General features: G+C 74.0%; 50 protein-coding genes and 2 pseudogenes. 12 read left to right on the forward strand and 40 right to left on the reverse strand.

Annotated features, from left to right (window positions below; all coding sequences use genetic code 11):
- Positions 1-926: pseudogene (locus BUE43_RS00005) on the forward strand (hypothetical protein); the annotation flags it as partial.
- An 85-nt stretch (positions 927-1,011) separates the two neighbouring features.
- Here BUE43_RS00005 and BUE43_RS00010 read toward each other — a convergent pair.
- Positions 1,012-1,926 carry a LysR family transcriptional regulator gene (locus BUE43_RS00010; RefSeq protein ID WP_073479266.1) on the reverse strand — a complete coding sequence of 305 codons (915 nt, stop codon included), beginning with the start codon at positions 1,924-1,926 and terminating at the stop codon, positions 1,012-1,014.
- Positions 1,927-2,103: 177 nt separating this feature from the next.
- Here BUE43_RS00010 and BUE43_RS00015 point away from each other — a divergent pair, with 177 nt between their 5' ends.
- On the forward strand, positions 2,104-3,072 hold the full coding sequence (locus tag BUE43_RS00015) for a DMT family transporter (protein WP_073479267.1): 969 nt from the start codon (positions 2,104-2,106) through the stop codon (positions 3,070-3,072).
- Positions 3,073-3,170: 98 nt separating this feature from the next.
- On the opposite strand, the gene BUE43_RS00020 is transcribed toward BUE43_RS00015, so the two are convergent.
- Both BUE43_RS00020 and BUE43_RS00025 read right to left on the reverse strand, forming a co-directional pair.
- The gene (locus BUE43_RS00020) at positions 3,171-3,863 is read right to left on the reverse strand and encodes a response regulator (protein ID WP_073479268.1); all 693 of its coding nucleotides are present in this window, start codon (positions 3,861-3,863) and stop codon (positions 3,171-3,173) included.
- A complete protein-coding gene (locus BUE43_RS00025) occupies positions 3,860-5,203 on the reverse strand; it encodes an ATP-binding protein (protein ID WP_073480123.1) in 1,344 nt (447 codons plus the stop codon). Before BUE43_RS00025 ends, BUE43_RS00020 begins: the two co-directional genes overlap by 4 nt.
- A 227-nt stretch (positions 5,204-5,430) precedes the next feature.
- On the opposite strand from BUE43_RS00025, the gene BUE43_RS35550 reads away from it, so the two are divergent.
- The 3 genes from BUE43_RS35550 to BUE43_RS00040 are packed head-to-tail and all read left to right on the forward strand — an operon-like array spanning position 5,431 to position 7,492.
- Positions 5,431-6,900: a PspC domain-containing protein gene (locus BUE43_RS35550; RefSeq protein ID WP_073479269.1), complete on the forward strand. Its 1,470-nt coding sequence runs from the start codon at positions 5,431-5,433 to the stop codon at positions 6,898-6,900.
- Positions 6,893-7,129: a hypothetical protein gene (locus tag BUE43_RS00035; RefSeq protein ID WP_073479270.1), complete on the forward strand. Its 237-nt coding sequence runs from the start codon at positions 6,893-6,895 to the stop codon at positions 7,127-7,129. The genes BUE43_RS35550 and BUE43_RS00035 overlap by 8 nt, the downstream gene beginning before the upstream one ends.
- A gap of 57 nt (positions 7,130-7,186) precedes the next feature.
- Positions 7,187-7,492, forward strand: coding sequence for a hypothetical protein (locus BUE43_RS00040; protein WP_073479271.1), 306 nt, complete (start codon positions 7,187-7,189; stop codon positions 7,490-7,492).
- 247 nt (positions 7,493-7,739) lie between these two features.
- Here BUE43_RS00040 and guaA read toward each other — a convergent pair whose 3' ends face one another.
- Complete coding sequence (gene guaA / locus BUE43_RS00045; RefSeq protein ID WP_073479272.1) at positions 7,740-9,353, reverse strand: glutamine-hydrolyzing GMP synthase; 1,614 nt, start codon at positions 9,351-9,353, stop codon at positions 7,740-7,742.
- Positions 9,354-9,509: 156 nt separating this feature from the next.
- Between guaA and BUE43_RS33995 the strand changes: the two genes are divergently transcribed.
- Positions 9,510-9,665, forward strand: coding sequence for a hypothetical protein (locus BUE43_RS33995; protein WP_159447666.1), 156 nt, complete (start codon positions 9,510-9,512; stop codon positions 9,663-9,665).
- 64 nt (positions 9,666-9,729) lie between these two features.
- Positions 9,730-11,193, forward strand: coding sequence for an aldehyde dehydrogenase family protein (locus tag BUE43_RS00050; RefSeq protein WP_073479273.1), 1,464 nt, complete (start codon positions 9,730-9,732; stop codon positions 11,191-11,193).
- Positions 11,194-11,678: 485 nt separating this feature from the next.
- Here BUE43_RS00050 and BUE43_RS00055 read toward each other — a convergent pair whose 3' ends face one another.
- From BUE43_RS00055 to guaB, 4 genes are all read right to left on the reverse strand, one after another.
- A complete protein-coding gene (locus BUE43_RS00055; RefSeq protein WP_073479274.1) occupies positions 11,679-13,259 on the reverse strand; it encodes an FAD-dependent monooxygenase in 1,581 nt (526 codons plus the stop codon).
- A 164-nt stretch (positions 13,260-13,423) separates the two neighbouring features.
- Entirely contained in the window at positions 13,424-15,142 is a 1,719-nt protein-coding gene (locus BUE43_RS00060; protein ID WP_073479275.1) for a GMC family oxidoreductase, read from the reverse strand.
- A gap of 192 nt (positions 15,143-15,334) precedes the next feature.
- Positions 15,335-16,465, reverse strand: a complete 1,131-nt coding sequence (locus BUE43_RS00065; RefSeq protein ID WP_073479276.1) for a GuaB3 family IMP dehydrogenase-related protein — start codon at positions 16,463-16,465, stop codon at positions 15,335-15,337.
- A gap of 80 nt (positions 16,466-16,545) precedes the next feature.
- Positions 16,546-18,057 carry an IMP dehydrogenase gene (gene guaB, locus BUE43_RS00070; protein ID WP_073479277.1) on the reverse strand — a complete coding sequence of 504 codons (1,512 nt, stop codon included), beginning with the start codon at positions 18,055-18,057 and terminating at the stop codon, positions 16,546-16,548.
- Between the two features lie 364 nt (positions 18,058-18,421).
- Between guaB and BUE43_RS00075 the strand changes: the two genes are divergently transcribed.
- On the forward strand, positions 18,422-18,811 hold the full coding sequence (locus BUE43_RS00075; protein WP_073479278.1) for a DUF5319 domain-containing protein: 390 nt from the start codon (positions 18,422-18,424) through the stop codon (positions 18,809-18,811).
- A gap of 15 nt (positions 18,812-18,826) precedes the next feature.
- Here the strand turns inward: BUE43_RS00075 and BUE43_RS33180 are convergent, their stop codons facing one another.
- The 6 genes from BUE43_RS33180 to BUE43_RS00100 form a co-directional block, all read right to left on the reverse strand.
- The gene (locus tag BUE43_RS33180) at positions 18,827-19,873 is read right to left on the reverse strand and encodes an anti-sigma-D factor RsdA (protein WP_073479279.1); all 1,047 of its coding nucleotides are present in this window, start codon (positions 19,871-19,873) and stop codon (positions 18,827-18,829) included.
- Positions 19,874-20,446 (reverse strand): sigma-70 family RNA polymerase sigma factor, encoded by a 573-nt coding sequence (locus BUE43_RS00085; RefSeq protein WP_073479280.1) that lies wholly within the window; start codon positions 20,444-20,446, stop codon positions 19,874-19,876.
- A gap of 593 nt (positions 20,447-21,039) precedes the next feature.
- Positions 21,040-21,171, reverse strand: coding sequence for a hypothetical protein (locus tag BUE43_RS35555; protein ID WP_268844402.1), 132 nt, complete (start codon positions 21,169-21,171; stop codon positions 21,040-21,042).
- Between the two features lie 193 nt (positions 21,172-21,364).
- Positions 21,365-21,961, reverse strand: a complete 597-nt coding sequence (locus BUE43_RS00090; RefSeq protein WP_073479281.1) for a response regulator transcription factor — start codon at positions 21,959-21,961, stop codon at positions 21,365-21,367.
- Positions 21,962-22,000: 39 nt separating this feature from the next.
- Entirely contained in the window at positions 22,001-22,948 is a 948-nt protein-coding gene (locus tag BUE43_RS00095) for a hypothetical protein (RefSeq protein WP_200797329.1), read from the reverse strand.
- Between the two features lie 77 nt (positions 22,949-23,025).
- On the reverse strand, positions 23,026-24,033 hold the full coding sequence (locus BUE43_RS00100) for a MerR family transcriptional regulator (protein ID WP_234995546.1): 1,008 nt from the start codon (positions 24,031-24,033) through the stop codon (positions 23,026-23,028).
- Positions 24,034-24,497: 464 nt separating this feature from the next.
- Here BUE43_RS00100 and BUE43_RS00105 point away from each other — a divergent pair, with 464 nt between their 5' ends.
- Together BUE43_RS00105 and BUE43_RS00110 are read left to right on the forward strand one after the other, a co-directional pair.
- Complete coding sequence (locus BUE43_RS00105; protein ID WP_073480125.1) at positions 24,498-24,794, forward strand: WhiB family transcriptional regulator; 297 nt, start codon at positions 24,498-24,500, stop codon at positions 24,792-24,794.
- A gap of 147 nt (positions 24,795-24,941) precedes the next feature.
- Positions 24,942-25,295, forward strand: coding sequence for a PLDc N-terminal domain-containing protein (locus BUE43_RS00110; RefSeq protein ID WP_073479283.1), 354 nt, complete (start codon positions 24,942-24,944; stop codon positions 25,293-25,295).
- 39 nt (positions 25,296-25,334) lie between these two features.
- Here the strand turns inward: BUE43_RS00110 and BUE43_RS00115 are convergent, their stop codons facing one another.
- The 3 genes from BUE43_RS00115 to groES form a co-directional block, all read right to left on the reverse strand.
- Positions 25,335-26,243 (reverse strand): helix-turn-helix domain-containing protein, encoded by a 909-nt coding sequence (locus BUE43_RS00115; RefSeq protein WP_073479284.1) that lies wholly within the window; start codon positions 26,241-26,243, stop codon positions 25,335-25,337.
- 211 nt (positions 26,244-26,454) lie between these two features.
- Positions 26,455-28,086: a chaperonin GroEL gene (gene groL, locus BUE43_RS00120; protein ID WP_073479285.1), complete on the reverse strand. Its 1,632-nt coding sequence runs from the start codon at positions 28,084-28,086 to the stop codon at positions 26,455-26,457.
- Positions 28,087-28,171: 85 nt separating this feature from the next.
- Entirely contained in the window at positions 28,172-28,468 is a 297-nt protein-coding gene (groES, locus tag BUE43_RS00125) for a co-chaperone GroES (RefSeq protein WP_073479286.1), read from the reverse strand.
- A gap of 309 nt (positions 28,469-28,777) precedes the next feature.
- Here groES and BUE43_RS00130 point away from each other — a divergent pair, with 309 nt between their 5' ends.
- On the forward strand, positions 28,778-30,319 hold the full coding sequence (locus tag BUE43_RS00130; protein ID WP_073479287.1) for an FAD-dependent oxidoreductase: 1,542 nt from the start codon (positions 28,778-28,780) through the stop codon (positions 30,317-30,319).
- A 35-nt stretch (positions 30,320-30,354) separates the two neighbouring features.
- Here BUE43_RS00130 and tsaD read toward each other — a convergent pair whose 3' ends face one another.
- From tsaD to glmS, 11 genes and pseudogenes are all read right to left on the reverse strand, one after another.
- On the reverse strand, positions 30,355-31,416 hold the full coding sequence (gene tsaD / locus BUE43_RS00135) for a tRNA (adenosine(37)-N6)-threonylcarbamoyltransferase complex transferase subunit TsaD (RefSeq protein WP_073479288.1): 1,062 nt from the start codon (positions 31,414-31,416) through the stop codon (positions 30,355-30,357).
- The gene (rimI, locus tag BUE43_RS00140) at positions 31,413-31,922 is read right to left on the reverse strand and encodes a ribosomal protein S18-alanine N-acetyltransferase (protein WP_073479289.1); all 510 of its coding nucleotides are present in this window, start codon (positions 31,920-31,922) and stop codon (positions 31,413-31,415) included. The genes tsaD and rimI overlap by 4 nt, the downstream gene beginning before the upstream one ends.
- Complete coding sequence (gene tsaB / locus BUE43_RS00145; RefSeq protein WP_073479290.1) at positions 31,919-32,611, reverse strand: tRNA (adenosine(37)-N6)-threonylcarbamoyltransferase complex dimerization subunit type 1 TsaB; 693 nt, start codon at positions 32,609-32,611, stop codon at positions 31,919-31,921. The genes rimI and tsaB overlap by 4 nt, the downstream gene beginning before the upstream one ends.
- 68 nt (positions 32,612-32,679) lie before the next feature.
- On the reverse strand, positions 32,680-33,165 hold the full coding sequence (gene tsaE, locus BUE43_RS00150; RefSeq protein ID WP_407697086.1) for a tRNA (adenosine(37)-N6)-threonylcarbamoyltransferase complex ATPase subunit type 1 TsaE: 486 nt from the start codon (positions 33,163-33,165) through the stop codon (positions 32,680-32,682).
- 299 nt (positions 33,166-33,464) lie between these two features.
- A pseudogene (locus BUE43_RS00155) lies at positions 33,465-34,502 on the reverse strand (alpha/beta fold hydrolase); the annotation flags it as partial.
- Entirely contained in the window at positions 34,499-35,728 is a 1,230-nt protein-coding gene (gene alr, locus BUE43_RS00160) for an alanine racemase (RefSeq protein ID WP_083959196.1), read from the reverse strand. The pseudogene BUE43_RS00155 and the gene alr, both read right to left, overlap by 4 nt.
- 369 nt (positions 35,729-36,097) lie before the next feature.
- Positions 36,098-36,886: a nucleotidyltransferase domain-containing protein gene (locus BUE43_RS00165; protein WP_073479292.1), complete on the reverse strand. Its 789-nt coding sequence runs from the start codon at positions 36,884-36,886 to the stop codon at positions 36,098-36,100.
- Positions 36,887-36,963: 77 nt separating this feature from the next.
- Positions 36,964-38,433, reverse strand: coding sequence for a bifunctional ADP-dependent NAD(P)H-hydrate dehydratase/NAD(P)H-hydrate epimerase (locus BUE43_RS00170; protein WP_073479293.1), 1,470 nt, complete (start codon positions 38,431-38,433; stop codon positions 36,964-36,966).
- On the reverse strand, positions 38,430-38,822 hold the full coding sequence (locus BUE43_RS00175) for a holo-ACP synthase (RefSeq protein ID WP_073480127.1): 393 nt from the start codon (positions 38,820-38,822) through the stop codon (positions 38,430-38,432). Before BUE43_RS00175 ends, BUE43_RS00170 begins: the two co-directional genes overlap by 4 nt.
- A gap of 44 nt (positions 38,823-38,866) precedes the next feature.
- The gene (locus BUE43_RS00180; RefSeq protein WP_073479294.1) at positions 38,867-39,490 is read right to left on the reverse strand and encodes a hypothetical protein; all 624 of its coding nucleotides are present in this window, start codon (positions 39,488-39,490) and stop codon (positions 38,867-38,869) included.
- A gap of 85 nt (positions 39,491-39,575) precedes the next feature.
- Complete coding sequence (gene glmS, locus BUE43_RS00185) at positions 39,576-41,447, reverse strand: glutamine--fructose-6-phosphate transaminase (isomerizing) (protein WP_073479295.1); 1,872 nt, start codon at positions 41,445-41,447, stop codon at positions 39,576-39,578.
- Between the two features lie 77 nt (positions 41,448-41,524).
- Here glmS and BUE43_RS00190 point away from each other — a divergent pair, with 77 nt between their 5' ends.
- Positions 41,525-42,346 carry a dienelactone hydrolase family protein gene (locus BUE43_RS00190; RefSeq protein WP_073479296.1) on the forward strand — a complete coding sequence of 274 codons (822 nt, stop codon included), beginning with the start codon at positions 41,525-41,527 and terminating at the stop codon, positions 42,344-42,346.
- A 126-nt stretch (positions 42,347-42,472) separates the two neighbouring features.
- Here BUE43_RS00190 and BUE43_RS00195 read toward each other — a convergent pair whose 3' ends face one another.
- From BUE43_RS00195 to eccCa, 12 genes are all read right to left on the reverse strand, one after another.
- Positions 42,473-42,910, reverse strand: coding sequence for a hypothetical protein (locus tag BUE43_RS00195; protein ID WP_073479297.1), 438 nt, complete (start codon positions 42,908-42,910; stop codon positions 42,473-42,475).
- 58 nt (positions 42,911-42,968) lie between these two features.
- Positions 42,969-46,064, reverse strand: coding sequence for a WXG100 family type VII secretion target (locus BUE43_RS00200; protein WP_073479298.1), 3,096 nt, complete (start codon positions 46,062-46,064; stop codon positions 42,969-42,971).
- A complete protein-coding gene (locus BUE43_RS00205; protein ID WP_073479299.1) occupies positions 46,057-46,374 on the reverse strand; it encodes a type VII secretion target in 318 nt (105 codons plus the stop codon). The genes BUE43_RS00200 and BUE43_RS00205 overlap by 8 nt, the downstream gene beginning before the upstream one ends.
- Before the next feature lie 326 nt (positions 46,375-46,700).
- The gene (locus tag BUE43_RS00210) at positions 46,701-47,042 is read right to left on the reverse strand and encodes a hypothetical protein (protein WP_073479300.1); all 342 of its coding nucleotides are present in this window, start codon (positions 47,040-47,042) and stop codon (positions 46,701-46,703) included.
- A gap of 26 nt (positions 47,043-47,068) precedes the next feature.
- Entirely contained in the window at positions 47,069-48,403 is a 1,335-nt protein-coding gene (glmM, locus tag BUE43_RS00215; protein ID WP_073479301.1) for a phosphoglucosamine mutase, read from the reverse strand.
- Positions 48,404-48,558: 155 nt separating this feature from the next.
- Positions 48,559-49,035 carry a 30S ribosomal protein S9 gene (gene rpsI, locus BUE43_RS00220; RefSeq protein ID WP_200797330.1) on the reverse strand — a complete coding sequence of 159 codons (477 nt, stop codon included), beginning with the start codon at positions 49,033-49,035 and terminating at the stop codon, positions 48,559-48,561.
- A gap of 23 nt (positions 49,036-49,058) precedes the next feature.
- The gene (gene rplM / locus BUE43_RS00225) at positions 49,059-49,502 is read right to left on the reverse strand and encodes a 50S ribosomal protein L13 (protein ID WP_073479303.1); all 444 of its coding nucleotides are present in this window, start codon (positions 49,500-49,502) and stop codon (positions 49,059-49,061) included.
- A 558-nt stretch (positions 49,503-50,060) separates the two neighbouring features.
- Complete coding sequence (locus BUE43_RS00230; protein ID WP_073479304.1) at positions 50,061-50,348, reverse strand: WXG100 family type VII secretion target; 288 nt, start codon at positions 50,346-50,348, stop codon at positions 50,061-50,063.
- Positions 50,349-50,417: 69 nt separating this feature from the next.
- Entirely contained in the window at positions 50,418-50,738 is a 321-nt protein-coding gene (locus BUE43_RS00235; protein WP_073479305.1) for a WXG100 family type VII secretion target, read from the reverse strand.
- 170 nt (positions 50,739-50,908) lie between these two features.
- Positions 50,909-51,304 carry a hypothetical protein gene (locus BUE43_RS00240; protein ID WP_073479306.1) on the reverse strand — a complete coding sequence of 132 codons (396 nt, stop codon included), beginning with the start codon at positions 51,302-51,304 and terminating at the stop codon, positions 50,909-50,911.
- 59 nt (positions 51,305-51,363) lie between these two features.
- Positions 51,364-53,322 carry a type VII secretion-associated protein gene (locus BUE43_RS00245; protein WP_073479307.1) on the reverse strand — a complete coding sequence of 653 codons (1,959 nt, stop codon included), beginning with the start codon at positions 53,320-53,322 and terminating at the stop codon, positions 51,364-51,366.
- A 129-nt stretch (positions 53,323-53,451) separates the two neighbouring features.
- Positions 53,452-57,501, reverse strand: a complete 4,050-nt coding sequence (gene eccCa / locus BUE43_RS00250) for a type VII secretion protein EccCa (protein ID WP_073479308.1) — start codon at positions 57,499-57,501, stop codon at positions 53,452-53,454.
- Positions 57,502-57,671: the final 170 nt, after the last annotated feature.

The following is a 57,671-nucleotide window of genomic DNA, read 5'->3' on the forward strand; positions in this document are numbered from 1 at the left end:
GGTCGGAGCCGGAGGAGCGTCCGACGATGGGTCAGGCGCGGGAGGCGTTGGCGGCGGTGGCCGCGGGTAAGCCGCTTCCGGCCGGGTTGGGTGAGACGGTGGCGGTGGTGCCGCCGTGGCAGTCGGGTGCGCCGACCCAGGCCGTGGTCACCAAGGCGGTGGCGGCTCCGCCCGTCCCGCCCCGCCCGCACACCCCGCCGCGCCAGCCGGTCGCCCAGCCCTCGATGACGCGCGTCGACTCGCGCCCGCCCGTGACCAGCGCGCCCAAGCCGACCCGGGTCGCCGAGATCGCCCCGGTGCCGGCGACGAACGGCCGCCCGGCCGCCCCCACCCACCAGGACCCGCCGCCCCCACCGCCGCGCCGTCCGGCCGCCGCGCCACGACCCGCGGCCCCGGCGCCCGCACCGAAGCCGCGTCGGAGCGGCCTGGTCTACCTCGCGCTGCTGCTGGTGGCCGGCGTGGCCGGTGTCCTCATCGCGACTTCGCTGATGAACAGGACCAACAGCACCGGCGCGGACCCCGGCACCAGCGGCGGCAAGGGGAACCAGACCGCGACCCACGCCCCGACGCCCTCGTCCTCGTCGAAGTCCCCGAAGGTCAACGAGGGGCCGTCCGGCAGCCCGGCCCAGGCGGTACAGGACTTCTACGCGGCGGTACCCGACACGGAAATCCTGCGCAGCAAGCTCAGCGTCCGCGGCAAGGCCGCCTATACCGAGCAGGGTGAGCTGTCATTCTTGGCGGGCCTCAAGAAGGCTGAGATCATCGACGGGCCACACCCCATGGGGGACGGGCGGTACTCGGTTCTCGTTCGTTTCATCAAGAAGGACAACTCGTCCGAGAACCGCCGCATGTACCACCCCGTGATCGCGGCACCAGAAGGCAGCGGCTACCTGGTCGACAACTTCCGCTGGTCCGGCAACACCTGATCCAAACCCCACATCCGTTGAAGTGGGCTCCCGGCTTCGGCCGGGAGCCCACTTCGCTTTTTCTCTGACTTCGGCCGGGATCCCGCTATTCGTGGGCGCACACGGCTTCGGCCGCGTTGGTCAGGGCGTGGAGGAAGCCCTGGACCGCCGGGTGGTCGTGTTGGCTCTCGCGGGCGGCCGCGTAGATCTGGCGGACCGGCTCCGGGTTCCGCAGCGGGCGGACCGCGACGCCGGGGTGCGTGATCCCCAGGCCGAGCGTCGGGATCAACGCCATGCCCAGCCCCGCCGCGACGAAGCCCTGGGCGGACGGGAAGTCGTCGGAGACGGCCGACGGGTTGGGCGTGAAGCCGGCGGCCGCGCAGGCGTCGAGCACCAGTTGCCGGCAGGGCCCGGGGAAGGACACCGCCTCCACCCAGGGCTCGCCGGCGAGCCGGGCCAGGTCGACCGGCCCGCTCTCCTCGGCGAGCGGGTGCTCCCTGGGCAACACCACGCGGTACGGGTCGTCCAGGAGGTGCAGGAACCGCACGCCCGGCAGGACGGGCACCGCGCCGATGACCACGACCACCGCGAGGTCCGCCTCGCCGGTGAGGACCTCGGCCAGCGGGTCCTGCGGATCGCGGAGCGCGAGGTCGAGCTGCACGTCCGGGTGGGAGCGGCGGAACGCGGCGACGGCGGGAGGCACGAGCATCGCGCCGGCGGTGGCGAAGAAGGTGACGCGCAGCCGTCCGGTCCGACCCGCGCGCAGGTCGGCCAGTTCGGCCTCGGCGGCCGCGAGCTGCGCGGTGAGGACGGCGGCGTGCTTGGCGAGCAGCAGCCCGGCGGCAGTGGGCCGCACGCCCCGGCCCGCCTTCTCCAGGAGCGAAGTGCGCGCCTCCTTCTCCAGCACGGCGAGCTGCTGGCTGATCGCCGACGGGGTGTAACCGAGGTTGGCGGCGGCGGCCGTGACCGAGCCGCTGCTCACCACCGCCCGCAGGATCTGCAACCGACGCACGTCCAGCATGCACCCACCGTACAGATCTACTAAATGTTTCGTCCACAATTATTCACTTGATCTGACGCATGCGGGGACGCAAGGTGGAGGAGCCGCCGCGCCGCCCGGAGGTCGGGACGACAACGGTCGTCCCGCGCCCGGACCCGACAGGGCGCGGGCGGAACACCCACCACCCAATCCTGGAGGATCACCGTGACAAGCCCGGGGAGTCTGCTCCGCCTCGGCGTCCTCGCGTTGCTCTGGGGGTCCAGCTTCCTGTGGATCAAGCTGGGCCTCGACGCGTTCTCCCCGGTCCAGCTCGTGCTCGTGCGGTTGGGCCTGGCCGCCGTGGTCCTGCTGGCGATCCTGCGGGTTCGCCGGATCGCGCTGCCGAGTGGCGGGAAGCTGTGGGCGCACCTGGCGGTCGCCGCGCTGTTCGCCAACGCTCTGCCGTTCGTGCTGTTCGCGATCGGCGAGCAGACGGTGGACACCGGGCTGGCCGGCGTGCTCAACAGCACGATGCCGCTGTGGACACTGCTGATCGCGCTGCTCGTGCGCCAGGAGCGCCGCCTGAGCTGGGTCAGGGGCGCCGGCCTCGCGCTCGGCTTCGCCGGCACCCTGCTGATCTTCGCGCCGTGGCAGGCCGGCGGCGTCCTGAGCTGGGCGTCCCTGACCATCCTCGGCGCGGCGCTGAGCTACGGCCTCTCGGCGGTGTACATGGCGCGGTACCTGGCGGGGCACGGCGTCCCGCCGGTCGCGGTCGCCACCGGCCAGATGATCTGCGCGACCGGCTGGACGGCCCTGGCGCTGCCCTTCGGCGGACTGCAGGCGGTGCGCTGGAGCCCGGTTCCGCTCCTGGCCGTCGCCGTCCTCGGCGTCTTCGGCACCGCGTTGGCGTTCATCGCCTACTACCGGCTGATCGCCGACGAGGGCCCCACCATCGCGTCCACCACGGCCTACCTGATGCCGATCGTGTCGGTGCTGCTCGGCGCGGTCGTCCTGGACGAGTCGCTGCACCCGAGGGTCCTGGCCGGCATGGCCGTGATCCTCGTCGGCGTCGCGCTGACCCGCCTCTCCGTGCGGCGGCGGGCCCGGGTCGAGCCGACCACGCCGTCCCCGCCGTCGACCGTCACCCCCGCCCGCCTCGCGGCCCCGACCGCCAGCGCGGGCGACTGAACGACCCGCACGCCCCGGTGGCGCGGCGCCTCCCGGTGTCGCGCCACCGGCGCGTCCGGCCCGGCGTCAGGCAGAACCGCTGTCAGGCAGAACCGCTGTCAGACGAGCCGGCGGTCCGACGCCCAGCGGGACAGCTCGTAACGGTTGGAGAGCTGGGTCTTGCGCAACACGCTCGACACGTGCGTCTCCACCGTCTTGACCGAGATGAACAGCTCGGAGGCGATCTCCTTGTAGGCGTAGCCCCGGGCGAGCAGCCGCAGCACGTCCCGCTCGCGCGGCGTGAGCAGGTCCAACTCGGGGTCCCGGATCGGGGCCGCGCCCGGCCGGTCGGCGAAGGCGTCGAGCACGAACCCGGCCAGCCGCGGGGAGAACACCGCGTCGCCCTCGGCGACCCGGCACACCGCCTCGGCCAGCTCGCGCCCGGAGATCGTCTTGGTCACGTAGCCGCGCGCGCCGGCGCGGATCACCGCGATGACGTCCTCGGCCGCGTCCGAGACCGACAGCGCCAGGAACACCACCTCGGGCAGGGTGGGCCGGACGCGGCGCAGCACCTCCGCGCCCCCGCCGTCGGGCATGTGCACGTCCAGGAGCACCACGTCCGGGCGATAGTGGCCGATGCCGGCCACCGCCTCGTCCACGGACCCGGCCTCGCCGACCACCTGCACGGTGTCCGCCGCGTGGTCCAGCTCCGCCCGCACCCCGGTGCGGAACAACGCGTGGTCGTCGACCAGGAAGACCCGCACCGGGCGGCTTCCCGTCTCCGCCGTGCCCTGCGCTTCCTGGTCGCTCACCGTCGTGCCTCCTTGCCGGCGCTCTTCGCCCCGTTGCGGGAACGCGGCATCTCCAGCTGGACCTCCGTGCCCTCGCCGGGCGCGGTGCGCAGCCGGACCTTGCCGCCGTGCCTCTCCATCCTCCCCCGGATCGAGTCGGCGAGGCCATGCCGGTCCTCGGACACCGCCTCCGGGTCGAAGCCCTTGCCCCGGTCCCGCACGTAGACCTGCACCCGCTCGGGCTCCACCTCGGCGTACACGCTGATCTCGCCCACCCCGGCGTGCTTGGCCGCGTTGACGACGGCCTCCCTGGCCGCGAGCACCACCGCCACCAGCCGTTCGTCCAGCTCGCAGTCCCCCACCACGACCTGCTGGACCTTGACCGCGAAGGCGTCCTCCACCTCGCCGCAGGCGGTGGCCACCGCCTCGGCCAGGTTCCCCGCCGGGCCGGCCCCCGCGCCGGCCTCCCCCTCCGGCCCCCGCCGGCCGTAGCCGGACGGGCCGTAGAGCCAGCCGCGGAGCTGCCGCTCCTGGCCCCGCGCGAGCCGGAGCACCTCGCGGGGCACGTCCGGCTGCTTCTGGATCAACGCCAGGGTCTGCAGGACCGAGTCGTGCAGGTGGGCGGCGATCTCGGCGCGCTCCTCGGTGCGGATGCGCGCCCTGCGCTCCTCGTTGAGGTCGCGCACCAGCCGCAGCCACCACGGGACGGTCAGCACCGCGACGCCGACCAGGGTGGCCAGCACGGCCACCACGGCCGACTGCATGGCGGCGAAGTCCACCTTGGTCAGCAGGAACATCGCCATGCCGGTGACCACGAGGCCGACGCCGCCGAGCACCCGGACGACGGCGGACGCGCCGCCCCCGCCCATCAGCGCGCCGGCGACCCCCGAGCGGGCCGAGCCGAGCCAGCGCCGGCGCTGGGCCTCGTCCGCCTCACGCCAGACCACGGCGGTGCCGACGAGCACCGCGCCGAGCGGGCCGATGACCCACCGGCCGATGGTCCCGGTCAGCGCGCCGGCCGCGATCGCGAGGCCGACGCCCAGCACCGCCAGGCCGATGCCCTGCATCCGCTCCGTGGACGACTCCTCGCGCGACGGCGCGTCCGCCGGCTCGGGCGCCATGCTGATCCACAGCAGGCCGTAGGCGAGCACACCGGCCCCGCCGAGCGCCGCCAACGCCGTGAACACACCGCGCACCCACAGCACGGGCACGCCCAGGTGGTCGGCGACCCCCGCCGCCACACCCCCCACGACCCGGCCGGAGCGCTGCCGAACCAGCGGTGCGTGGGCCGACCCGGTGGTCGCCGGGTCGTCTCCCGTCCGCGCCGCGGCCACCCCCGGCCACCGCACCGACTCCACCACCGCCACTCCCCCCGTCCCTCGGTCCGCCCCACGGCCTCCCGTGTCGACCGCGCCGACTATGCCGACTGTGCCGACCGCGCCGGCTCCGGCGTTCACCGTGACATCGTCACACTCGCACACCGGCGGAACATCCGGGGACGACCCCGGTCCCCGCGGCCCCGGCCTCCGGGGCGGGTCAGGGGGCTCCCCGATGTGGTGGTGACGGCGGGCAGGGGAGTCTGGACGACGTGAGCGGGACGCAGGGCACACCGAGGCGGTGGGGCGCCGTCGAGGAGACGGCGGGGGACTTCTGGGCGACCAGGCCGCGCCGACCGCGGGTCGGGCGCAAGGTCGCGGGCGTCGCGGCCGGCATCGGCCGGCGCTACGGCGTCGACCCGGTGCTGGTGCGGGTCGCGTTCGCGATGCTCACCTTCTCCGGGGGCGTCGGACTGCTGTTGTACGTGCTGGGCTGGCTGTTGCTGCCCGAGGACGGCGACGAGGTGTCGGCGGTGGAGGGGTTGTTGCACCGGGGGCGCGCCTCGACGTCCGGCGCGCTCACGGCGGCGCTCGCGCTGGGCCTGATCCCGATCAGCGCGTACGTGTTCGACGGCGACGTCTCGGCCTTCGTGTCCCTGGCCCTCGCCGGCGGCGCGCTGTACCTGCTGCACCGCGCCCGGGGCCAGGAGAACCGGGAGTTCGGGGCGGCCGCGCCGGCACCGGCGTGGTCGGACGTACCGCCGGCGACCCAGCCCGGTCCCACCGGCACCCCAGGGCCCACCGGGCCCGTCGGCCCGATGGGGCAGACGGGCGCGATGGGTCCAGCCGGTCCGGCCGGCGTCGCCGAGCCGCCAACGGTGGCGTCGGCCACGCAGCCGTTCTCGACCCAGGCCGCGGCCCCCGCCCCGCCGCCGGCCGAGCCCACGCCGCCTCCGGCACCGACACCGTTCCCCGGCGCGACGTTCCCGCCCGTGGCCGAACCGGCCGCGAGCACCCCGCCCGCGGACCCGCTGTCCCCGACCCCGTCCGCACCGCCCGCCTGGGACCCGCTCGGCACGGCGCCGTTCGCCTGGGACCTGCCGGAGCCCGCGCCGTCGCGCGTCGAGGAGCCGCCGACGCCGCGACGCCGGTCGCGGGTCACCGCGGTGACCTTCGCGTTGTCCCTGGTCGCCGGCGGTGTGGGCATGCTGCTCGTGCCGAAGATCTCGTGGTCGCAGGTGCCGGGCATCGTGCTCGCCGTGCTCGGCCTCGGCATGGTGGTCGGGTCGTTCGTGCGGGGCGGCCGCGGCCTGATCCCGCTCGCGATCCCAGTCGCCTTCTTCGCGATGGCCAGTGGCGCGGGGATGCCGGTGAACCAGTGGGAGGGCGCCGGCACCCAGCACGCCAGCCCGACGGCGGTCACCGACGTGCAGCCGTCGTACACGCTCAGCGCCGGAGACATCGACCTCGACCTCTCCCAGCTGCGACTCGGCAAGGACGACCAGGTGACCACGCGGGTGGGGGTGAACCTGGGCAACGTGACCGTCCGCGTGCCGCGCGACGCCGACGTCCAGGTGGAGTGCACCTCCGGGCTGGGCGAAGTCCAGTGCCTGGGCCAGTGGGCGAACGGCACGCGGCGGTCGATGCGGATCGAGGACAACGGACCGGACGGGCCCGGCGGCGGAAAGATCGTGCTGGACGCGCGGACCGGCATGGGCAACGTGGAGGTGCTCCGTGACTGACCAGGACAAGAGCGGCGTCCAGCGTCGGGGCGGCGGGGACGGGCGCCGGCGCGGGCTGGACGTGCTCACGTTCCTCGCGGGCCTGGTCGCGCTGGGCGCGGCGGGCTACAACCTCACCGACGGCAAGCTCTGGTTCCCCGACTGGGACCTGCGGTGGGTGCTCGCGGGCGGCGCGGTGGCCGTCGGCCTGCTGATGCTCATCGCCTCGCTCCGCCCGCGTCGCAAGTAGCCCCGCCGGCCCCTGGCCGATGGGAGCGGTCAGCACCAGAACCACGGGCAGGTCCGCGTGGTGGTCGTGGTCGTGGGGGTGGGCGCCGGTGTCGGCTTCGGCGAGGTCCGGGGGACGGTCGTGGTGGTCGGATCCGGGGGACGGGCCGAGGTCGGCGGCGCCGCGGTGGCCTGGGGGGCGCTGGTCGACGCCGCTCCGCTGGTGGAGGTGGCCGACAGCGGCGTGGACCGGGGCGGGGCCGACGTGGTGGACGAGTTGGTCGTCGTGCCGCTCGTGGCGGTGGTGGCCCCGGACGGGGCGACGGTCGTCGACGTGGTGACAGAGGCAGGGCCCAGCGAGGGAGTCGACGTCTCCTCGAAGTAGTCCCGGGACGCCGGAGCCGGTGCCCGCTGGTCCGTCAGACCCAGACAGAGCAGGGCGGATAACGCCACACCGACCAGGGCTCCGATCGCGAGCCGGCCCTGCCCGCTCATCTCGGCGAGCACCGGAACTGCCTATCGTGCTCGCCCGATCGGGTCAAGCGATCTCCGTGAACGGGGGCGGACGCCACACGTGGCCACGCGTGGCGCCCGCCCCGTCCCTCAGCCGCGACCGAGGTGCCGGCCGGCGGTCACTCCCACTCGATGGTGCCCGGCGGCTTGCTCGTCACATCCAGGACCACGCGGTTGACCTCCCGCACCTCGTTGGTGATGCGGGTGGAGATGCGCTCCAGCACGTCGTAGGGCAGCCGCGTCCAGTCGGCGGTCATGGCGTCCTCGCTGGACACCGGCCGCAGCACGACGGGGTGGCCGTAGGTGCGGAAGTCGCCCTGCACGCCCACCGACCGCACGTCGGCCAGCAGCACGACCGGGCACTGCCAGATGTCGCGGTCCAGCTCGGCCGCGGTCAGCTCCTCGCGGGCGATCGCGTCCGCCGCGCGCAGGATCTCCAGCCGCTCGGCGGTCACCTCGCCGACGATGCGGATGCCCAGACCCGGGCCGGGGAACGGCTGCCGGTGCACGATCGTCTCCGGCAGGCCCAGCTCCAGGCCGACCCGGCGCACCTCGTCCTTGAACAGCAGCCGCAGCGGCTCGACCAGCTTGAACTGCAGGTCCTCCGGCAGGCCGCCCACGTTGTGGTGGCTCTTGATGTTGGCCGCGCCGGTGCCGCCGCCCGACTCCACCACGTCCGGGTAGAGGGTGCCCTGCACCAGGAAGTCGATGTGCTCGCCCTGCTCGCCGGCCTCGGCCTGCAGGTCCCTGGCGGCCTGCTCGAACACCCGGATGAACTCGCGGCCGATGATCTTGCGCTTCTCCTCGGGGTCGGTGACCCCGGCCAGCGCGTCCAGGAACCGCTGCCGCGCGTCCACGGTGACCAGCCGCACGCCGGTGGCGGCGACGAAGTCCCGCTCCACCTGGGCGCGCTCACCGGCCCTCAGCAGGCCGTGGTCGACGAACACGCAGGTCAGCCGGTCGCCGATCGCGCGGTGCACCAGCGCGGCCGCGACGGCGGAGTCCACGCCGCCGGACAGGCCGCAGATCGCCCTGCCCTCGCCGACGTGGGCGCGCACGGCCTCGACCGCGTCGTCGACGATCGAGGCGGTGGTCCACTGCGGCCGCACACCGGCGATCTCGTGCAGGAACCGGCGCAGCACCTCCTGGCCGTGCGGCGAGTGCGCCACCTCGGGGTGGTACTGCACGCCGGCCAGCCGCCGCTCGACGTCCTCGAACGCCGCGACTGGCGCGCCGCCGGAGGTGGCGGTGACGGTGAAGCCCTCCGGCGCCCGCGTGACGCAGTCGCCGTGGCTCATCCAGACCGGGTGGCTGGCTGGCAGCTCCTCGTGCAGCCGGCCGCTCTCCGGGGTGACGGCCAGGTCGGTGCGGCCGAACTCCCGGGTGCCGGTGTGCTCGACCGTGCCGCCGAGCACCTGCGCCATGGCCTGGAAGCCGTAGCAGATGCCGAAGACGGGCACGTCCTGCTGGAACAACGCCGGGTCGACGCGGGGCGCGCCATCCTCGTAGACCGAGGACGGGCCGCCCGACAGCACGACCGCGGCCGGGTTCCTGGCGAGGATCTCGTCCACCGGGGTGGTGTGCGGCACGACTTCGGAGTAGACCTGCGCCTCGCGCACCCGACGGGCGATCAGTTGGGCGTACTGCGCGCCGAAGTCGATGACGAGAACCGGGCGCTGCGCGCTGGTGGCGCTCACTGGCGAACCTCCGCGTGGGCTTCCTTCTGCTCCCATCGTCCCAGGTGAACCGGCCGGATGGCGCACCACCCCCGGCCGAAACGTGGGCATCACCACGAGTGACGTCACCGTTACGGCGGTATTAACAAACACTGGCGTCAAGTGTGATGTACGTCTACGGTGTGATGATCAACACGCAGGGAGGTGGCGCCCGTGCTGGAGTCGTTCTTCGCCGGCCTGCTCGCGGTCGTGGCGGTGGTCGGAGTCCTGGTCCTGACAGTCCTGTACGGCACGGTGCTGCTCGCCGCCGCCGGCGCGGCGGGAGTGGTGGGTTTCGGTTGGCAGCGGATGCGTCGCCGATCCTGGTGATCTTCCGGCGGACGGCGGGACGCCGGGCGCGACCGGGTCGGGCCGGCGGGCCTACGGTAGGGACATGACCGGTCCGAACGCCGTGGAGGCCAAGCCCCGCCCGTGCTGGATCGCCGGGCGCGCCGAGCAGGGCGAGCGTGAGCTCGTCGTCCGCCACCCCTTCGACGGAACCGAGGTGGCCAGCGTCGCCGTCCCCGGCCCGGACCAGGTGGAACGGGCCGTGGCGGCCGCCGACGAGGTGGCGGCGGAGTTCCGCCGCTCCCCCGCCCACGTGCGGGCGGCGGCGCTGGAGCACGTCTCGCGCCGGCTCGCCGAGCGGGCCGAGGAGGTCGCCGAGACCATCACCGCCGAGAACGGCAAACCGCTGCGCTGGGCGACGGTCGAGGTCAGCCGGGCGATCTCCACCTTCCGCTTCGCCGCGGAGGAGGCCCGCCGGTTCACCGGCGACCTCCAGCGACTGGACACCGAACCGGCCGCGCAGGGCCGGCTCGCGGTGGTGCGCCGGGTCTCGCGGGGTCCCGTCCTGGGCATCGCCCCGTTCAACTTCCCGCTCAACCTGGTGGCGCACAAGGTGGCCCCGGCGCTGGCCGTTGGCGCGCCGATCGTGGTGAAGCCGGCGCCGAGGACGCCGCTCTCGTCGCTGCTGCTCGGTGAGCTGCTGGCCGAGACCGAGCTGCCCGACGGGGCGTTCTCCGTGCTGCCGGTGGGCAACGAGGAGACCATGGCCCTGGTGCGGGACGAGCGCCTGCCGGTGGTCTCGTTCACCGGGTCGGGTTTGGTGGGCTGGCAGATCGCGGACGCGGTGCCGCGCAAGCACGTCGTCCTGGAGCTGGGCGGCAACGCCGCGGCGGTCGTGTGCGCGGACTGGGACAGCGACGCGGACCTGGACTTCGCGGCGCAGCGGATCGCCACCTACTCCAACTACCAGGCGGGTCAGTCCTGCATCGCCGTGCAGCGGGTGATCGTGGACCGCGCGGTGGCCGACCGGTTCGTGCCGAGGCTGGTGGCGGCCGTGCGCGAGCTGCGCAGCGGGGACCCGCACGACCCCGAGGTCGTCGTCGGCCCGATGGTGGACGAGGACGCCGCGAAGCGGGTGGAGGCGTGGGTCGGCGAGGCGGTCGAGCGGGGCGCGCGGGTGCTGGCCGGCGGGAACCGCGCCGGGACCGTGTTCGAGCCGACCGTGCTGGCCGACGTGCCCACCGACGCGAAGGCGTGGGACGAGGAGATCTTCGGCCCGGTCCTCGCCCTGTCCACTGTGGACGGACTGGACGAGGCCGTCAGCCGGGTCAACGACTCCCGCTACGGCCTGCAGGCCGGCCTGTTCACGCACGACGTGCGGGTCGCCTTCCGCGCGTCGGCGGAGCTGGAGGTCGGTGGCGTGGTCGTCGGCGACGTGCCGTCGTTCCGCGCCGACCAGATGCCCTACGGCGGCGTGAAGGGCTCCGGGGTGGGCCGGGAGGGCGTGCGCTCGGCGATGAACGACCTCACCGAGGAGCGCGTTCTGGTCCTGACTGGCGTCTCGCTGTAGCTCTGATGGTGGAGCAGCTCCGACGGTCCTCGGGTTCGTCGGTCGCGGATGACCTCGTTCGCGGATGTCGTCGTTCGCGACCGACGAACCCGGTGGCGGTGAACGTCAGCCGGCAACACACGTCCGGGCGAGCAGCCGGTCGGGTGATTCCTTCGACCCGATGTGGTCGGTCTCTCCACTATCTCTGAACTTTCGGCGGTGGCAGTCCACGGCAATGCCCCAACCCCCGCACGGACAACCTTCCAGTGGACCACGTCCACCGGGGCTTCTCGTCCCCTGTCACCCATTCGAGCAGCCAGTTGTCCACACCCCCGTCTGTTGTCCACAGGCTCGCTCGGTGTGGTGTCGCCGCCCCTGGGCTGGCCGATAGGCTGGAGCGGGGCTCGCCCCCCGGGACGGGTGGGGGCTGTCCTCGGAGAGGGAGCGCCGGACGCACGCCGAAGGCAGACCCCGGGGACTGTCTCCCGCACGAGGGGATCACTACTTCAGCGCGTCGAGCCCCAGCCCGTCGCCCGGCGGACGGCGTCGTCCAGCTCGGCGGCGCCCGCCCCGTGCCGCACCGCCGCCAAGTGGCCATCCGGGCGCACCAGCGCGAACGACGCCGGCCCGAGGCCCAGGTCCCGGGCCAGACCAGCGTCGGGCAGCCGCACCACCCGGATGGGAACGGCGGAGGCCCGGCCCGCGTCCTCCGCCAGCTCACCGGAGGCGGAGGCGGACGTCAACACGGTGAGGTGCGGGCCGAACGTCTGCCGCAGCCGCCACCCTCCCGGCAACGGCGCGTCCGGGCAGAGCACGCCGGGCAGCGGCGGCCGGGCGACGCCGGGCTGACGGGGGAACGACGCCACCTCGCTGGCGCCCGCGGGCGTGGTCAGCGGCGAGTCGAGGTACCAGAACGGCTCGGCGAGCCGGCCCGAGTCGATCTGCCGACGCGCGGACGGGTCGTCGACGCTGCGGGTGAGCACGTCTAGGCGGTGCTCCCGCTCAGCGTCCGTGCGGGGCGTGAGGAACCGCATCGTGGCCCCCGTGACGGCCAGGTTCTCGGCCGCGGCGGCGGTGCGCTCGACGTCGTAGGAGTCGAGCAGGAGCGGCCCAGCCCAGCCCGCGCGGTCGTAGGCGATCTTCCACGCGGCGTTCTCCGCGTCCTGCACCCCGGAGTTGAGCCCCCGTGCCCCGAACGGGGCCATCACGTGCGCGGCGTCGCCGGCGAGCAGCACCCGTCCGACCACCGCCGCGGGCACCCGCCGCTGGTGGAACCGGTAGACCGAGACCCACAGCAGGTCGTACTCGCGGTCGCCGGCGATCGCGCGGATCCTGGTGTCCAGCGCACCGGAGGCCTGCGCCCGGTCCAGGTCGAAGTCCGCGGGGAGCTGCCAGTCGATCCGCCACACGCTCCCGGGCTGGGGGTGGAGCAGCACCTGGCGGCCGGGGTTCCACACCGGGTCGAAGAAGAACCGCCGCTCCGGGGCGTCGAAGCCGAACTCGGCGCGCACGTCGGCGATGAGGAACTGGTCCGGGAACGACTCGCCCTCGAACGGCAGACCGAGCAGGTGACGCACGGTCGAGTGAGCACCGTCCGCCGCGACGCAGTGGGTGCCGCGGAACTCGCGTTCCCCGTCGCCGGTGGCGACCCGCACCACCACCCCGTCGGGGTCCTGCTCGACACCGACCACCCGGTGCCCGAACCGCATGTCGATCGCGGGTTCGGCGGCCACCCGCTCGTCGAGCAGCAGCTCGACGTCGGTCTGCCCGAGGTTGGTGAACGGCGGGAACGTGCTGTGGCTGTCCTCGGGAAACGTGGTCACCAGGACCTCGTGCTCCCGGAAGAACGTCCGGCCCACCTCCCAGGTGACCCCCGTGTCGGCGATCCGCCGGCCGAGCCCGACCCGTTCGAGCACGTCGAGGACGTCCCGCTGCACGCAGATCGAGCGGCTGCCGACCGCCAGCCGCCGGGGAGCGGCCTCCAGCACCACGCTCGGCGTCCCGGCCCTGGCCAACAACAGCGCGGTGGTGAGCCCGACCGGTCCACCTCCGACGACCAACACCGGCTCCCGGACGTCGTCGCCCATGCGCCGATACTGCCGCACTCCACGCCCTCGCTCCATGCGACGAACGAGGGGCGTCGGTCAGTCCTCGACGAGCCGCGCCGCGCCGCGCCGAACCCTCGACGACGACAAGACCGGAAGCGAACAGGGACACAGCGTCGTCCTGCTGGTCGTCCTACTGGATCGTCCTACTGGGCGAGGGGCAGGCGAAGCGCGGCCGGCGCATCAGCGGGAACAGCGGGCTTCCGGGGTGCGACCGGAGCGACGCGCCGGTAGTCCTGGCCGGGCGCCGGTCGGGGGTCGGTCTCCCCGGCGTTGGGCCAGAACGCGAAGGCCCGCTCCGCCTGGGCGGCGATGGTCAGCGACGGGTTCACCCCGAGGTTCGCCGTGATCGCCGATCCGTCCACGATGGACATCGTGGGGTAGTTGTGCACCCGGTGGTACGGGTCGATGACCCCCTGCTCGGCGTTCTCCCCGATCACGCACCCGCCGAGGAAGTGCGCGGTCAGCGGGATGTTGAACAGCTCGCCCCAGGTGCCGCCGGCCACGCCCCCGATCCGCTCGGCGGCGAGCTGGTTGGCGCGGTGGCCGGCCGGGATGAAGGTCGGGTTGGGCTCGCCGTGGCCCTGCCGCGAGCTCAGCCGGCGGCCGCCGAACAACCCCCGCCGGACGAACGTCGTGATCGAGTTGTCGAGGGCCTGCATGACCAGCAGGATCAGCGTCCGCTCGCTCCACCGCCGCACCGACAGCAACCGCAGCGTGGTCACCGGGTGCCGGAAGAGGTAGCGGAAGAACTGCACCCACCGGGGCGTGCTGGCCGCGCCGTCGGTGGCCAGGGTCTGCAACAGGCCCATGGCGTTGCTGCCCCTGCCGTAGCGCACGGGCTCGACGTGCGTGGACTCGTCGGGGTGGAACGACGAGGTGATCGCCACGCCCCTGGTGAAGTCCCTGGCCGGGTCGACGCTCAGCCGGCCGGCCCCCACGATCGCCTCGGAGTTCGTCCTCGTCAGCTCGCCGAGCCTGGGCGACAGCGCGGGGAGGACGCCCGCCGCCCGCATCCGGTGGAGCAGGTTCTGCGTGCCCCAGGTGCCCGCCGCGACGACCACCTGGCCGGCGGTGATCGTCCGCCCGGTCCGCCGCCAGCCGCCGGTCCGCTCGGTGCGCACCGCCCAGCTCCCGTCCGGCCTCGGCACGAGCGCGGTCACGGTGGTCAGCGGCAGGATCCGCGCCCCGTTCCGCTCCGCCAGGTGGAGGTAGTTCTTGACCAGCGTGTTCTTGGCGCCGACCCGGCACCCGGTCATGCACGAGCCGCACTCGGTGCACCCCACCCGCCGCGGCCCCGCGCCCCCGAAGTACGGGTCGTCGGCCGGCTCGCCGGGTCGACCGAAGAAGACGCCGACCGGCGTGGGGTGGTAGCTGTCGGCGACGCCCATGTCCGCCGCCACCTTCTGGATCACCTCGTCCGCCGGCGTGACGTGCGGGTTGGTCACCACCCCGAGCATCCGGCTGGCCTGGTCGTAGTACGGCGCGAGCTCGGACTCCCAGTCGGTGATGTGCGCCCACTGCCGGTCCCGGTAGAACGGCGCGAGGGGGCGGTACAGGGTGTTCGCGTACACCAGCGACCCGCCGCCGACGCCGGCTCCGGCCAGCACCATGACGTTGCGCAGCAGGTGGATGCGCTGGATGCCGAAGCACCCGATCCTGGGCGCCCACAGGTAGCGCCGCAGGTTCCACGAGGTCCGGGCGAACTCGTCGTCGGCGAACCGCCGACCGGCCTCCACGACGGCGACCCGGTAGCCCTTCTCGGTCAGGCGCAGCGCCGCGGCGCTGCCGCCGAAGCCCGACCCCACGACGACGACGTCGTAGTCCGGCCGCCCACCCGCACGGTTACCTGTGAGTAGCGTCATAGCGGGAGGCTAGCGGCAGGCCGCCCCCTCGACCAGACCCTGTTACCAGAGGTAACGGGAAAATCCGGCGCGCCCACCTCCGCCACTCGACCCGCCCCACCCCACAACGCGGCCTGCCGCCCCGCGCGGCGACGAACACCGACGCGGGACGGCAGGACGGGGACAGTCAGCGGGCCGGGAACGGCCCCGTGATCAGCGGCGGACGGTCAGGCCCACCTTCTGGAACTCCTTGAGGTCCGAGTAGCCGGTCTTGGCCATCGCGCGGCGCAGCGCGCCGAACAGGTTCACCGTGCCGCTCGGGTCCGAGGACGGCCCGAACAGCACCTTCTCCAGGTCGTGCCCCGAGTCGCCGAACCCGATCACCTCGCTGCGCGGCAGCGACGGGTGCGCGACGGCCGAGGTCCAGTACAGGCCGTGGCCCGGCGCCTCGGTGGCGTCGGCCAGCGCCTCGCCCAGCATCACCGCGTCCGCGCCGCAGGCGATGGCCTTGGCGATGTCGCCGGAGTGCGTGAGCCCGCCGTCGGCGATGACGTGCACGTACCGGCCGCCGGTCTCGTCCAGGTAGTCGCGCCGAGCCGCGGCCGCGTCCGCGATCGCGGTGGCCATCGGCACGCCGATGCCCAGCACCTGGTCGCTGGTGGTCGCCCGCGACTCGCCGTACCCGACGATCACGCCCGCCGCGCCGGTGCGCATCAGGTGCATCGCCGTGCGGTAGTCGCCGACGCCGCCGGCGATCACCGGCACGTCCAGGTCGGCGATGAACCGCTTGAGGTTCAGCGGCTCGCCGTCCCGCGCCACGTGCTCGGCGGAGATGATCGTGCCCTGCACGACCAGGATCTCCACCCCGGCGGCGAGCAGGTCCGGCGTCAGCTCCTCGGCGTGCTGCGGGCTGACCCGCACCGCCACCGTCACGCCGGACTCCCGGATCTGCCGGACCGCCTCGGTGATGAGGTCCACCCGCACCGGGGCGGAGTGCAGCTCCTGCAGCATCCGCACCGGGGCGTCCGGGTCCTCGTCCTCCTCGGCGGCCCGCACCACCCGGAACAGGGCGTCCTCGACGTCGCTGTGCCGCGCCCACAGGCCCTCGGCGTTGAGCACGCCCAGCCCGCCCAGCTCCCCGATCCGCACCGCCGACGCCGGCGACACCACCGCGTCGGTGGGGTGGGTGATCAGCGGGATGCCGAAGCGGTAGGCGTCGATCTGCCACGCCAGGGAGACGTCCTTCGACGAGCGGGTGCGCCGGGACGGCACGATCTCCACGTCGTCCAGGTCGTAGGCCCGCATCGCGGTACGACCCATCCCGATCTCGACCAGATCGCGCACGTCTCCCCTTCCCCACCGCGCGGCGCGGTGGTTCCTCGTCGGTTGCCGGCAGGCAGGCTACGCCTTCTCCGCGCGCCCCGTCACCGGGTCGTGTAGTTGGGGGCCTCGACGGTCATCGTGATGTCGTGCGGGTGGCTCTCCTTGAGGCCGGCCGCGGTGATCCGCACCAGCTGGGCCTCCTTGAGATCCGCGATGCTCCCCGAGCCGGTGTAGCCCATGCCGGAGCGCAGGCCGCCCACGAGCTGGTGCACGACCTGGGACAGCGGCCCGCGGAACGGCGTCCGCCCCTCGATGCCCTCCGGGACCAGCTTGTCCTCGGACAGCACGTTGTCCTGGAAGTAGCGGTCCTTGGAGAAGGACTTGGCCTGGCCGCGGCTCTGCATCGCGCCCAGCGAGCCCATGCCCCGGTAGGTCTTGAACTGCTTGCCGCTAACCAGGATCAGCTCGCCCGGCGCCTCGGCGGTGCCGGCGAGCAGGCTGCCCAGCATGACGCTGTCGGCGCCCGCCGCGATCGCCTTGGCGATGTCGCCGGAGTACTGGATGCCGCCGTCGCCGATCACCGGGACGCCCGCGGGGGCGCAGGCCTGGGCCACCTCGTAGATGGCGGTGATCTGCGGCACGCCCACGCCGGCCACCACCCGCGTCGTGCAGATGGAGCCGGGGCCCACTCCGGCCTTCACGCCGTCCGCGCCCGCGTCGACCAGGGCCTGTGCGCCGGCCCGGGTGGCCACGTTGCCGCCGACGATGTCGACCGAGTCGCCCAGCTCCTGCTTCAGCTTGGCGACCATGTCCAGCACGTTGCGCTGGTGGCCGTGCGCGCTGTCCACGACGAGCACGTCCACACCCGCGTCGACCAGCGCCATCGCCCGCGTGTAGCCGTCGGCGCCCACGCCCACCGCGGCGCCGCACAGCAGGCGGCCGTTGCGGTCCTTGGTCGCGTTCGGGTACTGCTCGGTCTTGACGAAGTCCTTGACGGTGATCAGGCCGCGGAGCTTGCCGGCGCCGTCGACGATCGGCAGCTTCTCCACCTTGTGCCGGCGCAGCAGGCCCAGCGCGGCCTCCGCCGTCACGCCCACCTGCGCGGTGACCAGCGGCATCGTGGTCATCACCTCGCGCACCGGGCGGGTGTGGTCCACCTCGAAGCGCATGTCGCGGTTGGTGATGATGCCGACGAGGGTGCCGTCGGCGTCGGTCACCGGGACACCCGAGATGCGGAACCGCGCGCACAGCGCGTCGACCTCGGCCAGCGTGTCGTCCGGGGAGCAGGTCACCGGGTCGGTCACCATGCCAGCCTCGGACCGCTTCACGACCTCCACCTGCGAGGCCTGGTCCTCGATGGACAGGTTGCGGTGCAGCACGCCCATGCCGCCCTGCCGGGCCATGGCGATCGCCATCCGCGCCTCGGTGACGGTGTCCATCGCCGAGGACAGCAGCGGCACCTTCAGGCTGACGTTGCGGGACACCCGGGTGCTGGTGTCCACCTCGCTGGGCACCACCTCGGACGCGCCCGGCTGGAGCAGGACGTCGTCGAAGGTGAGCCCGAGCAGCGCGAACTTCGACGGAACACCGTGAGCGGTGAGCTCGCTGGTCATGGCGGGTGGCTGGCCTTTCGTGGGCGCCGGCAGCGCGCAGGGCGGCCGGATCCTCGTTCGGGTGGTTTCGGGCAGGTCAGGCGCCGGTCCACCCTTGGCGGGGCGGATGCGTCCATGCTAACGGGACCGCCTCGCCCGCCATTCCGGCCGGTTCGCGCGAGGCGCCCCACCCATGGTCGCCCACGAACGGCTCTGTGACCTGCGGGACACCCGCACCCCGCGATCCGCAATCCGCGGGACACCCGCACCCGGCGATCCGCGGGACACCCGCACCCGAGAACCCGCGGCCCCCGGGCCCGGTAGATGAAGAAAAAACCACGGTCACCCACGAACGGCTTCCGTTCGCCCGGTACGGTGCGGTCCCGTGCCGCACGATGCCCTGCCCCCCGACCCGTTCGCGGGTGACCCGGACGACCCGGCCCGGGCACTGGCCGGACAGGACTCCGACGAGCCCTGGGAGCCGCTGGGCGCGGACGAGCGCGCCGAGCTGCTCGCCGACCTCACCGACCTCGCGGTCTACCAGGCGTTGCTCGAACCGCGAGGGGTCAGGGGCATCGTCGTCGACTGCGCCGACTGCGGCGAGCCGCACTACCACGACTGGGAGCTGCTGCGGGCCAGCCTGCAGCAGCTGCTGGCCGACGGGCACATGCGCCCGCACGAGCCGGCCTACGACCCGGACCCGTCGGCCTACGTGAGCTGGGAGTACTGCCGCGGCTACCACGACGGGGTCGCCTCGGCCGAGGGCGGCCGCTAGGCGGCGGGTCGGCCGCTACTTGGTGTTGCCGTTCCCACGGCCGCCCTGGACACCCTGGTTCGGGCTCTGGCCACCCGTCTCGCTGCTGCTGCGCGAGCCGTCGGTGGCGCCGGGGCCCTGGGTGCTGGTGCCGCCCGACGTGACCGTCGTGGGGTTGCCGCTGCTGGGCACCGGGACGGTGGAGGGCGGCGGGGTCGTCGTGGTGGTCGGCGCCGGTCGGGGAGTGCTCGTCTCCGGGACGCTCGGCGCGGAGGGCGTGGTGCTGGCCACGGGAGTGGTCGGCTGGCTGCGGCCGCCGGGGGTGCTGCTGGTGCCGGGGACGGTGCTGACCGTCGGCGTCGTGCCGGTCCGCAACGCCTCGACCAGGGACTCGTGCCTGGCGCTGAGGTCGTTCCTGCCGTCCTCGGTGTTCACGACGCCGAGCTGGGACTCGACCCGCTGGAGCAGGACCCTCGCCTCGGCGATCCGACCGCCGGCGAGCAACGAGCGCGCGGTGTCCAGGTCCGCCTTGACCGACGCGGCGGCCTCCACGGAGCGGGCGTGCTCGGAGTACAGGACCCTGGTCAGCCCCCACAGCGGGTCGCCGGGTCTCGCGTCCCTGACGACCAGGCCGACGCCGGTGAACGCGATGGCCAGCACGGCCGCGGCGCTGGCCAGCGGGACCAGCAGCCGGTGCCGGCGGCGGGGGGCGCGGGCGGCGGCGATCACGGCGGCCGCCGTGTCGACGTCGACCAGCTCGTCGAAGGGCTCGCCGTCGACGTCGCGCCGCCAGGACAGCAGCAGTGTGCTGAGCTCCTGGTCGGCGAGCTGGCCGTCGACGGCGGGGTCGGTGCCGCCGAGCGCGTCGAGGAGCGCGTCGTCGGCCTGGATCAGCGAGAGGTCGGCGAAGTCCGCCACCCCGTCCGCCGCACCGCTGCCGCCGTCGTCATCACCGCTGTCGCTGTCGTGCGCGAGGTTCCCGACGTCCACGCCGACACCCATCCGGTCGTCGGCGTCGGCGCCCGTCGCGAGCTCGCCCCGCTCCCGGGGACCGCCCTCGCGCTCGTCGTGCCGTCTGGCCACTCAGACCACCTCCTCCGCGGCGAGCGTCTTGCGGAGCCGGGCCAGCGCGCGGTGCTGCGCCACCCGCACGGCCCCCGGCGTCGAGCCGACCGCCTCGGCGGTCTCCTCGGCCGAGAGCCCGACCACCACCCGCAGCAGGAGGATCTCCCGCTGCTTGGGGGGGAGGACCCGGAGCAGGTGCGCCATCCGCTCGGACAGCTCGCCCTGCATGGCGCGCTGCTCGGGACCGGCGCCCAGCTCGGGCGCGTCGGGCACCTCCGGGACCGGCTCCGAGCGGTTGCGAGCCGCCGAGCGGTGCGCGTCCGCCACCTTGTGCGCGGCGATGCCGTACACGAAGGCCAGGAAGGGTCGTCCCTGGTCCCGGTAGCTCGGCAGCGCCGTGAGCACGGCGAGACACACCTCCTGGGCGACGTCGTCCGCGGACGTGAACGATCGTTCCTGCCTACCAACGCGGGCGCGGCAGTACCGCACCACCAGGGGACGGATCGTCGCCAACAGACGCTCGATCGCCTGGCGGTCGCCTTCGACGGCGGCGCCCACGACGGCGTCCAGCCCGTCCCCCGTGTTGGTCATCGCAGAAAGCAGCCCTGGTGTTACGCGTAGGCGGACCGACGATGACCGGCTCGGAGGGGTAACCCTCTCGTTGCCGGTCGTGTTCACCGTACCGGGCACCACCGACTGGACGGCTCTCGGGAGCGGATCGACACCCGTACGCCAGGTGGGATCCCGCTCACATGGCCTAGTACACCGTTCCGTCCCGCACGCGTGGCGCACGTTCGGATGATCCCAACGGGGACACCCGAGCCGTGGCGGGCCGTGCTCCGTCACAGGGCGCTCATACCGACGCGGGCGGGGCCTCGACCGATCACCGTCAGCCGTCGACCGGGTGGCGTAACGCGGGCGTGACACGGAGCACAGTGCGTACGGGTGACAACACCTGCGGTCACCGCCTTTCGCGCCGGCGTCGCCCTCAGGGCCCGAAGTTCTGACACAGGTCGTGCCGGCTCTCCACGAACTGGGGTCGCCGTCACCGCCGTTCGCCCCGGAACACGTCCCGCCCCCGGGAGCTCCGCCGCGCGGAGGTGCGCCGGGGTGGCGCGCCCGAGGGCCGCGCCGCGTCCGGAAACGGCCGACGACGACGCGGACGCCCTTCGTCCCGGAGAGCATCACCGGAGGTGGACCCGACGGTCGGTGCACTTCGGGTCAGTGCACTTCAGGTCGGTGCACTTCGGCATGGTCTCCGACACGCGCGCTCCGCCGTCGTCGTGCCGTCGCTCGCCGACGTGTCCCCGGGCCATGCCCTCGGAACACCTCCTCACGCCGAGGTGGCGAGCGTCGTTCTCTCTCGTTCTTCGGTTGTCGCGGTTCCTCTCGCCGTTCCACCTCGCCCCACGGATGGCTCACACCCTTCAGGGCGTCAGCCACCGCTCCGTACGGGAGGAGGCCCGTCGGTGGCGGGCACTCTCGTCCCGGCGCGAGGCGGCGGACCGGTCAGGAGACGAGGCCGCGCCGGAAGCCGTGCGCGACAGCCTGCGCCCGGTCCCGCACGCCGAGCTTGCGGAACAGCCGGCGGGCGTGGGTCTTCACCGTGTCCTCGGACAGGTACAGCTCCCGTCCGATCTGACCGTTGCTCTTCCCCTGGCTCATCCCGCGCAGCACCTGCAGCTCCCGCTCGGTGAGCTGGACGCCGGGGTCCGAGGGCTGGCGCGGGGCGGGCACCGAGGTGCTGGCGAGCGTGTGCGCGAGGGCGGCGACGAGCTCCGGTCGGGAGGCGTCCCAGCGGAGGTAGCCGCGGGCGCCGCCGGCGATCGCGGCGGCGATGCTGCCGGCGTCGTCCGGTGCGCCGAACACGATCACGTTGGCCTGCGGGTGCGCGGAGACCAGACGCCTGGTCGCCTCCACTCCCGTCGGCACCGCTCGCTGCGTGCCCACCAGGACGACATCGACCGGCTGCCGGGAGTAGCGCGCCAGCAACTCGTCACCGTGCGCGACGCAGTCGATCCTGCTCACCCCCGGTACGGCCGACATGACACGGGTGAGGCCCTCCCGGACGCTGCGCCGGTCATCGCAGATCAGGACCGTCGTCACGGGGACTCCTTCCTGCAGCCGAGTGACGTTCCACCTCCCCTATCGGACGCCGGGAGCCGAACCTTGACACGATCCGGTGCTTAATCCGTCAAGAATCGTTTGGCCGCCCGTTCGGGGAAGGTCACCGGATCGGACCAAATCCGAGGGTAACCACGGAGACGCCTCCGCGAGGAGCCTCCCACGGGCGTCAGCCCGGCGCAGCACGAACCGAAGAGCGCCGCCGGCGCGTTCCAGGAAATGCTCTCGATCCGCTCCGGGCAAACCGGCCAGGACCAGCGCGGACGGCCACGCCAACGGCGGCAGGCCGCGCTGGAGCGCCGCGTCCAGCGCGCGCCGCAGCACCGCGGCTCCCCGCGCGTCATCCGCCGTCACCAGGGCGACCCCGAGGATCAGGTCAGACTTGACCTGGTGCCGGATCGAGGGACACTCGGACGTACGAACGACCGCCCGTTCGGCGCAGGCAATTGCCGCTTGGGGGTTGCCGCTCGCCAGCTCGATCTCCGCACCCACCCAGTCCCGACGTATTGCGGAACGCGAAGAAACCTGATCAACAGCTCGCGCGGCCGTGTCCAGTCGACGCGCCACACCGATCCGGCCCAATCCGATCGCATCCGCCGCCAGCCCGACCAATGCGTCGGCCCGGGCGTCGGCGGAGTTGATTTCGGGAAATTCGACTGAATGGTCGCCGGCCGTTCGCCAATTCTCCTCCGCCATTCGTCGCAACGCCCGTCCGTCCCACACCCGGGCCTCGGCGTGGGCGCCGAGCTGACGGCGGTGGGAGGCGAGGGTCGTCGCGGCCAGGGAGGCGAGCACGGGGTCGGCATGACCCACCAGACCGGCCAGCGCGGTGGCCGCGGCGGCGTACCGGCCCTGTCCGCCGAGTGCGACCGCGGCCAACCACCGCCGCCGCGGGTCCGGTGACCGCGCGTCCGCCCACACCGGCCTGTCCGGCAGATCCCCGAACGCGGCCCGTCGCAGCTCGTCCACGCCCCGCATTGTGACGGCCCCCTCAGACAGTCCGGGATCACCGGAGCCCGGTGTCGCCAGCTCCGCCCCGGGTGAGGTCAGGTCCGGGCCATCCCGTCGACGGTGACGGCGCGCGGGCCCACGACGACCTGCTCGACGCGGTCGACAGCCATCCCCAACGCGTTCAGGACCTCCACCTGGGAGGGCACGAGCAGCGGCTCCCACCCCGGGCCCCCCGCGAACACCCGGACCCGTTGGCGCGTGCGGGGCAGGGTCGCGAACAGGCGCGGGTCCGCGTGGTGCGGGAGCTGAGCCCACAGCACCACGGCGGCCGGCGCGGTGCGGCGCACCGCGGCGACCAGCGCGTCGACCGGCAGCGCGGGCCCCAGCATCAGCGAGCCGACGCCGCGCAGCGCCAGCGCCGCGGCGAGGGCGCGCAGCGGCAGCACGTGCTGGTCCTCCGGCACGGAGGCGAGCAGCACCGGACGCGGGTTGCACGGTGGCGGCGCGGCGGCGCTCGCCCTGGCCAACGCCGTCATGACGCACTCGTTGAGCATGTGCTCCACCGCGACCCCGGCGCCCGAGTGCTCCCACCGCTCGCCGACGGCGGCCAGGACCGGCCGGACCACGCCGTCCCACGCGCCCACGACTCCGTCCTCGGCGATCGCGTCGGAGACGAGGCGGAGGGCGGCGGCGCCGTCCATGGCCAACGCGGCCCGGCCGAGGCCGCGGGCCCGCCGGCTCGCGCCGGGCAGGCGCAGCACCCGCCCGCCCACGCGGGCCCCGGTGTCGGCCTCGCCCTCGCCACCCGTCAGCAGCAGGGGTTCCGCGCCCGACGCCGGGCCGACCGCGTCGCCGGGCCGCCCCGCCGACGCGGTGGCCGCCTGGAGCGCCGTCAGCGGCGAGGTCAGCGCGTACCGGGCGGCCTCGGCCGGGGAGGCGCCCCGCAGGAGTGCGTGCTGCATGAGTTCCAGGCGCGCGACGTCCTGCGGGCCGTACCTGCGGTGCCGGCCGCTGGTGTGGTCGCTGGGCCCGAGGCCGTAGCGCCGGTCCCAGGTGCGCAGGGTGGCGGGCGCGACTCCCAGCCGGCTGGCGACCGCGGCCACGGTGAGCCGGGGTTCGTCGCCCCCCGCGGCTCCCGGCTCCGCCGGCCCCACTCCGGGAGGCTCCGGCTCGGTCGGCTCAGGGAAGTCCGTCACGCCCACGACGTCGCGGTGAGAGCCGCCAGCCGTCGCCCCGTCGTGCGTCTCCGGCTGCGTCGTCACGCGGGACATGGTCCGGGTGACCCGGCCGGGTGGCAACCCGGGTGACCGAATGACGCCTGTGTGGCCCAGCACACAGGCGGGCGGGTTGAACAACTTCTGGCGCGATAGGTCTTGAACAAGTTTTGACGCGGTTCTACGGTGAGGTCCTAGTTGGACAGCGAGACCTGCTCGCAAGGTCGGGAGACGGCCGCGAGACCTGCTCACGGGGTGGAGGGCACGGGGAACGCGGGCCTGCTTGCACGGTCGAGCCGAATCAACACCGCAACCAACAGGTGGGGCACCGACACGGTGAGGAGGTGGTCGCGGTGGCCGACACCCGACGACTCCCCGGACCCAACGCGGATCTCTGGGACTGGCAGCTCCGCGGCTCCTGCCGCGGCATGGACAGCGCGTTCTTCTTCCACCCCGACGGCGAGCGGGGACCGGCACGGGCCAGGCGGGAGGCCAGGGCCAAGGCGATCTGCCAGCGGTGCCCGGTGCTGGAGCAGTGCCGACGCCACGCGTTGGCGGTGCAGGAGCCCTACGGCATCTGGGGCGGCCTGTCCGAGTCCGAGCGCGACTCGATCATCAAGGCGAGGAAGCGGCAGCTCGCGCTGCAGTGAGGGCCCGAACCGGAGTCCCGAGGGGGCGGCTCCGGCGCCGGTCGAGGTGGTGGTGGGCAGCGGAGCAGGCGAGCCCGCCCCGCCCGCCCACCCCGCGTCCGCCGACGTCCGCCGGTGGACCGACCGAGCAGGAAGGAGCACGCGCCGATGTCCTCCCTGTCCCCGGCGCTGGCCAGGTCGCCCCTCCGACCGGCGCAAATCCGGTACGACCAGGACTACGACGAGGTGTGGGGCTGGGGCGCGGCGCTCGTCGCGGGCCTCGGCGGCCTCCTCTACCTGGCGCTGCTGGTCGTCACCGTGGTGAGCGTCCTGCGCTCCCCGCTGAGCATCGGCAAGAAGGTGCTCTGGGTGTTGATCGCCCTGTTCTCGCAGCCGCTGGGCATCCTGCTGTGGTTCGCCGTAGGCCGGACGGTCGCCCACATGGCGCCCTCAGCGGTCACCCTGTCGTCGCCCCCGCCGCCCGGCACTCCACCACCCGCGCCGCCCAGGCACCCTGCCTGATCTGCGGACACGGCACGGGCCCGAGGCGCCCCGAGCGACTCAGTCGACGGTCGCCACCTCCGCGACCTCCGCCACCTCCGTCTCTTCCGCCGCCCGCGCCGCGAAGCCGTCGGCGACGGTGTCGACGAACGCCAGCGACTCGTGCTCCGGCAGGGCCGCGCCCCACAGGCGCTCGAACAGCTCCGCGTGGCGTCGGGCCGGCTCGGCGCCCTCCACGGCGACGCCGACCGCCACGTCCCGGAAGACCAGGTCACCGGGCCGGGTGGCCAGCCCCGGGACGTCGAGCAGGGTGAACCCGCTGTCGGCGACCACCTCCCCGGCGACGGCGAACGGCAGGACCCGCAGCGCCACCGTCGCCAGCCCGCACACCTCGCGGAGGTGCCGCAGCTGGTCGCGCATCACGCCAGGACCGCCCACGGGCCGGCGCAGGACGCCCTCGTCCAGGACCACCGCCACCCGCAGCGGCTGCTCGTCGGCGAGCACCCGCTGCCGGGCCATGCGGAACTCGACCCGCCGCTCGACCTCCTCGGCCCGCAGCCCCGGCCGGGCCGCCCGCAGCACCGCCGCGGCGTACGCGGCGGTCTGGAGCAGGTCGGGCACCCACAGCGCGTCGTAGGCCCGCAGGCGCTCGGCCGCCGCCTCGATCTCGACGTACGGGCCGTCGATCACGTCGTGGTACCGGCTCCACCACGCCTTCCGGCGGGACCGCCCGGCCAGCCCCACCAGGAACTCCGTCTCGTCCCGGGACACGCCGTACAACGCGCAGAGGTCGCGGACGTCGGACGGGCCGACCGCGATCCGGGCCCGCTCGATCCGGCTGATCCTGGACTGGGAGCAGCCCAGCCGCGCGCCCACCTCGACGGTGGTCAGCCCGGCTCGCTCCCGGTGTCCGCGCAGCTCGGCGGCGAGTCGGCGGCGGTCGACGGTCGGGCTCTGGCGAGTGGGCACCGAACACCTCCACGGCGGGTCGCCGGTTCCTCGATCGCGAGAGTGTTCAACCGCGCGCCGTCCGTCACAAGCCTCCCGGCGTCGCCGGGTCGGGTGATGCTGGCGACCCCTTCCACGCCGAAGGGCCGGCTCGCGATGGCGAGCCGGCCCTTCGTGTCACCGGAGGCGTCCGACCGGGGAGGCCGTCCGGCGGGGAACCCGCGGGGTTCGGTCAGTGCCGGTGGCCGTGACCGTGGCCGTGCCCGTGGCCGGCGCCCCCGTCGAGGTCCTCCTCCTTCTTCTCCACGACGGCGCTCTCGGTGGTGAGCACCATGCGCGCGATGGAGGCGGCGTTGGCGACCGCGGAGCGGGTCACCTTCACCGGGTCGACGACGCCGATCTCCAGCAGGTCGCGGTAGATCAGGTTGGCGGCGTCGTAGCCGTGGCCCCACTCCTGCTCGCGGACCTTGGAGACCACGACCGCGCCCTCCTGGCCCGCGTTGGCCGCGATCCAGAACAGCGGGGCGGACAGCGCCGCGCGCACGACGCGCACGCCGATCGCCTCGTCGCCGGTCAGGCCGAGGTCGCCGTCGAGCGCCTTGGCCGCGTGCACCAGCGAGGAGCCGCCGCCGGGCACGATGCCCTCCTCGACCGCGGCCTTGGTCGCCGCCACCGCGTCCTCGATGCGGTGCTTGCGCTCCTTGAGCTCGGTCTCGGTGGCCGCGCCGACCTTGATCACCGCGATGCCGCCGGCCAGCTTGGCCAGCCGCTCCTGCAGCTTCTCCCGGTCCCAGTCGGAGTCCGTGGCCTCGATCTCCCGGCGCAGCTGCTCCGCCCTGGCGTCCACGGCGGTCCGGTCGCCGGCGCCGTCGACCAGGGTCGTGGCGTCCTTGGTGACCACGATGCGACGGGCCCTGCCCAGCGCGGACAGGTCGACCTCGGCCAGCTTCATGCCGATCTCGGCGGCCACGACCTCGCCGCCGGTCACGATCGCCAGGTCGTCCATGAAAGCCTTGCGGCGGTCGCCGAAGTACGGCGACTTCACGACGCAGACCTTGATCGTCTTGCGCATGGCGTTGACCACCAGTGTGGACAGCGCCTCGCCCTCGACGTCCTCGGCGACGATCAGCAGCGGCTTGCCGGTCTGCATGACCTTCTCCAGCACCGGCAGCAGGTCGGCCAGCGCGGAGATCTTCTCCCGGTGCAGCAGGACGTAGGCGTCCTCCAGCACGGCCTCGGCGGCCTCCGGGTTGGTCACGAAGTACTGCGAGACGTAGCCCTTGTCGAACTGGACACCCTCGGTGATCTCCAGCTCGGTGGTCAGGGTCGAGGCCTCCTCGACCGTGATCACGCCGTCCTCGCCGACCTTCTCGATCGCCTCGCCGAGCAGGGCGCCGATCGTCTCGTCCCGGGAGGACACGGTGCCGACCTGGGCGATGTTGTCCCGGCCCTTGACCGGGGTCGCCTTGGTCTTGAGCGCCTCCACCACGGCGTCGGCGGCGGCCTGGATGCCCCGGCCGACACCGGTCGGGTTGGCGCCGGCGGCGATGGTGCGCAGGCCCTCACGGACCATGGCCTGGGCCAGCACGGTCGCGGTCGTGGTGCCGTCGCCGGCCACGTCGTTGGTCTTGGTGGCGACGTTCTTGGCGAGCTGGGCACCGAGGTTCTCGAACGGGTCGTCGAGCTCGACCTCGCGGGCGACGGTCACGCCGTCGTTGGTGACGGTCGGGCCGCCGAACTTCTTGTCCAGCACCACGTGCCGACCGCGCGGGCCGAGCGTCACCTTCACCGCGTCGGCGAGCTGGTTGACACCGCGCTCCAGTGCCCGGCGCGCGTGCTCGTCGAAGCTGATCTGCTTGGGCATTGCCTGCCTTCCTTGTCACCCGTGACGCGACCGCCCCGGGACCCCAGACGGGGCCGCCGGGGCGGTTCACGCGGTCAGCGGGACGTCACTTCTCGATGACGGCCAGCACGTCGCGGGCGGAGAGGATCAGGTACTCGTCGCCGTTGTACTTGACCTCGGTGCCGCCGTACTTGGAGTAGATGACGGTGTCACCCACGTTGACGTCCACCGGAACCCGGTTGCCCTTGTCGTCCACGCGACCCGGGCCCACCGCCAGAACCTTGCCCTCCTGGGGCTTCTCCTTGGCGGTGTCCGGGATGACGAGGCCGGACGCCGTCGTGTTCTCGGCCTCGCTCGCCTGGACGAGGATCTTGTCCTCGAGCGGCTTGATGTTCACGCTCACCGGTGTGACCTCCACCTTCTGGGGTCTTCGAAGCGTTGGCAGGTACCGACGGCTCCTGCCACCCCGCCGTCGCGGGTGCCGGGGCGGGCCGGCGCCGTGCGATTGGCACTCTACCCAGGAGAGTGCCAGGCGCTCAACGGACCCCACCCCTCGCGGCGCGCGTGTCGGTCCCACCCTGCCACGACCAGCGCCGATTCCGGGCACGAGCCCCCCGACACGCCGACGCGCGCCGAGCAGGGCGCGCCGCCGCCCGGAGAGAGCGGCCGCGCCCGGGGAGTCGCGGCCGACCTTCCCGGTTACCCCCGGAGGGTGGACACTCCTGCCCTGAGCGGCCCCTCCTACTGGGAGACCAGCGCCCCCGCCCCCGACCGCACCGAGGTCGAGCTGCCCGCCGAGGTCGACGTCGCCGTGCTCGGCGCGGGCATCGCCGGGATCACCACCGCGCACCTGCTCACGATGGCCGGCCGGTCGGTCGCCCTGGTCGAGGCCGGCCGGATCGCGTCCGGGGTCTCCGGGAAGACCACCGCGAAGGTGAGCACCCAGCACGGCATGAAGTACCACCGGCTCGCCATGCTGCACGGCCGGGAGGCGGCGGCCCGGTACGCCGACAGCCAGACCGCGGCGCTGGAGTGGATCGCCGCCGAGGTCGACCGGCTCGGCGTCGACTGCGCGTTCCGGCGCACGGCCAGCTGGCTGTTCACCGAGGACCCCGAGCGCGTCCCCGACCTGCGCCGCGAGGCCGAGGCGGCGGCCGGTGCCGGGCTCACCGCGGAGTTCCGCGACTCGGCCGGGCTGCCCTTCGACACCGCCGGCGCGGTCCTGGTGACCGGGCAGGCCGAGTTCCACCCGCGGCGCTGGCTGCTCGCGCTCGCCGAGCACGCCGAGGCCGCCGGCTGCGTGGTCGCGGAGGGCGTGCGCGCCCTGACCGTCGAGCCGGGCGGGCCCGGCCGCGTCGTGCTGACCACGCGGGGGCGACTGCGGGCCCGCGACGTCGTGGTGACCACCCACTACCCGATCCTGGACCGAGGGGTGTTCTTCGCCCGCCTGGACCCGGTGCGCGACCTCGTGGTCGCCGCGCCGGTCGACGACCCGCCGGACGGGATGTTCCTCGGCGTCGACAGCGGGCACTCCGTGCGCACGACCCCGTTGCCGGACGGCCGGCGGCTCCTGATCGCGCTGGGGGAGCACTACCGGCCGGGGAGCCACGAGGACGTGGTCGGGCGTCACCACCGGCTCGCGGAGTGGGCGCGGCAGCGGTTCGGGGCCGGCGAGCCCACCCACCACTGGTCGGCGCAGGACCTCACGACGCCGGACGGCCTGCCGTACGTCGGGCGCTACCTCCCCGCCGGGCACCACCTCTGGGTCGCGACCGGGTTCGCGCAGTGGGGCATGACCGGGGGCACGCTCGCCGGCCTGCTGCTGCGCGACCTCGTCACCGGCGAGGACAACGACTGGGCGCCGTTGTACGACCCGGGGCGCATCCCGCGACTGGGCGCGGCGCCGAACGCCGCCCGGTTCAACGCCACCGTCGCGCGGCACGCGGTCGGCGACCACGTCCGGGCCATCGGCAACCAGCGGCGGCCGGCCGACCTCGCGCCGGGCGAGGCCACGGTCACCCGGGTGGGCGCCCGGCTCGTCGCGGCGCACCGGGACGAGGAGGGCACGCTGCGCGCCGTCTCCGCCCGCTGCACCCACCTCGGCTGCCTGGTGGCCTTCAACAACGCCGAGCGGACGTGGGACTGCCCGTGCCACGGCTCGCGGTTCGACCTGGACGGCAGCGTCCGGTGCGGGCCCGCCGTGCACCCACTGTCCACTGTGGACCCTTCCGAGCTCGACAGTGGACAGTCCTGATCCCCACAGGGGATTCCGGGCGTCGTGAACCCGGGTCAGGGCATCACGATCTCGGTCACGTGCAGACCCGGGTCAGCCGGAATGTCCAAAGAGGACGGATCGACGCGCGCGGCCAGCAGGTGCGCGCCCAGCGCCGCGACCATGGCGCCGTTGTCCGTGCACAGCTTGGGCCGGGGAACCCGCAGCGTGATCCCGGCGGAGGCGCACCGCTGCTCGGCCATCGACCGCAACCGCGAGTTGGCGGCCACCCCGCCGCCGATGATCAACTGGTCGACGCCCCGGTCCCGCGCGGCCCGGACGGTCTTGGCGGTGAGCACGTCCACCACGGCCTCCTGGAACGACGCCGCGACGTCGGGCACGGAGACGCTCCGCCCCTCGCGCTCGGCCGCCTCCACCCACCGGGCGACGGCCGTCTTCAGCCCGGAGAAGGAGAAGTCGTAGGTGGGGTCGCGCGGACCGGTGAGGCCGCGCGGGAAGGCGATGGCGTCCGGGTCGCCCTCCCTGGCCACCCGGTCGATGTGCGGGCCGCCGGGGAACGGCAGCCCCAGCAGGCGGGCCACCTTGTCGAACGCCTCGCCGGCCGCGTCGTCGATCGTCGCGCCGAGCTGGTTGATCGGGCCGGCCAGGTCGGCGACCTCCAGCAGGCTGGAGTGGCCGCCGGAGACCAGCAGCGCCAGCGCCGGCCCCGGCAGCGGCCCGTGCTCCAGCGTGTCCACGGCGACGTGCGCCGACAGGTGGTTCACCCCGTACAGCGGGACGTTCCACGCGGTGGCGTAGGCCTTGGCGGCGGCCACGCCGACCAGCAGCGCGCCGGCCAGCCCCGGGCCGGCCGTCACCGCGACCGCGTCCACGTCGGACGGCCGGACGCCGGCGACCGCCATGGCGCGCCGCACCGTCGGCACCATGGCCTCCAGGTGCGCCCGGCTGGCGACCTCCGGCACCACGCCGCCGAACCGCGCGTGCTCGTCGACGCTGGAGGCCACCTCGTCGGCCAGCAGATCGACGTGGCCGTCGGCGCGCAGCCGCACCACGCCGACCCCGGTCTCGTCGCACGAGGTCTCGATGCCGAGCACGACGGCTCCGGCGAGGGCGCTCACGACGCCGTCCTCCCCTGGTCCGCCTCGGAGGCCGGCGGCCGCCGCATGGTGTACGCGTCCGCGCCCGAGGGCTGGTAGTAGCGGCGGCGCAGGCCGAGGACCTCGAAGCCGTGCGCGGTGTACAGGCCGATGGCCGGGGCGTTGTCGGTGCGCACTTCGAGGAACGTGGTCGCGTCGAAGGCGTCGGCCCGGTCCAGCAGCGCCCGCAGCAACTCGCGCCCGATGCCCCTGCCCTGCCATCGGGGGTCCACCCCGATCGTCTGCACGCTGGCCTCGGCCACCGGACGCCGCCCGACCACCGACAGCCCGGCGTAGCCGACGAGCTCCGCGCCGACCCTGGCCGCGAGGTAGTAGTGCCCCTGGTCGAGCTCGGACGCGAACACCGACTCCCGCCACGGGTCGTCGCCCGGGAACAGCTCGCGTTCCAGCTCCGCGCACCGCGCCAGGTCCTCGTACCGCAGCCGCTCCAGCCGCGTGGCCGACTCCCCGGGACCGCCCGGCGTCATGCCTGGCTCACCCGCTTCCGCGCGCCGGGCTCGACGGCGTCGGGACGACGCAGGTAGAGCGGGGTCAGCGGGCCCGGCCGCGCGTGCGAGAGCAGCGCTTCGGCGGCCGCGCCGACCAGGCCGGCCGGGCTCGGGAAGCTCGGCGCCGCCACCGGCAGGCCGAGCACGTCCGCGTACAGCTCGGCTCCCTGTCCGACGGCTCGGCGCACCACCATGCCGGCCAGGCGCGCGGCCAGATCCGCGGGGCGCTCCACGTTCGGGCCGTCGACCCGGGCGCCGGTCGTGTCGTAGCGCGCCCAGTACACCTCTCGCCGCCGCGCGTCGGTCACGACGAGCAGCTCCGCGCCCTCGCCGCCGGCCCGAAAGACCTCCCAGGCGATCGCGTCCGGCGTGGCGACCGGGTACACGGGCCGGTCGAGCGCGTGGCCCAGCGCCGCCGCCGTCACCAGCCCGACCCGCAGCCCGGTGAACGGGCCCGGCCCGGCGCCGCAGACGACGGCGTCCACGTCGCCGAGGCGGACGTCCGCCTCGGCCAGCACGGCCTGGACGTGCGGGGTCAGCAGCTCGCCGTGCGCGCGGGCGTTGACGGTGACCCGCTCCGCGAGGGTGCGCGGCCCCGCCACCGCGTCGAGCTGGACCAGCCCGGTGGTGACGGCGGGCGTGGCGGTATCAATCGCGAGGACGAGCACGGGTCAAGGGTAGGGCGCGCTCCACGCACGACGTCCGGCGCGTCGCCACCACGCGCGCCGGTCCGGCGTCAACCGCCGAACGCCGCGCGGACGCGCCGCGCCCACTCCTCGCCGTGCGGCTCGAAGGACGCGACCCGGACGTCGTCGGGGCGGCGCTCCAACCGGACGACCAGGTGGTCCTCGGACAGCCGCTCCGCGACGCCCTCGCCCCACTCCACCACCACGGCGGCGTCGGTCAGGTCGGTGTCCAGGTCGAGGTCATCGAGCTCGTCGAGGCCGTTGAGCCGGTATGCGTCCACGTGCACCAGCGGAACGCCGCGCCCACCCGGCGCCGGGCGGTGCACTCTGGCGATCACGAACGTCGGGGAGTTCACCTGGCCGGCCACGCCCAGGCCGGCGGCGACGCCCCGCACCGTCGCCGTCTTGCCCGCGCCCAGCGGGCCGGACAACAGCACCAGGTCGCCGGCGCGCAGCACCGCGCCCAGCCGTCGGCCGAACTCCACGGTGTCCGCGACGTCCGGCAGCTCGACGGCGATGTCCTCGATCCGCGTCACCGTCACGCTCGCCTCTCCACCCACTCGTCCCCGTCGCCGGCCAGGTCCGGCCGGCCGCCTCCGGTCCGCTCGGTCCCACCGCGCCTGCCCACGCGGCGCCCAGCCGCGCGATGCCCGTCAGCACGGCGTCCGTCCGCATGATGTCCGTCCCCGCGGCGGTCGACCGCCCGAGGGCCGACGGCACGGTGCTGGTCGTCAGCCCGGTGCTCACCAGCACGGCCTTCGTCACCACAGCCTTCGCCGGCGTGGTCTTCGACGGCGTGGCCTTCGGCCGCACGACCTTCGGCGAAGCCGCGATCGGCACAACGGCGCAGGAACGCGGCCAGCAGCTCGTGGACCAGGTCCGGCCGCTCCAACCCGACCATGTGCCCCGCGCCCGGCACCCGGACCAGCTCCGCGTCCGGCAGCTCGGCGGCGATCACCTCCGAGTGCGAGACCGGGGTGATCTGGTCGGCCTCGCCCGCCAGCACCAGCACCTCGCACTGCCGCAGCCCGGCCAGGGCCGCGTACCGGTGGTGCGTGCCCAGGGTGGGCAGGAAGTCGGTGATCGACCGCACCGACGTGTCGGCGAGCATGCGGTGCACCAGGTCCACCCGCCTCGGGTCGACCTGGCGGTCGCCGAACGCCAGCGCGCGCACCGCGCCCCAGTTGAGCCGGTCGCCGACCCTGCGGGCGCGTTCGAGCAGGCCCGGCTGCCAGCCGGCCAGCGTGGCCAGGCCGAGCGTGACCGGGTTGTACCGGGACAGCACCGGGCGCGGCAGGCCGTGCCGGCCGATCTCGCCGGCCGAGGTGCCGAGCAGGGCGACCCCGGCCACCCGCTCCCGGAACAGCTCGGGGCGCTGCTCGGCCAGGGCCATGATCGTCATGCCGCCCATGGAGTGGCCGACCAACACGACCGGCCCGGTGGGCACGACGGTGCGCAGCACCGCGTCCAGGTCGCGCCCGAGCTGGTCCAGCGTGCAGTTCGGCCGGGTCGAGGGGCCGGACCGGCCGTGCCCGCGCTGGTCGTACCGCACCAGCCGGACCCGGGGCCGGGTCAGCTCGGGCAGGTCGAGCCGCTGGAAGTGCCACGACCGCCGGTCCAGCGTGTAGCCGTGGACCAGGACGACGGTGAGGTCCGGCTCGCCCCCGTCCGCCGGGTCGACCTCCTCCACCGACAGCGGGACGCCGTCGTCGGCGGCGACCGTGTACTCGCGGTCGGGAGCCGGGCTGGTCAACGCCTCCCGGTCGGCGCGGCGGCGCGCCAGGGAGCGCTGCGCGGTCACCCCGACCACCAGGCCGGTGACCGCGCCGGCGACGCCACCGGCGAGCCCGACGGCACGCCAGAGGGGTTTCACGAGCCGACCCCGCTGGGCGTCAGGCGCCCGTTGCCCTGGCCGCCGTCGGTGTCGGCCCTGCCGCCGGCGTCGGCGGTGTCGGCGGTGTCGTTCTTCGTCGTCCGCACCACCCGGGGCCGGGCCATGCCCGTGACGATCTCGTAGTGGATGGTGCCGACGGCGTCCGCCCACTCCTGCGCGGTGGGTTCGCCCCGGTCGCCGGGGCCGAACAACACGGCCTCCTCGCCCTCGACCACCACGTCGTCGCCGCAGTCGACCATCACCTGGTCCATGCAGACCCGGCCGACCACCGGCCGGCGCCGGCCGGCGAGCCAGACCTCCATCCGGCCGCTGAGCGCGCGCGGCACGCCGTCGGCGTACCCGGCGGGCACCAGGGCCAGGGTGGTGTCCCTGGGCGCGACCCACGTCCCGCCGTAGGACACCGCCTCCCCGGCCGGCACGCGCTTCACGTACGCCACCCGGGCGCGGAAGGTCATGGCGGGGCGCAGGTCGACGTCCCCGGCCCACGGCACCGGGTTGAGGCCGTAGGCGGCCACACCCGCGCGGACCAGGTCGAAGTGCAGGTCGGGCCGGGTCAGCAGCGCGGCGGAGTTGGCGAGGTGCCGCATCGGGCGCAACCCGGCCGCCCTCGCCGTCTCGTAGGCGGCGGCGAAGCGCCGGGCCTGTTGGTCGACCGAGGGGTCGCCGGGCTCGTCGGCGGAGGCGAGGTGGGACCAGACCGCCACGACCTCGGCCTCACCGGCCGCCTGCGCGGCGGCGGCCGCGGCCACCAGCTCCGGCCAGTGCTCCGGCGGGCAACCGTTGCGGCTGAGGCCGGTGTCGGCCTTCAGGTGCAGCCGGACCCGACGCCCCACGGACCGGGCGGCGGCCAGGACCGCGGCGAGCGCCCGGAGGGAGGAGACGGACAGGTCGACGTCGGCGGCGATCGCCGGCGCGAAGTCCTCGTCCGGGACGTGCAGCCAGGACAGCACGCGCGCGGTGACGCCCGCGCGGCGCAGCGCCAGCGCCTCTTCGAGATGGCAGACGCCGATCCAGGTCGCCCCGGCCGCCACCGCCGCCCTGGCGACCCGCACGGCGCCGTGGCCGTACCCGTCGGCCTTGACCACGACCATCGTTCGCGCGCCGGACCGGTTCGCCCGTTCGGCGAGCAGCCCGACGTTGTGCCGCACCGCGGCCAGGTCGACCACGACCTCGGCGCGGGGGAATGCTCCGTCCTGCGCAGTCATAACCCTGCCATCGTGGCACAACACGACCACCCGACCCGGGCAAGGCCGCCCCGCGACGGCCGCTGCCCCCGCCCTGACCTGCCCCGACTCCCGGAGACAGCCCCCACCCGCCCTGGGGGGCGAGCCCTGCTCCAGCCTATTCGCCCATCACCCAGCGTCAAAGAGCCTCACGCTGCGCTGTGGACAACTCCGCGCCCTGTGGACAACTGCCCTCACCCACGGGTGGATTCGCCGCACGAAAGAGTGAACACCTCTGTCCGGCCTTGACCCTGCCCCCTTGGGCAGGTTCTCGCCTGGAGCGCCCATCGCCGCCCGAGAGCGCCCAGCTCCGAGGGTGCGGCGAGTCTCACCAGGAGACGACGGGCACCGTCACAGCCAGCCCTTCTCCTCCCACACCGACTGGTACGCCCGCACCAACCACCGGTTCGCGCGGTCCCGGTCGGGCCGCTCCGGCAGCGGGGAGGCCGTGGCGAGCTCCCGGAGGCGCGCCTCCAGCTCCGCCGCCGCCTCCAGCGCGAACTCCCGGTCGAGCTCGCCCCGGCGCAGCCGGAGGAGCCGGTCGCGCCATGGCCGCGCGACCGGGAGCGTGATCCGCCCCGTCTCCAGCAGCTCCACGCCCTGGAGCCCGACCCGGACCATGTGGTACGCGAACTTCGTGTCGAAGCCGTGCCGCTCCACCAGCTCCGGGCGGTTGACCCTCGCGCCCCGCTCCCCCAGGAGCCCGAGCCGCTGGGCGCTGAGGTAGCCGAGGAACCGGTGCGCGACCTCGCGCGAGAGCACGAGCTCCGGCCGCGCCCGCAGCTCCTCGCCCAGCCGGGTGATGCGCACGACCTCGCTGTCCGCCACGAACAGCGGCAGGATCACGGTGGGGTTGCCCTCCAGGGCCAGGCGCATCCACTTGCGGAGCGAGTAGACGACCAGGTCGAGATCCCCCGGGCCGGACCGGCTCCCCTCGGGCTGCGTGCGGAAGACGTACTGCTCGAAGCTCCCCAACCCGATGACGTGGTCGGGCGGTTCGACGCACACCCCCATCTCGTCCCGGTCGGCCTGGGCCGTGAGCGAGACGCCGTGCACCTCGGACCCCACGCGGGTGCGCAGGATCGTGCCCTCCTCGGCGATCTCGGCGAAGGCCGCGGTGGCGTGCTTGAGCTGCGACATCGGGCTCCCCCTCCCCCGCGGCGACCGTAGTCAGCCCACGGGGGAGCGCCCCACTCGTTTTCCCGCCCGCGCCGTTCCTAGGCCGAGGCGGCGGCCGCGGCGCGCACCCTCCGCACGGCGTCCGGAACGGCCCGCAGCAGCGCCGACGCGCCGATCGGCGCTCCGTCGGCCGCCAGGTCCCCCGCGAGCTCGTGCACCCCGGCGGCGCAGCCCGCCGCCAGCCAGGGGTCCATGCCCGCGGCCAGCAACGCGCCGATCAGCCCCGACAGCACGTCCCCGGAGCCCGCGGTGGCCGGCCACGCGCCCCGCGCCTGGTTGACGAGCACGCGCCCGTCCGGCGCGGCCACCACAGTCGTGTGCCCCTTCAGCAGCACCACCGCGTTGTACCGCTCGGCCGCGCGGCGGGCCGCCGCCACCCGGTCGGTCCCCACCTCGCCGGCCAGGCGGGCGAACTCCCGGTCGTGCGGCGTGAGCACGAGCGGGGTCTCCGGATCCCGGACGTCCCACAGCTCGGGGGTCGACGCGAGCAGGTTGATCGCGTCGGCGTCCGCGCACACCGGCACGCCCTGGTCCAGGACGTGCGCCAGCACGTCGCGCCCGGCGGCGCCGGTGCCCAGCCCCGGGCCGACCACCCACGCCTGCACCCGGCCGGCGTCCGCGATCGACCCGGTCGCCACGATCTCCGGCCAGCGCGTGCGCACCGCGTCCGCGGCCGGCCCGGCGTACCGGACCATGCCCGAGGTGGCGAGCACCGCGGCGCCCGCGGCGAGCACGGCCGCGCCGGGATAGGTCGCCGACCCGGCGGCCACCCCGGCGACGCCCTGCGTGTACTTGTCGTCCTCCGGCCCGGGCACCGGCCACAGCGCGCCGATGTCGGCCGGGTCGAGCAGCACGATGTCGGGCTCGCCCAACGCCTCGCCGAGGCCGATGTCGGCCACGGTCACCGCGCCCGAGAGCACCGCGCCCTCGGCCAGCACGTGCCCCGGCTTCCGGCCGCCGAAGGTCACCGTGACGTCCGCGCCGACCGCCGGCCCGGCGACCGCGCCGGTGTCCGGGTCGACCCCGCTCGGCAGGTCGACGGCCACCAGCAGCCCGGTCACGGCGTCGACCAGCGCCTCGGCGTCCGGGCGCAGCGGACCGCGTCCGGACAGCCCGACGATCCCGTCGATCACCAGGTCCGCGTCGGCGACGGCGTCCCGCGCCGCCTCGCTGTCCCCGGACGCCACGACGCGCCGTCCACCCGCGCGTAGCAGCGCGGCGAGCCCCTCGGCGTGCACGCGGTCCGGCGCGAGCAGCACCGCCGTCACCGCCACACCACGCCGGCGCAGGAACGCGCCGGCCCACAACGCGTCGCCGCCGTTGTTCCCCGCGCCCACGAGCAACGCCACCCGCCGCCCGGACGTGCCGCCCGTCTGCTCGGCGAGCAGCTCCGCGGAGCGCACCGCCACGGCGAACGCCGCCCGCCGCATCAACGCGGCCTCCGGGGTCCGCTCGAAGACCCGCCGCTCCGCGTCCCGCACCCGCTCGACCGCCCACACGCCCCTCATGGGCGGTCATCCTGCCTGGCGCGGGCCTCCGCCACCACGATCGCGGCGGCCAGATCGGCGTCGTGGGTCAGCGAGACGTGCCACGCCGACACCCCGCCGGCCTCGGCCGCGGCGGCGAGCGCGCCGGACAGGCGCAGCGCTGGCCGGCCACCCGGGCCGGAGACGACCTCGCAGTCGGTGAGCAGGTAGCCGGCCGGCGCGCCCAGCGCCTTGACCGTCGCCTCCTTCGCCGCGAAGCGCGCGGCCAGCGAGGCGGTGCGGCGGGGACGGCCGTCCGGCGTCGTCCGCTCCGCCGCCGTGAACACCCGCTCGACCAGGCCGGGGCTGCGCTCGACGGCGGCGGCGAACCGCCGCACGCCGACCAGGTCGGTGCCGATGCCCACGATCACGCCGCCCAGGCTGCCACGCGCGGGGCCCGCCGGCAGGCCCCCGCTCACGGCAGGGCCGCCTGCACGCTCCAGAACAACGCGCCGCCCGCGAGGACCGCCACCGCCGCGCCGGCGCACACCTGGGCCACCGTGTGTTTGCCGAGCACCACCCGGGACCAGGCGGACAACGCCGCCAGCGGCGCGGTGAGCACGGCCCACGGCCCGTAGAGGACCGTCAGGATCGCGACCGCGCCGGTGGCCACCGCCGAGTGCAGCGAGATCTTCCACCGGCGCGCGACCGTGATGTACAGACAGATCGCGAGGGTCGCCAGCATCGCCGCTGCCAGGGCGATCAGCGCGCCCGGCGCGCGTCCCAGCCACAGCCCGACCGAGCCGAGCAGCACCGAGCCCATGCACACCAGGAACGGCACCAGCCGGGCCTCCCGGTTGTCGACGTAGCGCCCCTCCCAGTGGCCCCGGCGGGCGCCGCGGACCATGACCACCATCGGGATGACGGCGGCGAACACGGCGATCCACAGCGCCCAGCCCAGCGTGGGCCAGATCTGCTCCCCGGTCGCACGCCAGCCCACGGCCAGCGGCAGGGTCACCACCCACACCTCGGGACCGAACACGTTGCTGGCCACGGCCGCGAGAAGGCGGCGTGGCTCGGTGGCACCGGTGGCTGTCATCGCGCCCCCTCACGCTGAAAGGTGGCCTCCGCCACGTCATACGTAGCGAAGGCCACCTGTCAGTGTGAATCTCTCGTCGAAAGGATCACTCGACCGTGACCGATTTGGCCAGGTTGCGGGGCTTGTCCACGTCGTAGCCCCTGGCCCTGGCCACCTCCGCCGCGAACACCTGCAGCGGCACGGTGGCGACCAGCGGCTGCAACAGCGTCGGCACCGCGGGTATCTCGATCAGGTGGTCGGCGAACGGGCGCACCGTCTCGTCGCCCTCCTCCGCGATGACGATGGTGCGGGCGCCGCGGGCGCGGATCTCCTGCACGTTGGACAGCAGCTTGGAGTGCAGCACGGCGCGGCCCTTGGGCGAGGGCATGACCACCACCACGGGCAGGCCCTCCTCGATCAACGCGATCGGGCCGTGCTTGAGCTCGCCCGCCGCGAAGCCCTCGGCGTGCATGTAGGCCAGCTCCTTGAGCTTGAGCGCGCCCTCCAACGCCACCGGGAAGCCGACGTGCCGGCCCAGGAACAGCACGGCCTTCGCGTCGGCGAGGCCGCGGGCCAGCTCCCGCACGTCCTCCACGGTGGACAGCACCCGCCGCACGGCCGCCGGCATCGCCTCCAGCTCGGCGAACTCGCGGGCGACCTCGTCCGGGTACTTGGTGCCGCGCGCCCCGGCCAGCGCCAGGCCGACCAGGTAGTTCGCCGCGATCTGGGCCAGGAAGGTCTTGGTGGCCGCCACGCCGATCTCCGGCCCGGCGTGGGTGTAGAGCACCGCGTCCGACTCGCGGGGGATCTGCGCCCCGTTGGTGTTGCAGATGGCCAGCACCCTGGCCTTCTGCTCCCTGGCGTGCCGCACGGCCTCCAGGGTGTCCATGGTCTCGCCGGACTGGGAGATCGCCACGACCAGCGTGTCGCGGTCCAGCACCGGGTCCCGGTAGCGGAACTCGCTGGCCAGCTCCACCTCCACCGGCAGCCGGCACCAGTGCTCGATGGCGTACTTGGCGACCAGCCCCGAGTGGTAGGCGGTGCCGCAGGCGACGACGAAGACCTTGTCGACGTCGCGCAGGTCCTGCGGGTCCAGGCGCTGCTCGTCGAGCACGATGCGCCCGTCGTGGAAGTGCCCGCGCAGGGTGTTGGCCAGCGCCTCGGGCTGCTCCTCGATCTCCTTGAGCATGAAGTAGTCGTGGCCGCCCTTCTCGGCGGCCGACAGGTCCCAGTCCACCCGGAACGGCCGGGCCTCGGCCGCCTCGCCGGCGAAGTCGAGGACCCGGTAGCCGGCGCGGTCGATCACGACGACCTGGTCCTGGCCCAGCTCGACGGCGTCCCTGGTGTGCTCGATGAACGCGGCCACGTCGGAGGCCAGGAAGTGCTCGCCGTCGCCGACGCCCACCACCAGCGGCGAGGACCGCCGGGCGGCCACCACCTGGTCCGGGTGGTCGGCGTGCGTCACGACCAGGGTGAACGCGCCCTCCAGCCGACGGCACACGGTGCGCACGCTGGCGACCAGGTCGCCGGCGCAGTCGGCGCCGTCCAGGCCCCGGTAGGCGCGCCCGATCAGGTGCGCCGCCGTCTCGGTGTCGGTCTGGCTGACCAGCTCCACGCCCGCGGCCTCGAGCTCGGCCCGCAGTCGCGCGAAGTTCTCGATGATCCCGTTGTGGATCACCGCCAGCCGACCGGTCTCGTCCCGGTGCGGGTGCGCGTTGGGGTCGGTCGGCGCGCCGTGCGTGGCCCACCTCGTGTGCCCCATCCCCGCGGTCCCGGCGAACCGGTCCCTGCCGACCTCGGCCAACCTCGCCTCCAGGTTGGCCAACCGGCCAGCCTTGCGCTCGACGGCCAGCCCGCCGGCGCCGTCCAACACGGCCACACCGGCCGAGTCGTAGCCCCGGTACTCCAGCCTGCTCAGTCCCTCAAGGACGACATCGAGCGCAGACCTGTGCCCTACGTAACCGACAATCCCACACACGCCGACAGACTAGCCAGAACGCGCCTCCGATCGGTCACCTCCGTGCGACCGTGTGCGATCGACTACCGTCGGAGAACATGGCGCGCACAGCCAAGCAGGCGCTGGAGGAGCTCAGCCGGCCCGGACCGCACGAGGTGCTGCACGGTGACCTCGGTCTGGTGGGGCTGCCGGGGCTGGTGCTCACCCCGCGTTCGGGGCTGGGCCTGCCCGCGGTGGCGTTCGGACACGGCTGGATGCAGCCCGCCCAGCGGTACCGGGAGCTGATGCGGCACCTGGCGTCGTGGGGGATCGTGGTCGCCGCCCCGGCCACCCAGCGCGGCCCGCTCGCCTCGCACCGCCTCTTCGCCGCCGACCTGAGCACCGCGTTGGACGTCTGCGCCGGCGTGCGGCTGGGCGAGGGCGCGATCAGCGTCGACCCCGAGCGGCTCGGCCTGGCCGGCCACTCGTTCGGGGGAGGGTGCGCGGTCCTGGCCGCCGCCGAGGACGAGCGGGTGCGCGCGGTGGTGACCCTGGCCCCGTCGGAGTCCCTGCCCTCCGCGGCGGATGCCGCCCGCCGGTGCCGGATGCCCGCCCTGCACCTGGCCGCGGGCCGCGACCGGCTCGCCCCGCCGGTCGCGCACGCCGAGCCGATCGCCAGGGCGTGGGCCGGGCCGGTCTCGCTGCGGACTGTCGACAAGGCGACCCACCTGGGCTTCACCGAGGGCCGACACGTCAGCGACCTGCTGCTGGACGGCGCGCCGGAGCGCGGTTCCCGGCGGCTGGCCCGCGCGCTGATGACCGCGTTCTTCCTGCGCACCCTCGCCGACCGGCGCGGGTACGACGCGCTCCTGACCGAGAACGTGCGGGGCTGCTCGATCGACCTGAGCCGAGGGGCGTTGACCGGCGCGTTCGCCAGGTGAGCGCGCCGGAGCACGAGGGCGGCGGTCACCGGGCCCCACGAACAACCGGACGTCGAAAAACCGGGGATCAGTCCACAATGTTCGTCCACTGTGGACTGATCCCCGGTTCCACCTCGCGGTGTCGGCTCAGCTGAGCCAGCTGTCCTGCGAGTAGTCCTCGTCGTCGTCGACGGGCGCGGGCCGGGCCGCGCGGGGCCGCTGCGCCGGGAGGGCGGGCGCCACCGGGGACAGCGGCGGCACGGAGAACGACGGCCCCGACGACGCGGACGCCGGCGACGCGCCCTGCGGTTGCGGCCGGGCCGCCTCCTCGTCGTCGTCGAAGAACTGGTGCTCCCCGACACCGCTGTGCCGCGCCGCCGTGGGGGTTTGCGGCTTCTCCATGGCGTTCTCGAACTTGTCGAGCAACGCCCGTTCCTCGGCGGCGAACCGTTCGGTGATCTCCTTGGTCCGCTGCGCGTGCCGCTCCTTGCTCTCCTCCAGCTCGGCGCCCAGGTCCGACATCCGCCGACGGAGGTCGGCGGAGCTCTCGTCGAACAACTGCTGGATGGCCGGATCGACCCTCACGACCGCACCTCTCCCTCAGCCGTCCCGCCGACGCGACCCGGTGACGACGCCGCCGCCGTCACCGCTGCTCCTCGCCGAGGACTCCGCGCATCCGGTGCACGGCGGCCTGCTCGTCGTCGTTGAACAACTGCCCCTGGGTCCGCCACTGGCTCCCGCCCCGCTGCTGGTCGCCGCCGGCACCGCCGTGGGAGCCCATGCCGCCACCCATCATCGGCATGCCGCCGCCCATCATGCCGGCCTGGCCCGCGTTGGGGCCGCTGGCCGACGGGCCGCCCTGGTCGGGCATGCCGGCGAGCCCGGCGCCGCCCGCCGTGTTGGCCTGCGGGGCGTTGGTGCTGGCCAGACCGCTCTGCTCCGACCCCGGCACGCCGGCGGGGCCGACCTGCTGGCTCCACGACCCCGGGGTCATGGCGGAGTAGCCGCCGGGTCCGTAACCGGCCGAGGCGTACCCGCCCTGGCCGGGATTCCCCTGACCGTCGTAGCCCTGCGCGCCGTACCCCGGCCCGCCGGGCTGGGCGCCGGCGTACCCCTGGCTGGCCAGCCCCGCCTGTCCTCCGCCGTACCCGTACGGATGGCCCGGGGAGTCCTGACCACCGAACGGGTTGAGCACGGAGAACCCGGCGCTCGCCGGGGAGGTGGACGCCGGCGCGGTCACGGGCGGGCCGCCGGGCGCGGTGTCCGGGTAGTACGGCGTCGGGCCGGCCGGCGCGGGCGGCTGCCAGGCAGCCGGCGGCGCCGGGGCCGGACCCGGGGGCGGCACCGCCGCGCCGGGACCGCCGGGGCCGCCGGGGCCGCCGGGGCTCCAGCGCTGCGGGTCGCCCGGAGCCGGGTCGATCGGCCCGTAGGGCGTCGGCATCACGGGGGGCGGCGCGCCGCCGTGGCCCTGCCCCGAGAAGGCCGGGTTGTTGAGCGCCGGGGCGACCGGGTGGACGACGTCGTCCCGGGGACCGGCGGGAACCTGCCCCATGGGGTGCGTGAAGTCGCCGCCCCGGGGACCGCCGAACGGCGGGCGCGGGTCGTCCGGGGCGAGCGGGTAGGGCTGCGGCGCGAACTGCTGCCCCGGCCTCGGCTGCTCGCCCTGCGGGAACGCGACCGGCGGCGTCGACGGCCGGGGGCCGCCGCCCTGACCACCCTGACCGCCCTGCTGGTGGCCGTCCTGGCGGGTGCCCGCGCCGTCCTTCGCCTGCCCCTTCTCGTCGAAGTCCAGGTCGTAGGTGGTCGGCTTGGAGCCGTCGCCGGCGTCGACGGTCACCGTGATCCGGTCGGGCGCGCCGGGCGGGTGCGACGCGGTGATCGTCATCTCGCCGTCGCGGATCACGGCCCTGCCGTCCGGGCCGGGCTGGAGGAGCTGCTCGCCGCTGACCTGGAGCGGCGGGGCGCCCGGGACCGACGCGCCGGGCGTGCCGGGCGTGCCGGGACCCTGCGGGTAGCCGGGCGGCTGGCCGGGAGCTCCCGCCTGCCCCTGGTGGCCGGGCTGCCCCGGCTGGCCGGGGAAGCCGGGGTCGCCCGGCCGGAGGTCCATGGTCCGCATCAGTGGCTTGCCGTCCGGGCCGAGCGCTCCGGGGCCGGCCCCGTCCTTCGGCGTGGCCATGCCGAAGTCGATGTTGTAGGTCTTCGGCTTGCCGTCCGGCCCGGTCACGCTGATCTTCACGTCGCCCTGGCCGTCCGGGCTGTTCACGGTGATCTTGCGACCGTGGTCGTCGATCGTCACGCTCTCCTGGCGACGCGGGTCGACCGCCCCCGGTCCGAGCTTGGTGGGGTCCGTCGGGACGTCGGCCTTGGGGTCCTTGGGCTTGAGCTCGTCCATGTTCGGCATCGGCGGGGTGCTCCCGGTGCCGGTGCCACCACCGACGTTGCCGGTGCCCCCGCCAACGGTGCCCGTCCCACCGCCGACAGTGCCGGTGCCGCCGCCGACGACACCCTTCCCGTCGCCCCGGCCATCACCCCTGCCGTCGCCCTTCGGGTCCGGCGTGTAGTCGCCGCCCTGGGCGTCCCGGAACGCGTCCGGGTGCACGTCGCCGATGGCCTGCTGGAGCTTCTGCCAGGTCTCCCCGATCCCGCGCTGGATCGCGCCGCACGCCTCCCGGAAGATCCGGTACCGGTTCCCGAAGTCCTGCACGAACTGGCCGAGCTTCTGCTTGGCCTCGTTGATCTTGCCCTCGATGGCCTGCCTGACCTCGTGCAGCTGGATCGCGCCGCCGACCAGCGGCGCGAACGGCCCGGTCATCGCGCCGATGAAACCGCTCTTGAGCGTGATCTTCAGGCTCTCCCCGAAGGAGAGGGTGGCGTCGCCCTTGGCCACCTTGATGGTCTCGCGGATGTCGTCCTCGGACATCCCGCCGCAGCGCTCGTCGTACATCCCGTGCACGCGCTTGGCGAACTCGCGGGTCTTGTTCTGGGCGTCGCCACTGGCGGCCTGCACCGCCTGCGCGGCGCGCTTCAGGTCACCGGCGACCAGCGTGCCGCCCGTGTCGACCTTGCCCATGTGCGCGAACGCGGCCTGGGCTCCGGCGCCCTCCCACGTGCTCTGCAGCGGCTTCGCGGCGTTGGCCATCCCGACCCTGGCCTCGTCGAGCTTGCCGCCGGCGGTGTTCAGCTTGTTCGCGGCGTCGCGAAAAGCCCCGAAATCGATGTCGCGGACCTTGTCGTATTCCGCGTAGACATCCCGGTTGAGGTCGATGTCCGTGTTCTGCCCGCCCTGCCCGATGGCCCCCAGGGCCTCCTTGTAGAGGGGCAGGAACTTCGCGAAGAAACGCAGGCCCGGCGCGCCGTCGTCGAGCAGGTGGTTGGAGTTCCCGACGTCTCCGCCCTGCTCCAGCCGCTTGATGCTGGCGCCGACCTCGGCGTACTCCTTGGACTTGTTGACGGCGTTGTTGACCCCGTCGTCGGAGAGCCGGAAATCGCTCCGGCTCTTCGCCATCTTCCCCAGCGACGGACCGAGGGTCAGCCCGGCGGTCAGCACCGCGGCCCCGGCGTCGAGCACGCCGAAGCCGTCCGGCATCTCCATGCCGAGCTGGCGGCCGTACTGCTGGACCTCCCTGGCGTCCGGGTCGACGGTGTAGAGCGCCCTGACGAGCTCCTTCTTCTGGACGTCGGGGACGTTCGGGTTCTTCAGGAGCTCCTTGATCTCGTTCGCCTTGGCCTGGTCAGCCACGGTGCGTCCCCTTCAGGTCGGCCGCGTTGCCCTGCTCGGTCCGCGTGTACTCGCCAGCGGTCTCGTTGAGCTTCTGCGCGACCTCGCCCGCCTTCGCGCCGTAGGCGGCGGTGTTGGCCGCCAGCTTGGCGACCAGCTCCCCGACCGCGGCGCCGAACGGGCGGAACTGCGCGTCGCGGCCGAACTTGCCCGGGTCGACCTTGGCCGCCTCGACCGCCGCCCGCTGGTCAGTGACCACTTGGCCGTGCTGCTGATAGCCCTTCGCCGCCGAGGTCAGGTCGGCGGATGAGACGCCGAACTTCGCGGTCATGCGGCCCCCTCCTGATGCTTCCCGCCCACGCGGTCCCCCGGCCGCGCCGAACGCCCGGGACGAACCGTGCGCCGCATCCGACGTCACACGGCGAACCCGGGTTCCCATCGTGCCAGGTCGATCACGCGGAGAAATCCGCTTCGCGGGCGTTGCTCGCTTTCGCGAAGGAAACGGACGTGGAAAACCACGAACGGAGCGCCAGCCGTGGGCGTCAGCCGACGGATCAGCGCGGCACCGCCGGCCTCGCCCGGCGGAGGAAGCAGTCGTCAGGCCACCGGGCCGAGGGAGGAGTCAGGAGGAAGTCAGCTCACGCTGCCCGACGGCGCTCAGCCACCCCACTGCTGGGGCGGCGGTCCCGGCGGCTGCTGTCCCTGCGGGCCGGGCGGCGGCTGCTGGGGCGGATAGCCGGGCGGCGCCTGCGGCGACCCGGCGGGCTGCCCCGGGTACTGCCCGGGAGCCTGGCCGTAGCCCGGCGGAGGGCCGTACCCGGCCGGCCCGTAGCCGGGCGGCACGCCGTGCCCCTGCGGGCCGTACCCCGGCTGCTGCCAGCCCTGGGGCGGCTGCTTCGGGCGGCGGGACCGCAGGACGACGACCAGGACGATCGTCAGCACGACGAGCAGGACGAACCCGATGATCATCAAGAGCAGCGGGGTGACGGCCAGCCGCACGGGGTGTACCTCCTGGGCCGTGGCGGTCAACGGACCGAGGAGACCACGCCGGCGAGCCGGTGGGCGACGGCCTCGGCGGCGTCCTGGCTCGGCGCCTCGACCATGACCCGCACCAGCTGCTCGGTCCCGGACGGGCGCAGCAGCACCCGGCCCTGACCGGCCAGCTCCGCCTCGACCGCGGCGACCGCCTCGGCCACGGACGGCGCGGTGACCACCGCCGCCTTGTCCGTGACGGGCACGTTCACCAGCACCTGCGGCAGCCGCCGCATCACGGCGGCCAGCTCGGCCAGCGACCGGCCGGTCGAGGCCATCCTGGCCATCAGCCGCATCGCGGTGAGCAGGCCGTCCCCGGTGGTGGCGTGCGCCGGCAGCACGACGTGGCCGGACTGCTCGCCGCCGAGCGTGAACCCGCCCGAGCGCAGCTCCTCCAGCACGTACCGGTCGCCCACGGCCGTGGTGCGCAGCGCGACGCCGTGCGCCCGCATGGCCAGGTGCAGCCCCAGGTTGCTCATCACGGTCGCGACCAGGGTGTCCCCGGCCAGCTCACCGGACTCCTTCATGGCCAGGGCGAGCACGGCCATGATCTGGTCGCCGTCCACCGGGTCCCCGGCCGCGTCCACGGCGAGGCAGCGGTCGGCGTCGCCGTCGTGGGCGATGCCCAGGTCGGCCCCGTGCGCGACCACGGCCGCGCGGAGCTCGTCGAGGTGGGTCGACCCGCACCCGTCGTTGATGTTCACGCCGTCCGGGGTCGCGTGCAGCGCGACCACCTCGGCGCCCGCCCGCCGGTACGCCTCGGGGGCCGCGGTCGAGGCGGCGCCGTTCGCGCAGTCCACGACCACGCGCAGGCCGGTGAGCGGCTGCGGGACGGAGACCAGCAGGTGGTCGACGTACCGCCGGGTGGCGTCGGCGACGTCCCGCACCCGGCCGATACCGGCCCCGGTCGGCCGGGCGGTGGTGTCGGCGAGCCGCGCGGCGATCTCGTCCTCGACCGCGTCGGGCAGCTTGTGGCCGCCCGCGGCGAAGAGCTTGATCCCGTTGTCCGGCATCGGGTTGTGCGAGGCGGAGATCATCACGCCGAGGTCGGCGTCGAGCTGGCCGACCAGGAAGGCCACGGCCGGCGTGGGCAGCACGCCCACCCGCAGCACGTCGGCGCCGGCGGCGGCCAAGCCCGCGGTGACCGCGGCCTCCAGCATCTCGCCGCTGACCCGGGGATCACGCCCGACCACCGCCACCGGCCGGTGTGACCGGTCGCGTTCGCCCAGCACCCTCGCGGCCGCGGCCGCCACCGCGAGCGCGAGTTCCGGGGTCAGGTCGGCGTTGGCAAGGCCACGGACTCCGTCGGTGCCGAACAGGCGCGCCATGGGTTGCGGGACCTCCTGCGAGACGACTGGGAGACGACTGCGAGAAGAAGCGGTGGAGACGAAAGTACGGCGAAAGCACTACGGGAGCAGCCACCCGACAGACGGATGACTGCTCCCGTAGGTTGTCCCACTCTGGCTCTCGCCGGGCGGGTTTGTCAGCGCTTGCTGTACTGCGGAGCCTTACGGGCCTTCTTCAGACCGTACTTCTTCCGCTCCTTCGCCCGCGCGTCCCGGGTCAGGAAGCCGGCCTTCTTCAGCGCCGGGCGGTCGTCCTCGTCCAGGGCGACCAGCGCACGGGCGATGGCCAGCCGCAGCGCGCCGGCCTGACCGGTGATGCCGCCGCCGCGCAGGTTGGCGATCACGTCGTACTGCTCGACCCGCTCCACAGTCACCAGCGGCTCGCGGATGAGCTGCTGGTGCACCTTGCTCGGGAAGTAGGCGTCCAGCGCCTTGCCGTTGACCGTGAACTTGCCGGTGCCCGGAACGAGCCGGACCCGCACCACGGCCTCCTTGCGGCGGCCGACGGTCTGGACGGGCTTGTCGCTCACGACCGGCGCGCTGTACTCGGCCACCGGGGCGGCCTCAGCGGCCTCAGCGGTCTCGACGGTCTCGGCGATCTCAGGAGTGGTCACGCTCTGGTCCTCAGGTGCGTCGGTCACTGGGCAACCTTGGTGATCTCGAAGGGCTTCGGCTGCTGGGCGGCGTGCGGGTGCTCGGCGCCCGCGTACACCTTCAGCTTGCGGCCCATGGCGCGGCCCAGCTTGTTCTTCGGCAGCATGCCCTTGACGGCCTTCTCGACCAGCCGCTCGGGGTGCTTGTCCAGCATCTCGCCGAACGAGCGCTTCTTCAGACCGCCCGGGTGACCGCTGTGGCGGTACACGAACTCCTGGTCGCGCTTGTTGCCGGTCAGGGCGACCTTGTCGGCGTTGACAATGATGACGAAGTCACCCGTGTCGACGTGCGGGGCGTAGGTCGGCTTGTGCTTACCGCGCAGCAGCGTGGCGGCCTGGGTGGCAAGCCGGCCGAGCACCACGTCCTGCGCGTCGATGACGTGCCAGGCGCGCTCAACCTCGCCGGGCTTCGGGCTGTACGTGCGCACGGATCTACCTCGTCGTCACTCGCGTCGGGAAGTTGTCACGGCGGTCACCTCGGCACGGAACGGCGGAACCGCTCGACCTCGGGGCATACGCGGCCACGTGCCGCACACCGCACAACAGCAGGAGAAGATACCCGCCCACCAGAGGCGGGGTCAAAACGGGGGTCGCCAACCAGGGCCCGGCCGGCCCGTTCGGGGCGTGCGAACACGCGCCTCGCGAACCGCGACGGGCCCTGCGCGACCACCGGGGCGGCCGCGGGAACCCCCACCCCGGGTGGCGCCCGGGGCGTCTCCACCGTACCGGGTCATCCCGGCGCACGGCAGGTCTCACCGAACGGGTGAGAACGGGTGGCGGCGGGCACGCGGACGGGGCCGGCGACGCGACGCGCGCGCACGTGTCCGGCCTCACGCCCAGACCCCGGTCGACCTCCCGTCGACCGAGCGGCGGAGATCATACTTCGCGCCGGCCCGACGCCGGGGAGGGGGCGGGTCGCGGACGCGAAGACCCCGGGGTCGGTCCGACCCCGGGGTCTTCGGGCGGTGGTTCGGCGAGCCGAGGGCTCAGCCGCCCCAGCGGGAGGCGTTCTTGCGCTCCGCGTCCTGGTACTGCTCCAGGGCGTGGCCCACGGCGATGCCGATCTGGTTCAGCACCTGCTTGAGGTCGGCGGCGGCCTCGTCCCACTTGCGCTGGTGCTCGTTGTAGGAGGCGGCGGCCTCGCCGTCCCAGGTGGACACCAGCGGCTGGAGGCGCGACTTCAGGTTCTCCAGCTGGCCCTCGATCTTGTTGGCCGTGCTGCTGATGTCGCCCTGCGCCTGGGACAGCGCACCGAAAGTAACCTTGATCTCCATCGAAATGCCTTTCTACGTCCGAAGAGTGGGTGACGGGATGCGGTCAGGCGGGCCGACCGGTGCGCTGGATCAGGCCTCGCCGCCGAGGGCGCCCAGGATCGAGTTCATGGAGGACGCCTGCTCCTCCTCCTGGCGCAGGTACTCCTGCGAGGAGGCGCCCATCATGTCGGCGATGTCGCTCAGGGCGGTGTTGAGCTTGTCGGCGTCGTGCTGCCACCGCTCGATCAGCTTGTGGAACGCGGCCGCGGCGTCGCCCTTCCAGGCGGCGGCCAGCGGCTCGATCTGACCGCGGAGGCTGCTCAGCGAGGTCTGGATGTCGCTGTTGGTGTTCAGGACGTCCACGCCCGCCTGGCGCATCGTCTCCGAGTCGGTGGTGTAGGAACCGGCCATCTCGTGGGCCCCCTTGTCTCGTTCGTCCTCGTTGTCCGCGCTTCTCGCCGCTTCTCGCCGCTCGTCCCGGACAACACTGCGACGCAGAGGTTGCCAGTCCCGGTTCCCACCCCGGCGGTGTTTTTCCCAAGTAGTTGCGCACGGGAACGCGCGGGAGAGGGAACCGCGACTCAGTAGAGGATTCGCTCTTGTGAAAAGTCCTCGTCATCGTCGGTGCGGCCGTCGCGACGACGGTTCCGCGGCGGTTCCCCGGTGTTCCCCGAACCGGTGTCTTTCTTTTGCACCAGGGAATGTTCGGAGAGGAGTTCCGCCCCCTGAGGGAGCTGTTCCACCGGAAGTCGGCGGTCCACCCGGAACCCGGTGGCCGCCGTTCGGAGCCGGTCGGGGGTGAGCTCCTCCCGCCGCACCGGAGCCGCGCCGCGCCGCACCCGGTCGGCGAGCTCGCCGGTGGCCCGCCGGAAGGCGGCGTTCCGGTCCCCCGCCTCGCCGACCGCCCTGCGGCCGCGGTCGACGGCCGCGTCCACCGCCGAGCGGAACCTCCGCACCGCGTCGTCCACTTCGGACATTCGCGTCCCCCCTCGCCCCGTGGTCGCCGGTTCCCGTCGCCCGGGGCCGGCCGCCCGTCTCAGCCGGTGATGCCCATCGTCCGCACGACCTGGTCGCACGCGGCGGCCACCCGCGCCCGGCCGCCCTCGGTGTACTGGCAGCCGACCGCGACCTGCGCCGTGCCATGGAACAGCACGTACCAGTCCACAGTGGTCGTCTCCCTGCGCTGCCGGTAGTAGACAACGTCCCTGCCGGCGAAGCTCGCCTTCTCCTGGAAGCCGGAGAACCCCCGGCCGGCCATCCGGTCGTACTCGGCCCGGAGCTGGCGCAGCGCCCGGTCCCGGTCCGCGCCGCTGTCGTAGTTGAGCTTGAACTCCTGCACCGCGATCAGGTCGGTGTCCACGGCGGCGTCGGTCGGCTTGACCTGCACCTTGCGCTGGCTGGCGTCGCCACCGTTCTGCTCCCAGTCGGCCGGCACCCGGAACCGGTAGTCGTACTGGGCGATCTCGCGCCCCTGCGCCTCCTGCGCGTGCGGGCGCTGCTCCTCGCCCTGTCCGGTCAGCGCCACGCCCACCCCGACGGCGACCGCCACCACCAGCGCCACAGCGCCGCCGACCAGCAGCGGCGTGCGGCGGCGCGACTTCGTCGCCGTCGCCGTCGCCGTCGCCGTCGGCGCGGGGGCGGGCAGGCCCGGCGCGGGCACGCCGAAACCCCCCGGCGGGGTGAACCCGGCGGGTGGCGTGGCCGCCCCTGGCCGGGGCGCTGGCGCCGCGAAACCACCCGACGGGGGGAAGTGACCACGCGGCGGGGGCGCGGCCACCCCGGCCGCCGGAACCGGGCCGGTCTGCGCGGTGTGGACGCCCTGGGCGGGATGGGCGGCGTGGCCCGCGCCCAGCGCGGCGGGCGGCAGCCCCGCCGTGCGGTCGGGGTCCCTGGTCACCGCCCGCAGGGCGCCCCGCGCGACGACGGTCTCCGGCTGGTCCAGGGTGATCGGCATCAGCCCGGTGCGCTCGTAGACCAGGCGCGACACCAGCGGAATGCGGCTCGACCCGCCGACGAGGAACACCCCGGCGAGCTGCTGGGGCGTCAGCCCGGCGTCCCGCACCGTCGCGACCACCAGCTCGGCGGCGCGGGCGAGGGGGTGCGCGATGAGACCCTCCAGGTCGGCCCGGGTGACGTGGGCGTCCGGGAAGGGCGGCGGCATGGGCACGTCCGTGTAGGCGTGCCGGGACAGCGTCTCCTTGGCGCCCCGCACGTCCTGGCGCAGCACGCGGCGGCGCCGGCGGTCGGCGAGGTCGCGCCCCTCGACCAGCCGGCGCCACGCCTCCTGGTCGGCGCCGGCCACCAGCCCGCCGACGTGCTCCAGCAGGGCCTGGTCCACGTCGGCCCCGCCGAACGTGGGGTCGCCCCGGGTGGCGAGCACCTGGAAGACCGGGACCTGCGCGGCGGGGTCGTGCGCCGAGGGCGCGCTCTGCCGGCGCACCACGCTGCAGTCGACCGTGCCGCCGCCGAGGTCGAGCACGGCCAGCGCCGAGCCGTCGGCCATGCCGTGGCCGGCCGAGTGGAACACCGCCGCCGCGACCGGCTCGGGCACGAGCACGATCTCGGCGGCCAGCCCGGCGGCGGCCTGCCGCAGGACCTGGGTGCGCACCGCGCCCCAGTCCGCGGGGTGCGTCAGCACCAGCAGGTCGACGGGCGCGCCCCCGGCGACCCGCCTGGCCTCCCCCACCGCGCGGGAGAGCACGACCCGGACGACGTCCCTGACCGGCAGCACGGTGTTGCCGAGCAGCAGCTCGCCCTCGTCGATCCGCCGCTTCGGGTGCGGCTCGTACCGGGACGGGTCGACGGCCGCCTGGCGCTCCGCCTCGTGCCCGACGAACACCGTGCCGTCGGCCGCGGCGAACACCGCGGAGGGCACCAGTGGCTGCCCGTCCACCACGACCACCTGCGGCTCGCTGCCGCCGCCGCCCTGGTCTCCCGTGGTCACCGCGGTGCAGGTGCTCGACGTGCCGAAGTCGATCGCGACGTGCAGGGTCACCCGCTCACCTTCTCACTGGCGTCGGACGAGAAGGACGCCCGGACCGGGGTCCGGGCGTCCTGGGACACGAGCGGGGCGCGCGGTCGGGGGCGGCGCACGCGGCGCGGCCCGCCCCCGACCCGCCCGCCGTCACTCCGCGGGGATGTGCGCGATCTGGACCAGCCGGTTGCCGCCCTTGCGGGCGACCAGGGTGCCCCGGCCCGGCGGCATGGCCGAGGGCTTGACGTTGCCGATCAGGTTGCCCTCGTCCTTGCTGCCGCTCATCACGATGCCCGGGGCCGAGCCCTCGCGCAGCTTCCCGATGATCGGGTCGCTGAACGCCGCCCTGCTGGCGCCGCCGGAGTTGCGCATCACCACGAAGTGCAGACCGATGTCCCTGGCCTGCGGCAGGAACTCGGCCAGCGGGGCCAGCGGGTTGGCGTGCGGGCTCGGCGCGACCAGGTCGTAGTCGTCGACGATGAAGAACAGGTCGGGGCCCTTCCACCAGGACCGGTTCTTCAGCTGCTCCTGGGTCACGTCCGGGCCGGGCAGCCGTCGGGTCATCGCCGTCTTGACATCGTTGATCACCGCCTGGAGCTGCTGCGACGACGCCGCGTAGGTGAGCACGTGGTCCGGCGGCAGGAAGCCCAGCATGCTGCGCCGGTAGTCGACCAGGATGATCCTGGCCTCCTGCGGCGAGTAGCGGTCGACGATGCCCCTGGCCACCACCCGCAGCAGGGTGGACTTGCCGGCCTCGGTCTCGGCGAAGCCGAAGAAGTGCGGGTCCTGGGCGAAGTCCAGGTAGACCGGGGCCAGCTCGTCCTCGTTGACGCCGATCGGCACCAGCTTCGGGTTCGGCTGCTGCTGGGGGGTCGGGAGCTGCTCGTAGGGCAGCACCGCCGGCAGCATCCTGACCTGCGGCGCCCGCGGGCCGCGCCAGGAGGCGTTGATCTTCTGGGCGGCGTCGTGGATGCCCTCGCCGACCCGGTCGACCAGGACCTCCCACCGCTGCTCCGGCGTCATGTCCGCGGTGACCCGCTCGCCGCTGTCCACCCGGGGCAGCGCGACCAGGAAGTGCAGCTTGTCCCGCGACAGGCCGCGGCCCGGCCGGTTCTGCGGCACGTTCACCGCGACCTTGCGGTCCACGTCGGACTCGCTCGTGTCACCGAGCCGCAGCTCGAAGCGCGTGCCCAGCATGTCCTTGAGCGCCGGCCGGATCTCGGCCCACCGGTTGGCGGTCAGCACGACGTGCACGCCGTAGGACAGACCCGAGGTCGCCATGTTGACGATCTGCTGCTCCAGCAGGTCGAACTCCTGCTTGAACGCGAGCCAGCCGTCGATCAGCAGGAACACGTCGCCGTAGGGGTCGTCCTTGATCTCGCCGCGCCGCTTGCGGTTGCGGAACTCGGTCATCGAGTCGATGCCCAGGTTCCGGAACCGCTGCTCGCGCTCGATCATCAGCGTGTTCAGCTCGGCGATGGTCCGCCGCACCAGGTCGGGGTCGAGCTTGCCGCCGACCGAGCCGACGTGCGGCAGGCCCTGCAGCGACATCAGCGCGCCACCACCGAAGTCGATGCAGTAGAACTGCGCCTCCTGCGGGGTGTGCGTCAGCGCCATCGACGTGACCAGCGTCCGCAGCAGCATCGACTTGCCCGACTGCGGGCCGCCGACGACGGCCATGTGGCCCGCGCCGCCGGACAGGTCCGCCCACAGCACCGCCTGCCGCTGCTCGTAGGGCCGGTCCTCCAGTCCGATGGGGACGGTCAGCCGGCCGTTGTGCTGGAACCCGGGCGCGCTGAGCCCCCGGTCCTCGGTGGGCGCCAGCGGCGGCAGCAGGGCGTCCAGCGTGGGCGGCTCCTCCAGCGGCGGCAGCCACACCTGGTGCGCCGGCGGGCCCTGGCGCAGCGTGCGCCGGACGAAGATCTCCAGCTCGCTGGGCTCGGCCGAGTCGTCCTTTTTCTTCTCGGCGGCCTTCGGCTCCTCCCTGGGCTTCTCCGGCTCCTTGGGGATCGGGATGAAGTCCGGGACGAAGTACTTCGGCCGGCGGTCGCCGCTGATCGGCGCCGCGGTCTGCACGGCCTGCATGCCCGGCGGCCGGTACGGGCCGGACACGTAGCACGCCTTGAACCGGGTCTTCTCGTTGTTGAAGACCAGGTACCCGGAGCCCGGGATCGGCGGCAGGTCGGCGGCGTCCGGGATGCCGATGGCGGCCCGGGAGTCCGCGGCGCTGAACGTCTTCAGGCCGAGCCGGTAGGACAGGTGCGTCTCCAGGCCGCGCAGCTTGCCCTCCTCCACCCGCTGCGAGGCGAGCAGGAGGTGGATCTGCAGCGACCGGCCCAGCCGGCCGATGGCGACGAACAGGTCGATGAAGTCCGGCTTGGCGCTGAGCAGCTCGGAGAACTCGTCGATGACGATCCACAGCGCCGGCATCGGCGGCAGGTCCTCGCCGCGCTCGCGGGCCTTCTCGTAGTCCCAGACGTTCTTGAAGTTGCCGCTGTCGGCCAGCACCTGCTGGCGCCGGGCCATCTCGCCGGCCAGCGCGTCGCGCATCCGGTCGACCAGGGTCAGGTCGGAGCCCAGGTTGGTGATGACCGCGGAGACGTGCGGGGCGTCGTCGAACCCGAGGAACGTCGCGCCACCCTTGAAGTCGACCAGCACCAGGTTCAGCGCCGCCGACGAGTGGGTGGCCATCATGGCCAGCACCAGGGTCCGGAGGAACTCGGACTTGCCGGAGCCGGTGGCGCCGATGCACAGGCCGTGCGGGCCCATGCCGCCCATGGCGGTCTCCTTGATGTCCAGCTCGACCGGCTCGCCGTGCTCGCCGACGCCGAAGGCGACCTTGTACTTCTCGCTGTTCGGCCGGGGCCGCCACGCCTGGGCCAGGTCGAAGGTCATCGGGTCGCCCAGCCCGAGCAGCTCGAACAGGCCGACGTTGGAGGTCAGCAGCGGCTGGTCCTCCGGCTCCGCGCTGCCGCCCTGGGCGGTCGCGACCCGCCACGGGGAGAGCTTGCGCGCCAGCGACTCGGCCTCGACCGCGCTCAGCCCGTCCGCCGTGCCGAACCACTCGACGCCGCCACCGGTGCGGGCGCCCAGCCGGTCGCCGTCCAGGACGATGCGCAGGCCCTTCTTCTGGGCCAGGTTCGCGGTCAGCGAGTCGGACAGGTCGATCAGGGTGACGCCCTGGAGGCCGTCCTGCTGGACGATGTACTCGCCGCGGTTGACCTCGCCGTCGTCGATCAGGATCACGATGTGCGGCTGGTCGGTCAGCGGCTGCGCGTTGCGGGAGAAGTTCCTGCGCTCGCCCAGCTCCTCGTGGAGCATCCGCTCGATCTCGGTCAGCGACCCGGCCATCAGCCGCATCTGGCCGATGCCGTCGACGTGCCGGGGGTGCTGCGCGTGCGGCAGCCACTTGACCCACTCCCACTCGCGCCGGGCCTCGCCGGCCGCGACGACCGCGATCAGCAGGTCGCTCGGGGCGTGGAAGGTGGCGAGCTGGGCGATCATCGCCCTGGCCAGCGCGCGGGTGCGCTCCCTCTCGCCGTACAGCGGCACGGCGGCGAAGCCGCGCAGCGAGATGGCGATGGGCAGGTCGGGGACGATCGAGTGGGCGCGCACGAACCGGCGCAGCGCCAGCGTCGCGATCGGCTCCAGCTCGTCGACCGGGCCGGTCTGCGGCGGCACCAGCCGGGTGGACAGCCGCTGCGCGCCGCGGCAGATCCGGACCTGGCAGAAGTCGGGGTCGTTGGGGCGGCGCTCCCACATCCGGCGCTGCCCCTGCCCGACCAGCGGCCACAGGGCCTGCGGGTCGGGGTGGCACCACTCGCGCTCGACGCGCTGCTCCATGGCGGCCTCGCGGGCGCGCTCCCGCATCTGGCCGAGGTACCGCAGGTAGTCCTTGCGGTCCTCGTTCATCTCGGCCTTCTTCTGGCCGGCCCCCTGGCCGCCGCCGGCCATCATGCCCAGCGTCGAGATCACCATCATGCCGCCGAAGACCAGCGACATCGGGTTCTTGCCGCCGGCCATGAACATGAAGACCATCATGCCGAGCGACGCGACCACCATCACGACCGGCAGCAGCTTCATGACGATGTTGCCGGGGATGACCCGGGGCACCTCGGGCGGTGGCTCCAGGTGGACCTCGCCGCCCGGGGGACGTGGGGCGGCCAGGCGCGGCGACCGCTTGAACTGCAGCGTGCTCACCGGACGGGCACCTCTTACTTCTCCCCGACTCGCGAGGCTGGGGTCGGGATCGGCTGGCGAACGGACGAACCGGGTGCGCGAGGCGGGCGAAGGGCCCCCGACGGGTGGGCGGCAAGTTTCCCCGCCCCACTTCGCCGGAACCCGGGGTCCCGCCGCACTCGGTGCGGCCA

Source organism: Streptoalloteichus hindustanus, assembly GCF_900129375.1.
In the GTDB taxonomy this organism is placed as follows: Bacteria; Actinomycetota; Actinomycetes; order Mycobacteriales; family Pseudonocardiaceae; genus Streptoalloteichus; species Streptoalloteichus hindustanus.

Bases quoted from the DNA above. Each gene is read 5' to 3' on its own strand.
- BUE43_RS00010 (WP_073479266.1), bottom strand. From the start codon at position 1,926: ATGCTGGACGTGCGTCGGTTGCAGATCCTGCGGGCGGTGGTGAGCAGC.
- guaA (WP_073479272.1), bottom strand. From the start codon at position 9,353: ATGGGAGCAGAAGGAAGCCCACGCGGAGGTTCGCCAGTGAGCGCCACC.
- BUE43_RS00050 (WP_073479273.1), top strand. From the start codon at position 9,730: ATGACCGGTCCGAACGCCGTGGAGGCCAAGCCCCGCCCGTGCTGGATC.
- BUE43_RS00055 (WP_073479274.1), bottom strand. From the start codon at position 13,259: ATGGGCGACGACGTCCGGGAGCCGGTGTTGGTCGTCGGAGGTGGACCG.
- BUE43_RS00060 (WP_073479275.1), bottom strand. From the start codon at position 15,142: ATGACGCTACTCACAGGTAACCGTGCGGGTGGGCGGCCGGACTACGAC.
- guaB (WP_073479277.1), bottom strand. From the start codon at position 18,057: ATGACCAGCGAGCTCACCGCTCACGGTGTTCCGTCGAAGTTCGCGCTG.
- BUE43_RS00085 (WP_073479280.1), bottom strand. From the start codon at position 20,446: ATGACCAACACGGGGGACGGGCTGGACGCCGTCGTGGGCGCCGCCGTC.
- BUE43_RS35555 (WP_268844402.1), bottom strand. From the start codon at position 21,171: ATGGCCCGGGGACACGTCGGCGAGCGACGGCACGACGACGGCGGAGCG.
- BUE43_RS00110 (WP_073479283.1), top strand. From the start codon at position 24,942: ATGTCCTCCCTGTCCCCGGCGCTGGCCAGGTCGCCCCTCCGACCGGCG.
- groL (WP_073479285.1), bottom strand. From the start codon at position 28,086: ATGCCCAAGCAGATCAGCTTCGACGAGCACGCGCGCCGGGCACTGGAG.
- rimI (WP_073479289.1), bottom strand. From the start codon at position 31,922: ATGACGCCGGGCGGTCCCGGGGAGTCGGCCACGCGGCTGGAGCGGCTG.
- alr (WP_083959196.1), bottom strand. From the start codon at position 35,728: ATGACTGCGCAGGACGGAGCATTCCCCCGCGCCGAGGTCGTGGTCGAC.
- BUE43_RS00165 (WP_073479292.1), bottom strand. From the start codon at position 36,886: ATGTCGCAGCTCAAGCACGCCACCGCGGCCTTCGCCGAGATCGCCGAG.
- BUE43_RS00170 (WP_073479293.1), bottom strand. From the start codon at position 38,433: ATGAGGGGCGTGTGGGCGGTCGAGCGGGTGCGGGACGCGGAGCGGCGG.
- BUE43_RS00180 (WP_073479294.1), bottom strand. From the start codon at position 39,490: ATGACAGCCACCGGTGCCACCGAGCCACGCCGCCTTCTCGCGGCCGTG.
- BUE43_RS00190 (WP_073479296.1), top strand. From the start codon at position 41,525: ATGGCGCGCACAGCCAAGCAGGCGCTGGAGGAGCTCAGCCGGCCCGGA.
- BUE43_RS00205 (WP_073479299.1), bottom strand. From the start codon at position 46,374: ATGACCGCGAAGTTCGGCGTCTCATCCGCCGACCTGACCTCGGCGGCG.
- glmM (WP_073479301.1), bottom strand. From the start codon at position 48,403: ATGGCGCGCCTGTTCGGCACCGACGGAGTCCGTGGCCTTGCCAACGCC.
- BUE43_RS00230 (WP_073479304.1), bottom strand. From the start codon at position 50,348: ATGGAGATCAAGGTTACTTTCGGTGCGCTGTCCCAGGCGCAGGGCGAC.
- BUE43_RS00235 (WP_073479305.1), bottom strand. From the start codon at position 50,738: ATGGCCGGTTCCTACACCACCGACTCGGAGACGATGCGCCAGGCGGGC.
- BUE43_RS00240 (WP_073479306.1), bottom strand. From the start codon at position 51,304: ATGTCCGAAGTGGACGACGCGGTGCGGAGGTTCCGCTCGGCGGTGGAC.